Origin of the sequence: Sandaracinobacter neustonicus, from assembly GCF_006385875.1 — a bacterium.
In the GTDB taxonomy this organism is placed as follows: Bacteria; Pseudomonadota; Alphaproteobacteria; order Sphingomonadales; family Sphingomonadaceae; genus Sandaracinobacteroides; species Sandaracinobacteroides neustonicus.
In genome coordinates, this window is record NZ_VFSU01000034.1 from 393,959 (window position 1) to 438,572 (window position 44,614).

Annotated in this window: 48 protein-coding genes and 1 tRNA gene (1 of these 49 only partly in view); 25 read left to right on the top strand and 24 right to left on the bottom strand. The window is 66.0% G+C overall.

The features are described 5' to 3' along the window. The 4 genes in view from FJQ54_RS17095 to FJQ54_RS17110 are tightly spaced (at most 26 nt apart) and all read left to right on the top strand, a layout consistent with a single transcriptional unit that may run on beyond the window. On the top strand, positions 1-506 hold the 3' portion of the coding sequence (locus FJQ54_RS17095; RefSeq protein WP_140929613.1) for a F0F1 ATP synthase subunit A. Its footprint begins 238 nt before the window's first position; 506 of the gene's 744 nt are visible here — the last part of the coding sequence; its start codon lies beyond the left edge, outside the window; the stop codon is at positions 504-506. A gap of 24 nt (positions 507-530) precedes the next feature. Then, positions 531-758 carry a F0F1 ATP synthase subunit C gene (locus FJQ54_RS17100; protein WP_140929614.1) on the top strand — a complete coding sequence of 76 codons (228 nt, stop codon included), beginning with the start codon at positions 531-533 and terminating at the stop codon, positions 756-758. Between the two features lie 26 nt (positions 759-784). After that, the gene (locus FJQ54_RS17105) at positions 785-1,264 is read left to right on the top strand and encodes a F0F1 ATP synthase subunit B family protein (RefSeq protein ID WP_140929615.1); all 480 of its coding nucleotides are present in this window, start codon (positions 785-787) and stop codon (positions 1,262-1,264) included. Continuing rightward, positions 1,264-1,860: a F0F1 ATP synthase subunit B family protein gene (locus tag FJQ54_RS17110; RefSeq protein ID WP_140929616.1), complete on the top strand. Its 597-nt coding sequence runs from the start codon at positions 1,264-1,266 to the stop codon at positions 1,858-1,860. The genes FJQ54_RS17105 and FJQ54_RS17110 overlap by 1 nt, the downstream gene beginning before the upstream one ends. Before the next feature lie 514 nt (positions 1,861-2,374). Here the strand turns inward: FJQ54_RS17110 and FJQ54_RS17115 are convergent. Beyond that, on the bottom strand, positions 2,375-2,743 hold the full coding sequence (locus tag FJQ54_RS17115) for a hypothetical protein (protein WP_140929617.1): 369 nt from the start codon (positions 2,741-2,743) through the stop codon (positions 2,375-2,377). 19 nt (positions 2,744-2,762) lie between these two features. Further along, the gene (locus FJQ54_RS17120; RefSeq protein ID WP_140929618.1) at positions 2,763-3,062 is read right to left on the bottom strand and encodes a chorismate mutase; all 300 of its coding nucleotides are present in this window, start codon (positions 3,060-3,062) and stop codon (positions 2,763-2,765) included. Between the two features lie 47 nt (positions 3,063-3,109). Between FJQ54_RS17120 and FJQ54_RS17125 the strand changes: the two genes are divergently transcribed. Continuing rightward, positions 3,110-4,120 (top strand): polyprenyl synthetase family protein, encoded by a 1,011-nt coding sequence (locus tag FJQ54_RS17125; protein ID WP_140929619.1) that lies wholly within the window; start codon positions 3,110-3,112, stop codon positions 4,118-4,120. Positions 4,121-4,142: 22 nt separating this feature from the next. Further along, a complete protein-coding gene (gene hrpB / locus FJQ54_RS17130) occupies positions 4,143-6,572 on the top strand; it encodes an ATP-dependent helicase HrpB (RefSeq protein ID WP_235890514.1) in 2,430 nt (809 codons plus the stop codon). A gap of 18 nt (positions 6,573-6,590) precedes the next feature. Here the strand turns inward: hrpB and FJQ54_RS17135 are convergent, their stop codons facing one another. Genes FJQ54_RS17135 through recF form a run of 3 tightly spaced genes read right to left on the bottom strand, consistent with a single transcriptional unit; the run spans position 6,591 to position 10,693 of the window. Continuing rightward, the gene (locus FJQ54_RS17135) at positions 6,591-7,082 is read right to left on the bottom strand and encodes a hypothetical protein (RefSeq protein WP_140929620.1); all 492 of its coding nucleotides are present in this window, start codon (positions 7,080-7,082) and stop codon (positions 6,591-6,593) included. 45 nt (positions 7,083-7,127) lie between these two features. After that, entirely contained in the window at positions 7,128-9,551 is a 2,424-nt protein-coding gene (gene gyrB / locus FJQ54_RS17140; RefSeq protein WP_140929621.1) for a DNA topoisomerase (ATP-hydrolyzing) subunit B, read from the bottom strand. A 47-nt stretch (positions 9,552-9,598) separates the two neighbouring features. Then, complete coding sequence (recF, locus tag FJQ54_RS17145) at positions 9,599-10,693, bottom strand: DNA replication/repair protein RecF (protein WP_235890515.1); 1,095 nt, start codon at positions 10,691-10,693, stop codon at positions 9,599-9,601. A 76-nt stretch (positions 10,694-10,769) separates the two neighbouring features. Here recF and FJQ54_RS17150 point away from each other — a divergent pair, with 76 nt between their 5' ends. The 13 genes from FJQ54_RS17150 to FJQ54_RS17210 all read left to right on the top strand — a co-directional run bounded on the left by FJQ54_RS17150 (position 10,770) and on the right by FJQ54_RS17210 (position 21,499). After that, entirely contained in the window at positions 10,770-11,069 is a 300-nt protein-coding gene (locus FJQ54_RS17150; RefSeq protein ID WP_140929622.1) for a YggT family protein, read from the top strand. Continuing rightward, positions 11,066-11,932 carry a bifunctional methylenetetrahydrofolate dehydrogenase/methenyltetrahydrofolate cyclohydrolase FolD gene (gene folD, locus FJQ54_RS17155; protein WP_140929623.1) on the top strand — a complete coding sequence of 289 codons (867 nt, stop codon included), beginning with the start codon at positions 11,066-11,068 and terminating at the stop codon, positions 11,930-11,932. The genes FJQ54_RS17150 and folD overlap by 4 nt, the downstream gene beginning before the upstream one ends. Beyond that, positions 11,929-12,555 carry a MarC family protein gene (locus FJQ54_RS17160; RefSeq protein WP_140929624.1) on the top strand — a complete coding sequence of 209 codons (627 nt, stop codon included), beginning with the start codon at positions 11,929-11,931 and terminating at the stop codon, positions 12,553-12,555. The genes folD and FJQ54_RS17160 overlap by 4 nt, the downstream gene beginning before the upstream one ends. A gap of 171 nt (positions 12,556-12,726) precedes the next feature. After that, a complete protein-coding gene (locus FJQ54_RS17165; RefSeq protein WP_140929625.1) occupies positions 12,727-13,482 on the top strand; it encodes an Npun_F0296 family exosortase-dependent surface protein in 756 nt (251 codons plus the stop codon). A gap of 254 nt (positions 13,483-13,736) precedes the next feature. Then, positions 13,737-16,073, top strand: coding sequence for an ATP-dependent Clp protease ATP-binding subunit ClpA (gene clpA, locus FJQ54_RS17170; protein WP_140929626.1), 2,337 nt, complete (start codon positions 13,737-13,739; stop codon positions 16,071-16,073). Positions 16,074-16,091: 18 nt separating this feature from the next. Continuing rightward, positions 16,092-16,397, top strand: coding sequence for a DUF1294 domain-containing protein (locus FJQ54_RS17175; protein WP_235890516.1), 306 nt, complete (start codon positions 16,092-16,094; stop codon positions 16,395-16,397). A 44-nt stretch (positions 16,398-16,441) separates the two neighbouring features. Continuing rightward, positions 16,442-16,687 (top strand): antitoxin MazE-like protein, encoded by a 246-nt coding sequence (locus FJQ54_RS17180; RefSeq protein ID WP_235890517.1) that lies wholly within the window; start codon positions 16,442-16,444, stop codon positions 16,685-16,687. Continuing rightward, positions 16,688-17,014 (top strand): type II toxin-antitoxin system PemK/MazF family toxin, encoded by a 327-nt coding sequence (locus tag FJQ54_RS17185; RefSeq protein WP_140929627.1) that lies wholly within the window; start codon positions 16,688-16,690, stop codon positions 17,012-17,014. It begins immediately after the preceding gene. A gap of 119 nt (positions 17,015-17,133) precedes the next feature. Next, positions 17,134-17,736 (top strand): 50S ribosomal protein L25/general stress protein Ctc, encoded by a 603-nt coding sequence (locus tag FJQ54_RS17190; protein WP_140929628.1) that lies wholly within the window; start codon positions 17,134-17,136, stop codon positions 17,734-17,736. A gap of 3 nt (positions 17,737-17,739) precedes the next feature. Then, on the top strand, positions 17,740-18,306 hold the full coding sequence (pth, locus tag FJQ54_RS17195; RefSeq protein ID WP_140929629.1) for an aminoacyl-tRNA hydrolase: 567 nt from the start codon (positions 17,740-17,742) through the stop codon (positions 18,304-18,306). Continuing rightward, positions 18,303-18,854, top strand: coding sequence for a GNAT family N-acetyltransferase (locus FJQ54_RS17200; RefSeq protein WP_140929630.1), 552 nt, complete (start codon positions 18,303-18,305; stop codon positions 18,852-18,854). Before pth ends, FJQ54_RS17200 begins: the two co-directional genes overlap by 4 nt. 1 nt (position 18,855) lies before the next feature. Continuing rightward, positions 18,856-19,956 carry a redox-regulated ATPase YchF gene (gene ychF / locus FJQ54_RS17205; protein WP_140929631.1) on the top strand — a complete coding sequence of 367 codons (1,101 nt, stop codon included), beginning with the start codon at positions 18,856-18,858 and terminating at the stop codon, positions 19,954-19,956. Between the two features lie 613 nt (positions 19,957-20,569). Continuing rightward, positions 20,570-21,499, top strand: a complete 930-nt coding sequence (locus tag FJQ54_RS17210; protein WP_140929632.1) for a cation diffusion facilitator family transporter — start codon at positions 20,570-20,572, stop codon at positions 21,497-21,499. A gap of 19 nt (positions 21,500-21,518) precedes the next feature. On the opposite strand, the gene ccmA is transcribed toward FJQ54_RS17210, so the two are convergent. Beyond that, positions 21,519-22,097, bottom strand: coding sequence for a heme ABC exporter ATP-binding protein CcmA (gene ccmA, locus FJQ54_RS17215; protein ID WP_140929633.1), 579 nt, complete (start codon positions 22,095-22,097; stop codon positions 21,519-21,521). A gap of 33 nt (positions 22,098-22,130) precedes the next feature. Between ccmA and FJQ54_RS17220 the strand changes: the two genes are divergently transcribed. Next, positions 22,131-22,207 (top strand) — tRNA-Pro (locus tag FJQ54_RS17220). Positions 22,208-22,314: 107 nt separating this feature from the next. Here FJQ54_RS17220 and FJQ54_RS17225 read toward each other — a convergent pair. From FJQ54_RS17225 to folE, 9 genes are read right to left on the bottom strand one after another with little or no spacing between them, the layout of a single operon-like run. Then, a complete protein-coding gene (locus tag FJQ54_RS17225) occupies positions 22,315-23,313 on the bottom strand; it encodes a Gfo/Idh/MocA family protein (RefSeq protein ID WP_140929634.1) in 999 nt (332 codons plus the stop codon). Next, positions 23,310-23,828, bottom strand: a complete 519-nt coding sequence (locus tag FJQ54_RS17230) for a gamma carbonic anhydrase family protein (protein WP_140929635.1) — start codon at positions 23,826-23,828, stop codon at positions 23,310-23,312. Before FJQ54_RS17230 ends, FJQ54_RS17225 begins: the two co-directional genes overlap by 4 nt. Further along, positions 23,828-24,358, bottom strand: a complete 531-nt coding sequence (locus FJQ54_RS17235; protein ID WP_140929636.1) for a GNAT family N-acetyltransferase — start codon at positions 24,356-24,358, stop codon at positions 23,828-23,830. The genes FJQ54_RS17230 and FJQ54_RS17235 overlap by 1 nt, the downstream gene beginning before the upstream one ends. Then, a complete protein-coding gene (locus FJQ54_RS17240) occupies positions 24,355-24,909 on the bottom strand; it encodes a GNAT family N-acetyltransferase (RefSeq protein WP_140929637.1) in 555 nt (184 codons plus the stop codon). The genes FJQ54_RS17235 and FJQ54_RS17240 overlap by 4 nt, the downstream gene beginning before the upstream one ends. Continuing rightward, positions 24,906-25,952 (bottom strand): N-acetyl-gamma-glutamyl-phosphate reductase, encoded by a 1,047-nt coding sequence (gene argC / locus FJQ54_RS17245; protein ID WP_140929638.1) that lies wholly within the window; start codon positions 25,950-25,952, stop codon positions 24,906-24,908. Before argC ends, FJQ54_RS17240 begins: the two co-directional genes overlap by 4 nt. A 9-nt stretch (positions 25,953-25,961) precedes the next feature. Next, complete coding sequence (locus FJQ54_RS17250; RefSeq protein WP_140929639.1) at positions 25,962-28,244, bottom strand: fused MFS/spermidine synthase; 2,283 nt, start codon at positions 28,242-28,244, stop codon at positions 25,962-25,964. Beyond that, positions 28,245-28,784 (bottom strand): methylated-DNA--[protein]-cysteine S-methyltransferase, encoded by a 540-nt coding sequence (locus tag FJQ54_RS18035; protein ID WP_140929640.1) that lies wholly within the window; start codon positions 28,782-28,784, stop codon positions 28,245-28,247. A 2-nt stretch (positions 28,785-28,786) separates the two neighbouring features. After that, positions 28,787-30,070 carry a 30S ribosomal protein S12 methylthiotransferase RimO gene (gene rimO / locus FJQ54_RS17260; protein WP_140929686.1) on the bottom strand — a complete coding sequence of 428 codons (1,284 nt, stop codon included), beginning with the start codon at positions 30,068-30,070 and terminating at the stop codon, positions 28,787-28,789. A gap of 38 nt (positions 30,071-30,108) precedes the next feature. Then, positions 30,109-30,717: a GTP cyclohydrolase I FolE gene (gene folE, locus FJQ54_RS17265; RefSeq protein ID WP_235890528.1), complete on the bottom strand. Its 609-nt coding sequence runs from the start codon at positions 30,715-30,717 to the stop codon at positions 30,109-30,111. 174 nt (positions 30,718-30,891) lie between these two features. Between folE and FJQ54_RS17270 the strand changes: the two genes are divergently transcribed. Next, positions 30,892-32,826, top strand: a complete 1,935-nt coding sequence (locus tag FJQ54_RS17270) for a TIR domain-containing protein (RefSeq protein ID WP_140929641.1) — start codon at positions 30,892-30,894, stop codon at positions 32,824-32,826. 18 nt (positions 32,827-32,844) lie between these two features. Next, on the top strand, positions 32,845-33,078 hold the full coding sequence (locus FJQ54_RS17275; protein WP_140929642.1) for a hypothetical protein: 234 nt from the start codon (positions 32,845-32,847) through the stop codon (positions 33,076-33,078). Here the strand turns inward: FJQ54_RS17275 and FJQ54_RS17280 are convergent. Then, positions 33,072-34,946, bottom strand: a complete 1,875-nt coding sequence (locus tag FJQ54_RS17280) for a serine protease (protein ID WP_181160209.1) — start codon at positions 34,944-34,946, stop codon at positions 33,072-33,074. The genes FJQ54_RS17275 and FJQ54_RS17280 overlap by 7 nt on opposite strands. 430 nt (positions 34,947-35,376) lie before the next feature. Here FJQ54_RS17280 and FJQ54_RS17285 point away from each other — a divergent pair, with 430 nt between their 5' ends. Beyond that, complete coding sequence (locus FJQ54_RS17285; protein WP_140929644.1) at positions 35,377-36,048, top strand: Crp/Fnr family transcriptional regulator; 672 nt, start codon at positions 35,377-35,379, stop codon at positions 36,046-36,048. 22 nt (positions 36,049-36,070) lie between these two features. On the opposite strand, the gene FJQ54_RS17290 is transcribed toward FJQ54_RS17285, so the two are convergent. From FJQ54_RS17290 to FJQ54_RS17305, 4 genes are all read right to left on the bottom strand, one after another. Beyond that, entirely contained in the window at positions 36,071-37,003 is a 933-nt protein-coding gene (locus tag FJQ54_RS17290) for a formylglycine-generating enzyme family protein (protein WP_140929688.1), read from the bottom strand. A 68-nt stretch (positions 37,004-37,071) separates the two neighbouring features. After that, positions 37,072-37,470, bottom strand: a complete 399-nt coding sequence (locus FJQ54_RS17295) for a porin (protein WP_181160210.1) — start codon at positions 37,468-37,470, stop codon at positions 37,072-37,074. Positions 37,471-37,485: 15 nt separating this feature from the next. Beyond that, entirely contained in the window at positions 37,486-38,025 is a 540-nt protein-coding gene (locus tag FJQ54_RS17300; RefSeq protein ID WP_140929646.1) for a hypothetical protein, read from the bottom strand. Next, on the bottom strand, positions 37,983-38,333 hold the full coding sequence (locus tag FJQ54_RS17305; protein WP_181160211.1) for a hypothetical protein: 351 nt from the start codon (positions 38,331-38,333) through the stop codon (positions 37,983-37,985). Before FJQ54_RS17305 ends, FJQ54_RS17300 begins: the two co-directional genes overlap by 43 nt. Positions 38,334-38,754: 421 nt before the next feature. On the opposite strand from FJQ54_RS17305, the gene FJQ54_RS17310 reads away from it, so the two are divergent. Continuing rightward, entirely contained in the window at positions 38,755-39,618 is an 864-nt protein-coding gene (locus FJQ54_RS17310) for a hypothetical protein (RefSeq protein ID WP_140929648.1), read from the top strand. A gap of 13 nt (positions 39,619-39,631) precedes the next feature. Here the strand turns inward: FJQ54_RS17310 and FJQ54_RS17315 are convergent, their stop codons facing one another. After that, complete coding sequence (locus FJQ54_RS17315; protein ID WP_235890518.1) at positions 39,632-40,009, bottom strand: DUF1622 domain-containing protein; 378 nt, start codon at positions 40,007-40,009, stop codon at positions 39,632-39,634. Positions 40,010-40,140: 131 nt separating this feature from the next. Here FJQ54_RS17315 and FJQ54_RS17320 point away from each other — a divergent pair, with 131 nt between their 5' ends. After that, complete coding sequence (locus tag FJQ54_RS17320) at positions 40,141-40,587, top strand: YidH family protein (protein ID WP_207790451.1); 447 nt, start codon at positions 40,141-40,143, stop codon at positions 40,585-40,587. Between the two features lie 145 nt (positions 40,588-40,732). Here the strand turns inward: FJQ54_RS17320 and FJQ54_RS17325 are convergent, their stop codons facing one another. From FJQ54_RS17325 to FJQ54_RS17335, 3 genes are all read right to left on the bottom strand, one after another. Beyond that, a complete protein-coding gene (locus tag FJQ54_RS17325; protein WP_181160212.1) occupies positions 40,733-42,226 on the bottom strand; it encodes an arylsulfatase in 1,494 nt (497 codons plus the stop codon). 281 nt (positions 42,227-42,507) lie between these two features. Beyond that, entirely contained in the window at positions 42,508-43,455 is a 948-nt protein-coding gene (locus tag FJQ54_RS17330; RefSeq protein WP_140929649.1) for a 1-phosphofructokinase family hexose kinase, read from the bottom strand. Positions 43,456-43,702: 247 nt separating this feature from the next. After that, the coding region (locus FJQ54_RS17335) for an IS4 family transposase (RefSeq protein WP_181160213.1) at positions 43,703-44,614 on the bottom strand (912 nt) is incomplete at its 5' end.

The window sequence follows — 44,614 nt, forward strand, 5'->3', positions numbered from 1 at the left end:
GGCGCGCCTTCGTGCCCTTCGTCTTTTCGCTGTTCATCTTCGTGCTGGTCGCGAACCTTGTGGGCCTGTTCCCTTACAGCTTCACCGTGACGAGCCACATCATCGTCACTTTCGCCTTCGCCGCGCTGATCTTTCTGGTGTGCGTGGGCGTCGGCCTGTGGAAGCATGGCCTGCACTTCTTCTCTTTGTTCGTGCCGGAAAACACGCCGATCGTGCTGATGCCGCTGATCGTGCTCATTGAGCTGATCTCCTTCCTGTCGCGGCCGCTGACGCTCTCCATCCGTTTGTTCGCCAACATGACGGCGGGCCACATCCTGCTGAAGGTGTTCGCGGGCTTCGTGATTTCGCTGGCCGCCGCCGGTGGCGCGCTGGCCGCGATTTCGGTGCTGCCCTTCGCGATGACGGTCGCTTTCTACGGCCTCGAACTGATCGTGGCGGTGGTGCAGGCCTATGTGTTTGCCCTGCTGACCTGCATTTATCTCAACGATTCCATCAATCTTCACTAAGTTTCATTCGAAAGGACTGATTTCATGGACGCAGAAGCCGCAAAGTATCTGGGTGCCGGGCTTGCCGCCATCGGCATGGGCTTCGCCGCCATCGCCGTGGGCCACCTGTTCGCCTCCTTCCTGTCGGGCGCGCTGCGCAACCCGGCCGCTGCCGACAGCCAGCGCCCGAACCTGATCTTCGGCTTCGCCGTGACGGAAGCGCTTGGCATCTTCGCCTTCCTCGTCGCCCTGCTGCTGCTGTTCGCGGTCTGATCCTGACCGGCTGAGCGGAGGCACCCATGCCCCAGTTCGACTTTTCCCAGGCGCTGCCGCAGATTCTGTGGCTCACGCTGGTCTTCGGTCTTCTCTACCTTGCGGTGCGCGGGCTGTATCCGCGCGTCGAAAAGGTGGTGGAAAACCGCAAGGCCCGTATCGGGGCAGACCTGAAAGAGGCGGAAGCCGCGCATCAGGCGGCGGAAGCCGCCACCAGCGGGGGGGCCGCCGCGCTGGCAGATGCCCGTGCCCGTGCCCTTGCCGTCACCGGCAAGGCGCGGGACGCAGCAGCCGCCACGACCCAGCGCAAGCTGGCGGATGCCGATGCCGGGCTGGGGGCCACGGCCGAGGCGGCTGCCAAGTCGCTGGGCCAGCAGCGGGAAACCGCCATCGCCGAACTGGATTCGATCGCTGCGGACGCAGCGGTGGAACTGGTGAAGCGGGTGTCCGGCCTTGAAGTCTCGAACGACGAGGCTGCAAAAGCCGTGAAGAAAGTGGCTGCCTGATGTCTGATGTCGTCGCCGCATCCGAAGCGCACGCTGCGGACATGCCGGAAGTGGCCGATCACGGCCCCGCCGCACCCGGCACCGTCGCCGGGGCGGAGCATGCCGCCGGGCACGAAACCGTGCTCGGGCTGGATAGCTACGCCATCGTCGGCCTCGCCTTTCTCGCCTTCGTGGCGATCCTGTGGAAGGTCGGGGCCTTCTCGGCGATCATCAAGGCGTTGGACGGGCAGGCAGATAAGGTGAAAGCCGATCTGGCCGAAGCCGCCCAGCTGAAGGCCGAGGCGCAGGCGCTGAAAGCCAAGGCCGCCGCAGACGCCGCAGACGCCGAAGCGCAATCGCTGGCGATGCTCGCCAACGCGGAAACCGAAGCGAAGCGGATCATCGAACAGGCCGCCGCAGACGCGGAAGAGGCCATCGCCCGCCGCACCAGGCTCGCGGAAGACCGCATCGCCGCCGAAGCCCGTGGCGCCGAAGCCGAACTGCGCGCCCGTGCCGCCGACATCACAGTGAAAGCCGCCGAAGCCTTGCTGGCCGCCCGCAGCAAAGAGCTGACTGGCCTGACGGACGCCGCAATCGCCGGGCTTGAACGGCGCTGAGTTGAGAGCCGGGGTGTTTGCCCCGGCTTTTTTCTTGCGCGCCGCGCGGGCCCCCGGCTTTCGCCGGGGCAGGCATGCAATGATTTCCCTGCACCCTCATCATTTTTGGCGTGTAACATTCGCAGGTCGCGCAGGCGTTTGGGTTTGATTGCCTGCGGCGCTTTGAGCTTGTTGCGCCAACCACTCCCCACGTCGCCCCGGACTTGATCCGGGGCCCCGCTTTTCTGCTCAGACGTCGCCGAAGAACAGCTGGACCCCGGATCAAGTCCGGGGTGACGGTTGTGGGTGTGGAGATGTTCTGGATCAGGCCCGGCGGTGACACCCCCTCTCCAACTCTCCCCCTTGCAGGGGGAGAGAGCCGCGTTGCGCCGCAGGCAATCGAATCTGATCACGTCCATGGCGTGGAAGGTGGGCAGCAACGTCAACTTAGAGGGTGCAGGGAAATCATTTCCCTGCCGGGTTCCAAGGGCAGAGCCCTTGGCCTTCCTCCTTCTTTGGCCCGCCGTCCCGCCGCCTACTCCTGCGACTGGTGGATCAGCCGCTCCCCGGCCTCCCGCGCGGCGAATACGTCTTCGGGCTTGCCGCCCAGCAGGCGGTATTTGTCCAGCGCGAGGTCCAGCAGCATCCAGCCCTGCCGATATCGGGTGGCGCGTTGTTGCGGGCGGAACAGGGTGAGGCTGGCGGTGACGACTGCCAATATCCACGCCAGCACGCCATAAAAGTCGTCGGTCCAGCCCAATCCGGCGGGTTTGGCGGCAACGAGTGTGGAGAGGAAGATGGAGGCGAAGCTGAGGCCGTAGAAGAAGCCGTACCAGCTCCAGTGCAGCTTGCGCCATGTGTCGGCGATGGCGGCTTGTTCGGCGATAGCGTCTGGTGTTGTCATAAAGCCCCCTGTCCCGGCGTCAGCCCGGGGATTGCGCCCGGGCGTGGTGCCGAATCACTTCGTCGATGATGAACCGAAGGAACTTAACTGAAAACTCCGGATCAAGGTCTGCGTCCTCGGCCAGCCGGCGCAGGCGGGCGATCTGTTCCTCTTCGCGGCCCGGATCGGCGGGTGGCAGGCCGGTTTCGGCTTTCCACGCACCCACTTTCTGCGTCACCTTGAAGCGCTCGGCCAGCAGATAGACCAGCGCCGCGTCGATATTGTCGATCGAGCGCCGATATTCGGCCAGCTTGCTTACGCTTGCCTCTGTGCCCGGCATGAAAGCCCCTTCCCATTCCCGGCGCACTGGCCTAGCGCCTTGCCGACATGACTGCCACCGTCCATCCGCTCCGGCCCGAAAAGCCCAGCCTCAAGCCGTTGATGGCGCTGGTGGCACCGGGCCTGAATGCCGTCAACCGCGTCATCCTTGAGAGGATGCAAAGCCCCGTCGCGCTGATCCCGGAACTGGCCGGGCATCTGATCGCCGGCGGCGGCAAGCGCATGCGCCCGATGCTGACGCTGGGCTGTGCCGCCGCGCTGGATTATCAGGGTGAGCGCCACCACAAGCTGGCGGCGGCCGTGGAGTTCATCCACACCGCGACGCTGCTACATGATGATGTGGTGGATGGCTCGGATCTGCGCCGGGGGCGGGCGACTGCCAACACCATCTGGGGCAATGAAGCCTCTGTGCTTGTGGGGGATTTCCTGTTCTCCCGCTCGTTCGAGCTGATGGTGGAGGATGGCAGCCTGAAGGTGCTGAAAATTCTCTCGCACGCGTCCGCCGTGATCGCCGAAGGGGAGGTGCATCAGCTGACCGCCCAGCGCGTGGTGGAAACCAGCGAGGACAGTTATCTGCAGATCATTCAGGCGAAGACGGCGGCGCTGTTTTCCGCGGCCTGCCAGATCGCAGCCGTGGTGTCGGAACAGGATGACGCGACCGAGGCCAGCGTGGAGGCCTATGGCCGCAATCTGGGAATCGCCTTCCAGCTGGTGGACGACGCCATCGATTATGTCTCCGACGCGGAGACGATGGGGAAGGACATCGGCGACGATTTCCGCGACGGCAAGGTGACGCTGCCGGTGATTCTGGCCTATGCGCGCGGCGACGAGGTGGCGCGCAAATTCTGGCAGCGCGCGATGACCGGCCGCGCCAATGGCGAGGCGGAATTGCAGGAAGCCATCGAGCGGCTGCACAGCACCGGGGCCATCGCCGACACCATGGCGCGCGCCCGGCTGTATGGCAGCCGCGCCATCGATTCGCTGTCCCGGCTGCCGGCCACGGCGGCGCGCGCGGCGCTGATCGAGACGGTCGAGTTTGCCATCCAGCGCGCCTATTGATCTCTCCGGCACGGGGTTGCCCGTGCTGGAGGTTCTGCCTGCCCTTCACGCCAGCCTGTCTGCCACGCCGAACGCGGTGCTGGTGGCCCCGCCGGGCGCGGGCAAGACGACTCTGGTCGCGCCCTCCCTGCTTGGGGCCGATTGGCTGGGCGGCGGCAAGATCCTGCTGATGCTGCCGCGCCGGTTGGCGGCGCGGGCGGCCGCCGAGCGCATCGCCAGCCTGTTGGGGGAGCAGCCGGGCGGGCGCGTCGGCTATCGCACCCGGCTGGAATCGAAGCCCGGCAGCCGCATCGAATGCGTGACCGAGGGGCTGTTCGTGAACCGGCTGATTGCCGATCCGGCGCTGGAGGGCGTGGGCGCGCTGCTGTTCGATGAAGTGCATGAGCGCAATCTGGAGGGCGATCTGGGCCTCGCGCTGGCGCTGGATGCGCAGCAATTGCGGCCGGACCTGCGGATCGTCGCCATGTCCGCGACGCTGGACGGCGGGCGCTTTGCGAAGCTGATGGGCGACGCGCCGGTGCTGGAATCGCTGGGCCGTAGCTTTCCCGTGGAGATTCGCCATCTGGGCCGATCCGATGCGCGCATCGAGGATCGCATGGCCTCGGCGATCCAGCAGGCGCTGCGGGCAGGCGAGGGCAGCGTGCTGGCCTTTCTGCCCGGCGTGGGGGAGATTGAGCGCACGGCGGAGCGGGTGCAGCTGCCGCCGGACGTGGCGCTGCACAAGCTGCACGGCACCGCAGACCCGTCCGCTCAGCGCGCGGCGCTGGCACCGGGGCCGCGCAAGGTGGTGCTGGCCACCAGCATCGCCGAAACCTCGCTCACCATCGACGGCGTGCGCACGGTGGTCGATTCCGGGCTGGCCCGGCGGCCGCGCTTCGACCGCGCCTCGGGCCTCACCCGGCTGGCGACGGAGCGGGTTTCGCAGGCAGCCGCCACCCAGCGCGCGGGCCGGGCCGGGCGGCAGGGGCCGGGCCTTGCGCTGAGGCTGTGGGAGGAGGGCGAGACGCGTGGGTTGATCCCTTTCGATCCGCCGGAGATATTGGAAGCCGATCTCGCGCCGCTGTTGCTGCGGCTGGCGGCGTGGGGGGCCGCGCCCGATCAGCTGCAATGGCTCGATCCGCCGCCCGCCTCCGCTGTTGCGGCGGCCCGCGCGGACCTCGCCGCGCTGGGCGCGCTGGATGCCGACGGGCGGCTGACTCCGCATGGGCGGCTGCTGTCGCGCTTCGGCCTGCAACCGCGCCTTGCGCATATGCTGATCGAAGGCGCGGCGCGCGGGCAGGGCGGAACGGCGGGCGTGATCGCGGCGCTGCTGGAAGAACGCGGCGTCGGCGGACCCTCGGCCGATCTGGAGGACAGGCTTCGCCGCTTCGACACGGATCGCAGCCCCCGCGCCACCGCCGCCCGCCGCCTCGCCGAGCGCTGGTCACGCGAGGCCGAACGGCTGCAACCGGCGGACGGCCGCCCGCGCCTGCCCGCCGCGCTGCTGCTGGCCGAAGCCTTCCCGGATCGCATCGCCCGCCGCCGCAAAGCGCCCGGCGCATCCGACCAGACGGCGGAGTATCTGATGGCGAACGGGCGCGGCGTCAGCCTTGAAGCGGCGGACCCGCTGGCGAAGGCGGAGTGGCTGGCCGTCGCCGATGCGGGCGGGGCGGGGGCTTCCGCGCGCATCCGCCTCGCCGCCGCCATCCCGCCAGACGCGCTGCCGAACTGGCTGGAGGAGCGGACGGAGACGCAGCAATCGCTCGCCCCCGATCCCGCCACCGGCAAGCTGGCGTTGCTGGCCATCACCCGGCTGGGGGCCATCGAAACCGCCCGCCGCCGCGCCCCTGCCAGCGCGGAGGCCATCGCCGCCGCGCTGCTGGCAGACGTCCGCGCGCAGGGCCTCGGCGCGCTGCCATGGCGCGAAGGCGAAGCGGCCACGCTCGCCCGCCTGCGCTTCGCCGCCGCCAACTTCTGCCCCGGCCTGCCCGATGTCAGCGACGAAGCCCTGCTCGCCAGCCTCGACCTCTGGCTCGCCCCGCGCCTCTCCGGCGTTTCCCGCCTGCCCGACGTGAAGCTGGACGGCGCGCTGACGGACTGGCTGGACTGGCCCGCCCGTCAGGCACTGGACCGCTTCGCCCCGGCCCGCTTCAACAGCCCCGCCGGCACCTCCCACGCCATCGATTATGCCGCAGACGGCGGCCCGGAGGCCGAAGTGCGGGTGCAGGCGGTGTTCGGCCTCTCCACCCACCCGATGCTGGCAGATGGCCGCGTGCCGCTCACCCTCGCGCTGACTTCGCCCGCAGGCCGCACGGTCGCGAAAACCCGCGACCTGCCCGCCTTCTGGAAAGCCGCGTGGAAGGATGTGCAAAAGGATATGAAAGGCCGCTATCCGAAACACCCGTGGCCGGACGACCCGGCCAGCGCCGCCGCCACGGTGCGCACAAAGGCCGCAGATGCGCGGCGGGGGTAGGGGGCTTGTGCGCCGTGCTCAGCGCACGGAGCATTGCCGTTCGCGGGCGATTCCTTTCAGGTAACCGCGCCGGGCCATCCCGGCTGCGACCATCATGCGGAATTTGCGGTCTGCTTCTGCCGCGCCGGTGGCTTCGCGGACGATGCCGCGGAAGGGGATCAGCGAGTTGACGATGGATTTTGCCCCCGCTTCGGCCAGCCGTTCGGGGAGTGCATCACCTTTTTCATCGACGGCGTCGACGTCCGGGCCGAGGACATTGTCCAGTTCGATGACGGCGCGTCGGAAATCGCGGCAGTTCTTGATTCCGGCCAGCGAATAGGGTGCGCGCTGGGCGTCTTTCAGCACTTCGGGCGGATTTTCCCGCATCACCCCGATGTCTTTCATGGGCTGGCGGGCGATGTTTTCCGCTTTGTCTCCAAGGCGTTCCACGTCGGACTGTTGCGACTGGGCCTGCGCCAAAACTGGCGGTGCGAAAGCCAGCGTTGCCAGCAGCAGGGTGAGTGTTCGCATTGGTCCGTCTCCTTTGCTGCCAGCATCGCGCGCGGGCCCTGAACCTCAGATATCGAGGTTGGCGACCGACAGGGCGTTTTGCTGGATGAATTCGCGCCGGGGTTCCACGATGTCGCCCATCAGCTTGGTGAAGGTCTCGTCGGCTTCGAAGGCGTCGCCGATTTCCACCTTCAACAGGGTGCGCGCCGCCGGGTCCAGCGTGGTTTCCCACAGCTGCTCGGCGTTCATTTCGCCCAGCCCCTTGTAGCGTTGCACGGCAAGGCCCTTGCGGCCTGCGTCCATCACCGCCTCCAGCAGTTCGGACGGGCGGCGGACCTGCGCGGTGCCGATGCGAGCCGGGACGGCCCAGCGCGCGGCTTGTTCAGAGGCGAGGCCGTGCAGCTTGCGGGCTTCAGCGCTGGCGACGAAGGCGCGGTCGATCACGAAGGCGTCCGTCACGCCGCGATCGAGGTGGCGCACCACGAAGCCGCCTTCGGCGGCTGGCTCCGCGCTCCAACCCTGCGCACCGGCATTCAGCCATGCCGCCAGCCGTTGGGCAGTGGCCGCCGGATCCCCAGCCTCGGGGTTCAGCGCCCCGGCCAGCGCCAGCGCCTCCACCAGCGCGGGCGGGTAGCGGCGCGGCACATAGGCCATCAGCCGCTTCATGCGCCGGGCATGCTCCACCAGCGAGGACAGGTCCGCGCCGGAGATGGTTTCGCCGTCGATTTCCATCATCATGCCGGAAACGCCGTTGCTGACCAGATGTTCCTCCAGCGCGCCCTCGTCCTTCAGATAGACTTCGGAGCGTCCGCGCGTGACTTTGAACAGCGGCGGCTGGGCGATGTAGAGGTGCCCGGCGCGGATCAGTTCGGGCATCTGCCGGTAGAAGAAGGTCAGCAGCAGGGTGCGGATGTGCGCGCCGTCAACGTCGGCGTCGGTCATGATGACGATCTTGTGGTAGCGCAGCTTTTCAAGGTTGAACTCGTCGCGGCCGATGCCGGTGCCCATCGCCTGAATCAGCGTGCCGATTTCCTTGGACCCCAGCATGCGATCGAACCGCGCGCGCTCCACGTTCAGGATTTTGCCGCGCAAGGGCAGGATCGCCTGATAGCTGCGGTCCCGGCCCTGTTTGGCGGAGCCGCCGGCGGAATCACCTTCCACCAGGAACAGTTCGGATTTCGCCGGGTCTTTTTCCTGACAATCCGCCAGCTTGCCGGGCAGCGAGGCGATGGAGAGCGCGGATTTGCGGCTGGCTTCCCGCGCCTTGCGGGCGGCTTCGCGGGCGATGGCCGCTTCGATGATCTTCTGGATGATGCTGCGCGCCGGGCCGGGGTTTTCCTCCAGCCATTCGGCCAGTTTATCGGCCAGCAGCGATTCCAGCGGCTGCCGCACTTCGGATGAGACGAGCTTGTCCTTCGTCTGGCTGGAAAACTTCGGATCGGGCAGCTTCACCGAGACGACGGCTGTCAGCCCCTCGCGCATGTCGTCGCCGTTCAGGCCGACCTTTTCCTTTTTCAGCAGCCCTGATTTTTCCGCATAATTGTTCAGGGTGCGCGTCAGCGCGGAGCGGAAGGCGGCGATATGGGTGCCGCCGTCGCGCTGCGGGATGTTGTTGGTGAAGGCCAGAACCTGTTCGTAATAGCTGTCATTCCATTGCAGCGCGACTTCGATGCCGATGTCGTCGCGCTGGCCGCGAATGGCGACGGGTTCGGCCATCAGCGGGGTTTTGGTGCGATCCAGCCAGCGCACCATTTCCGTGAGGCCGCCTTCGTAGAACAGCTCCACCTCTTTGCGGTCAGCGTGGCGGGCGTCCACAAGGAACAGCCGCACGCCGGAGTTCAGGAAGGCGAGTTCGCGGTAGCGATGTTCCAGCTTGTCGAAATCGAATTCGATACCGGTGCGGAAGGTTTCGATGGAGGGCAGGAAGGTGACGGCGGTGCCCCGCTTCACCCGCCCATCTTCCAGCGTCGGCTGCGGGCCGACGATGGCCAGCGGAGCCTCCGGCACGCCTTGCCGGAAGCGCATGAAATGCTCATGGCCGTCGCGCCAGATGCGCAGTTCCGTCCAGTCTGACAAAGCGTTCACCACCGAGACGCCGACGCCGTGCAGGCCGCCGGAGACCTTGTAGCTGTTGCCTTCCTGATTGTTGAACTTGCCGCCCGCGTGCAGCTGCGTCATCACCAGTTCGGCGGCGGACACACCTTCTTCCGGGTGGATGCCGGTGGGGATGCCCCGGCCATTGTCTTCCACGGTGACGCTGCCGTCTGCGTTCAGCTGGATCAGGATGCGGTCGCAATAGCCCGCCAGCGCTTCGTCGATGGCGTTGTCGGAGACTTCGAACACCATATGGTGCAGGCCCGAGCCGTCGTCGGTGTCGCCGATATACATGCCGGGCCGTTTGCGGACGGCTTCCAGACCTTTGAGAACCTGAATGGAATCAGCGCCATAATCGCCAGTCGGGGTGGCGCTCGGGATGTCGTCTTCGCTCATGCAAAGTCTATAGGAAATCGCCCGGGCGAATGCCAGCAAAAGCCGCGTCAATCCGTCACAATTGCCCCTTCGGAGACCGTGTAGCGCGCGGCCTCCAGCCCCTCGAACAGCAGCGGGTCTGTGCCCGTCAGCCAAGCCTGCCCGCCCAGCGCGGCGAGGCGGGCGAACAGCGCGGCGCGGCGGCCGGGATCGAGGTGGGCGACCGCTTCGTCCAGCAGCAGCAGCGGCAGGCGGCCGGTGCGCGCTGCCACCAGTTCCGCATGGGCCAGCAGGATGGAGATCAGCAGCGCCTTCTGCTCCCCGGTGGAGGCGAGCGCGGCGGGCATCGCCTTGTCTGCGTGGGTGACGGCGAGGTCCTGCCGGTGCGGGCCTTGGGTGGCGCGGCCCGCGGCCTTGTCTGCCGCGCGGGCGTGGCGCAGCCGGTCTGGCAGGGCGGACTGGTCGGCGTCCGTCAGCGCCAGCGACGGGCGGGGGAAGGGGCCGTCGGCTTGTGCGGCAAGGGCTTCGCCCAGCGCGGACACCGCCGTGGCGCGGGCCTCTGCCAGCGCCGCGCCATGTTCGGCCATCTGCGCCTCCAGCGCGGCGAGCCATGCCGGGTCTGCCGGCGTGTCCGCCGTGAGCAGCCGGGTGCGGGCACGCATCGCCGCTTCGTAACGGGTGGCGTGCCCCGCATGGCCGGGGCTGAGCGCCAGCACCAGCCGATCCAGAAAGCGGCGGCGGGCGGACGCGGTATCGGCGAACAGCCGGTCCATCGCGGGCGTCAGCCACAGTTGCGAGGACCAGTCCGACAGGGCCGAGAGCGGGGCGTTGGCACCGTTGATCTTCAAGAGCCGCCGCTCCGGCGCGTCGGCGCGGGTGGCGGTGGCGATGGCGATTGCCGGAAGGCCGGGATCGGGCAGAAGTTCGGCGAGCACGGTGAAACCCGCTTGCGCCCCGCCATTCGCGGCCATCTGCGACAGCGGGCTGCCGCGCAGGCCCCGCCCCACGGCGAGCAGCGACAGCGCCTCCAGCACATTGGTTTTGCCTGCACCATTCGGGCCGGTGAGCAGCACGAAGGGGGCCGCACCCGGCGCAAGGCGGCTGTGGCCATGGTTGCGGAAGACGCGAAGCTCCAGCGACAAAAGATGAACGGGCGCGGGCACGGCCCCCGTCTAGCCGTGGCGGCGCGGAGCGGCTAGAGGCGGTGCAACTGCTTCCAGCAAAGGATGTGTCGACGGCATGAATACCGCGGCGGAACTCATCGGATTTGTCGTCTATCTGCTTCAGATCTTCATTTATATCATCATCGCGCAGGCGATCCTCAGCTGGCTGGTGGCCTTCAACGTGGTGAACCTGAACAACCGCTTCGTCTATGGCGTGCTGACCGGGCTGGAACGGATACTGAACCCCTTCCTGCGACCGATCCGCAACCTGTTGCCGGATATGGGCGGGATCGATCTGTCTCCGCTGGTGCTGGTGCTGGGCATCATCCTGACGCAGCGACTGCTGGGCGGGCTGGCGATGGATCTGCTGGCGTGAGCCTTGGCCAGATCATCGACGGCAAGGCCCATGCGCTGCGGCTGCGCGCGGACATCGCGCAGGCGGTAATCGCGGCGCAGGCGGCGGGTGCGCGCGCACCCGCGCTGGCGGTGGTACTGGTGGGCGAAGACCCGGCCAGCCAGGTCTATGTGCGCAACAAGATCGCCGCCTGTCACGAGGCGGGGATTATTTCCATCGAGCATCGCCGCGACGCGACGCTGTCTCAGGCGGAGCTGCTGGCGCTGGTGGCGGAATTGAACCGCGACCGGCAAGTGGACGGCATATTGGTGCAACTGCCGCTGCCGCCGCATATCGACAGCGCGGCGGTGATTTCCGCCATTGCGCCGGATAAGGATGTGGACGGCTTCCACCCGGTGAACGCCGGGCGGCTGGCGACGGGGCTGGACGGCTTTGTGCCCTGCACGCCGCTGGGTTGTCTGCGGCTGCTGGAAGCGACTTTGGGCGACATTTCCGGGGCGGAGGCGATCGTGATTGGCCGCTCCAACATCGTCGGGCGGCCGATGGCCTCTCTGCTGATCGGGGCGTCTGCCACCGTCACCGTGGCGCACAGCCGCAGCCGCGATCTGCCGGAACTGACCCGCCGCGCCGATATCGTGGTGGCCGCCGTGGGGCGGCCGGAAATGGTGCGCGGCCACTGGCTGAAGCCGGGCTGCACCGTGATCGACGTGGGCATCAACCGGGTGGCGAAGGAAAGCGGCACCGGCACGCGGCTGGTGGGCGACGTGGCCTTTGCCGAAGCGGCCGATGTCGCCGCGCACATCACCCCCGTGCCCGGCGGCGTGGGGCCGATGACGATTGCCTGCCTGCTGGAGAACACTTTGAAGGCAGCAAGCCGCGCATGACCTTCCCGCTGGACCTGTTCATTTCCGCGCTGGTGACGCTGCTGGTGGTGATCGACCCGCCCGGCGCAGCGCCGATCTTCGCCAGCCTGACAACGCGCTCCACACCGGACGCGCGCCAGTCCATGGCGTGGCGGTCCGTGGGGATCGCCTCTGCCATCCTGTTCGGCTTCGCTATTTTCGGCGAACCTTTCCTGCGGGCGCTGGGGATCAGCCTGGATGCCTTCCGCGTGGCCGGCGGCATCATGCTGTTCCTGATCGCGCTGGACATGGTGTTCGAAACCCGGGTGAAGCGGCGCGAGGAACGGGCGAAGGCGGTGAATGACGAGGAAACCGAAGATGTCGCCGTGTTCCCGATGGCGATGCCGATGATCGCCGGGCCGGGCTCCATCGCGGCGGTGATGCTGCTCTCCCAGAAAGCCAAGGGGCCGCTGGAAACCTTCACGGTGTTTCTGGCGCTGGCCGTCGTGCTGGCGCTGACGCTGATGGCGCTGCTGGCGGCCGGGCCGATCATGCGGCGCGTGGGAGCCAAGGTTGAAGGCATGATCACCCGGCTGCTGGGCGTGATTCTGGCGGCTCTGGCCGCGCAGATCGTGATCGACGGGCTGAAGGGCTCGTTTGGCTAAGGGCGGCCGACAAACGGCGCGCGCCGTAAAATTTTCTTACACTTTTTCGGCCCTGACCCCCAATAGTTCCGACCTGTCCCTAAATGTCGGCTCACAAGCTGGTTGGTATGATTCTTGCTCCGACGCATGGGCGCTTCATATGCGCTGCGAGCACAGAGTCGGAGACCAAATATGATCAAATTCTGCATCGGGGTGGCTGCGGCTGCCTTGCTGGCCGGGCCCACTTTGGCTTCGGTCTCGTTCAACTACGAGAAGGCTGGCGTGCTGAACACGACGGCCACGTTCGAATATTCGGGCGTTGAGAAGTTCGACAGCCGGGAGCTGGGCACCGGCGGGTTCACCACCACCTTCGGCACCTCCGGCAACCCGGTCGTCATCACCGGCGTGTACAGCGGTGTGACCATTCTCGATGCGGATCAGTATGGCGGTGCAGGCGGGACCGGGCGCTATGGCGTCACCTTCGATTCGCCGTACACGCTAAGCCTCTCCACCAGCGACGACAGCCCGCTGACCTACTTCGGCTACTGGCTCTCGGCGCTCGACAGCGGCAACCAGCTCGAATTCCTCAAGGATGGCGTGACGGTTGCCACCATCACACCGTCCGATGTGATCACCAACACAGGAAGCTGCCCGGCAAGCGCCCACTGCGGCAACCCGAGCGGTCCTTTCGCGGGCTTCAACACCGCCCAGCCCTATGTGTTCATCAACATCTATTTCGATGACGGCGACAGCTACGACACCGTGCGCTTCTTCGAACAGCCGACCGTGGGCGGCTATGAGTCCGACAATCACACTGTCGGTTACTTCCTGCAAAAGGGCGGCGTGGTTCCCGAACCCGCCACCTGGGCGATGATGATCATGGGCTTCGGACTGGTGGGCTTTGCCGCCCGCCGCCGCAACGCCATGGCCGCGAAGACGCTGGCCTGACACGAGACTCCTGAAACACGAGGCTCCTGAGGCGGGGGCGTCGGAGGCTTCGGTCTCCGGCGCCCTTCGCCGTTTTGGAAGGGCCGAACCCTTCCCCCAGGCGCCTTTTGCAACCGAAGCGGTCGCGGGATCGCGCCTGCCTGCCTTCCACCCCTTGCACTTTTGCTGAAGCATGGTGACATTGGACCGTAACCGGGAGTCGCCGCTCCGGAGGCCCCCACTGATCCAGCTTCGCTGGTTGGCAGGAAGGTCAGATGCCGTCATTTTCCCGAGACCTTGAATCCACGCTCCACAATGCGCTGGCGGAAGCCAGCCGCCGTCGCCACGAATATGCGACGCTTGAACATCTGCTGCTGGCGCTGATCGGCGACACGCACGCCTCCGTCGTGATGAAGGCCTGCGGCGTCGATCTCGACGAATTGTCCGCGCAGGTGACCCGCTATCTCGACACCGAACTGGGCAGCCTGAAGGCGGACAGCTCGGTCGATCCGTCCCCTACCGCCGGGTTCCAGCGGGTGGTGCAGCGCGCCATCCTGCATGTGCAATCCTCCGGCCGGGAGGAAGTGACGGGCGCGAACGTGCTGGTCGCGCTGTTCTCCGAACGGGAAAGCCATGCCGTCTATTTCCTGCAGCAGCAGGACATGACGCGGCTGGATGCGGTTTCCTATATCAGCCACGGTATCGCCAAGACGTCGGGCATGTCCGAACCCAAGGCCCCCAAGGGCGCGGAGGAGCAGCCCGAAGCCAAGGATGACAAGCGCGAGGGGCGGCAAAAGGCCCCGGAATCGGCGCTGAAGCAGTTCACCGTGAACCTGAACGAGAAGGCGAAAACGGGGAAGATCGACGTGCTGATCGGCCGCGAGGCCGAGGTGGACCGCACGATCCAGATTCTCTGCCGCCGATCCAAGAACAACCCGCTGTATGTGGGCGATCCGGGCGTCGGCAAAACCGCCATCGCCGAAGGCCTCGCGCTGAAGATTATCCATGGTGAGGTGCCGGACGTGCTGCGCCCGGCCACCATCTATGCGCTGGATATGGGCGCGCTGCTGGCGGGCACCCGTTACCGCGGGGATTTCGAAGAGCGGCTGAAGAACGTGGTGTCTGAGCTGGAAAAGCTGCCGCATGCGGTGCTGTTCATCGATGAAATCCACACGGTGATCGGCGCGGGTGCGACCAGCGGCGGGGCGATGGACGCCTCCAACCTGCTGAAGCCTGCGCTCTCCTCCGGGGCGATCCGCTGCATCGGCTCCACCACCTATAAAGAGTTCCGCAATCATTTCGAGAAGGACCGCGCCCTGCTGCGCCGGTTCCAGAAGATCGACGTGAACGAACCCACGGTGGAGGATACGATCAAGATCCTCACCGGGCTGAAGCCTGCGTTTGAAAAGCACCACCGCGTGCGCTACACGCCGGACGCCATCAAGTCCGCCGTGGAACTGTCCGCGCGTTACATCAATGATCGCAAGCTGCCGGATAAAGCCATCGACGTGATCGACGAAAGCGGCTCGGCGCAGATGCTGGTGCCGGAAGCCAAGCGCAAGCGGGTGATCGGCGTGAAGGAAATCGAGGCTGTCGTCGCCACCATGGCGCGCATCCCGCCGAAATCCGTCTCCACCGACGACAAGAAGGTGCTGCAGAATCTGGACGCCGAGCTGAAGCGCGTGGTGTTCGGGCAGGACAAGGCGATTGAGCTGCTCGCCTCCGCCATCAAGCTGAGCCGGGCGGGCCTGCGCGAGCCGAACAAGCCCATCGGCAATTACCTGTTCTCCGGCCCGACCGGCGTTGGGAAAACCGAGGTGGCGCGCCAGCTGGCGCAGATTCTGGGTATTCCGCTGACGCGGTTCGACATGTCGGAATATATGGAGCGTCACAGCGTTTCGCGGCTGATCGGCGCGCCTCCGGGCTATGTCGGCTTCGATCAGGGCGGGCTGCTGACGGATGCGGTGGATCAGAACCCGCACAGCGTGCTGCTGCTGGACGAGATCGAGAAGGCGCACCCGGATCTCTACAACATCCTGTTGCAGGTGATGGACAACGGCAAGCTGACCGATCACCACGGTAAGACGGTGGATTTCCGCAACACCATCCTGATCATGACGACCAACGCAGGCGCCGCCGACATGCAGCGCGAAGGCATCGGCTTCGGCGCGGGCCAGCGTGTGGGCGAGGATGAGGAAGCCATCAAACGGATGTTCACGCCGGAGTTCCGCAACCGGCTGGATGCCATCGTGCCGTTCGATTACCTGCCGCCCAGCATCGTGGCGCGGGTGATCGACAAGTTCATCCTCCAGCTGGAGCTGCAACTGGCCGAGCGCGATGTGCATATCGCGCTGGAGGACGACGCGAAGGACTGGCTGATCGAGCGCGGTTACGACCGGCTGTATGGTGCCCGCCCGCTGGGCAGGCTGATTCAGGAATCGATCAAGCGGCCGCTGGCGGACGAACTGCTGTTCGGCAAGCTGGTGAACGGCGGCGAGGTGCGGGTGCATGTGAAGGACGACAAGCCCGCCTTCGAAATCATCGCCGCCGCGCCGAAGCCGAAGCGCAGCAAGAAGAAGGCCGCCGCGCTGCCTGCGCCGACGGACGAATAGGGCTGATGGCCGGCTGACATGGGTCGGGCGCTGATCGTGGTCGCGGCAGTCGCTGCGGTCAGTGCCCTGAACCTGTGGACGATGTGGTTGTTCCTTGTGGACAAGAATCGCGCTGCAAACCGTCGGCCGGGATCGGCACTGCGGATACCGGAAAGTGAACTGCTGTTGCTGGCCGCAGCGGGCGGCACACCGGGTGCCTATGCCGCCCGCCACCTGTTCCGCCACAAGACGCGCAAGCAACCCTTTTCCAACCGGCTGCGCATGATCGCCTTCGCACAGCTTATGGCGCTCGCGGCATTGGTGGGATGGTTCGCCACCGCCTGAGCCCGCCATTGAAGGCCCATCAACGGCATGTTACCTTTCCGCACATGCCAATGACGCCTTCCAACAGATCCAGCGCCAGTTCGCGGCGGCATGCGCCGCCGCATCGCGCCCGCCTGCGGGCGCAAGGGCTGCGCTCTGTCGAGCTGTGGGTTCCCGATATCCGCTCCACACGGTTCGCGGCGGCCCGGTTCGCGACAGCGGCCCGCGCCCAAAGTTCCCGGGCGGCATTGAGCGACAACTTGCAGGACGATCAGGCGTTCGTGGAAAATCTGGCCGACTGGGGCGAGTAAGTGCGTCGCGGGAGTGTCGTCACCGTTGCGGGTGGCGGGGATTTCTCGGGTAAGCCGAGGCCGGCCATTGTCATTCAGGCGGATGCGTTCGAACGCACTTCCTCTGTCACGCTCTGCCTGTTGACCACGACGGATATCGAAGCGCCGCTGTTTCGCATCGCAATCGACCCGGAACCGGCAAACGGGCTGAAAACCAGATCATGGGCCATGGCCGACAAGCTGGTCACCGTTCGGCGGGATCGCATTTCCACCGAGATCGGCCATATTAGCAACGATGAGCTGCTGCGGCTGAGCCGGGCGCTGATCGTCTTTCTGGGCCTCGCATAAGTGCGACCACATGGGACCCGCCCAGCACAGCTTGCCCCGAATCGGCTTTCCCGCTATGGCCCGCCCCTTCGCGAACCGGCACACCCTGGAGGTGTCGGGCGAATATACTGGAGAAGAACATGTCTGATGTGCTGACGCTCACCGCCGAAGCACGCGACCGGGCTGGCAAGGGAGCCTCTCGGGCGGTGCGGCGGGAAGGCCGCGTTCCGGCGGTAATCTATGGCAACAAGGAAGCTGCTCTCAGCATCCACGTCGAGGAAAAGCGGCTGGTGAAGCTGCTGCAGACGGGCCACTTCATGAATTCGGTCGTCGAGATCGAAATCGACGGCAAATCCCACCACACGCTGCCGCGCGACGTGCAGTTCCACCCGGTGAACGACCGTCCGATCCATGTCGACTTCCTGCGCGTGACGGATGAAACCCTCATCACCGTGAACGTGCCGGTGCGCTTCGAAAACGAAGCAGCTTCGCCGGGCCTGAAGCGCGGTGGCGTGCTGAACGTGGTTCGCCACGAAGTCGAGCTGAAGTGCCCGGCCGGTGCCGTGCCGCACGACATCGAAGTGGACGTGACCGGCTTTGAAGTCGGTGATTCGATCCACATCTCGGTGGTGAAGCTGCCCAAGGGCGTTTCCACCGTGATCGAGCGCGATTTCACCATCGCCACCATCGTTGCACCCTCTGGCCTGAAGAGCCAGGAAGGTGAAGGCGAGGCGGCGGCTTAAACCATGCTGCTGTTCGCCGGGCTGGGCAATCCCGGCCCGGCTTACGCCCTCAATCGCCACAATGTGGGGTTTATGGCCGTGGACATCATCCATGATGTCCACGGCTTTTCCCCGTGGAAGAGCCGCTTTCAGGGGCTGACAGCGGAGGGGCGGCTGGGCGGAGAGAAGGTCGTGCTGCTGAAGCCGATGACCTTCATGAACGAAAGCGGCCGATCCGTGGGCGAAGCGCTGCGCTTCTTCAAGCTGGAGTTGTCTGCCCTCACCGTGTTCCACGACGAGCTGGATCTGGATCCGTTCCGGGTGAAGGTGAAATCGGGCGGCGGCGCGGCGGGGCAGAATGGCATCCGCTCCATCATCACCCATGCCGGTGCGGAGTTCCGCCGCGTGCGCATCGGCATCGGCCACCCCGGCCACAAGGACAGGGTGACACCGCATGTGCTGGGCAATTTCGCGCACGCCGAGGAAGGGAAGCTGTCCGAGATGCTGGCGGATATCGCCGATCTGGCCCCGCTGCTGGCGGATGGCAATGACCCGCGCTTCATGAGCGACCTGGCGCTGCGCCAGCAATGAGCGACATACTTCGCCTTGCCACCGAAGCCGATGTGATCGCGCTCTCGGCGCTGATCGCCCGCTCCGCCCGCGAATTGCAGGCCGAATTCTATCCGCCCGAGGTGCTGGACGTCGCCGTGGGCACCGCCTTCGGGCTGGATCCGATGCTGCTGGCGGACGAGACTTATTACCTGATCGAGCGCGACGGCCAGCCTGTCGCATGTGGCGGCTGGAGCTTCCGCGCCAAAACCTATGGCGCGGCCGGGCATCTGGCCGACGCCACCGCCCGCATGCAGCCGGGCCGCGACGCCGCGCGCATCCGCGCCTTTTTCGTGGCACCGGATTACGCCCGGCAGGGGCTGGGCAGCCGCCTGCTGGCAGCCTGCGAAAAGGCCGCGCATGAGGCTGGCTTCACCGAAGCGGAAATGGTGGCGACACTGGCGGGTGAAAAGCTCTACAGCCGCCACGGATGGGCGGTGGACCGCGCCTATACCGAGATTCTTCCCGGCGGCACGGAGCTGCCGGTGATCCGCATGACAAAACGGCTGAGCAGCCGGCGAGGAGAGTGAAATGGGATTCCGCTGTGGCATCGTGGGCCTGCCGAACGTCGGCAAATCCACCCTGTTCAACGCGCTGACGGAAACGGCCGCCGCGCAGGCCGCCAACTACCCCTTCTGCACCATCGAGCCGAACGTGGGGAATGTGGGCGTGCCGGACCCGCGCATGCAGCAGATCGCCGACATCGCCGGATCGCAGAAGATCATCGAAACCCAGCTGGGTTTCGTAGATATCGCGGGCCTAGTGCGCGGCGCTTCAAAGGGCGAGGGCCTCGGCAACCAGTTCCTCGCCAACATCCGCGAAGTGGACGCCATCGTCCATGTGCTGCGCTGCTTCGAGGATGACGACATCACCCATGTGGAAGGCCGAATCGATCCGGTGGCAGACGCCGAGACGGTGGAAACCGAGCTGATGCTGGCCGACCTTGAAAGCCTTGAACGCCGCGTGCCGAACCTCGCCAAGAAAGGGCAGGGCGGGGACAAGGACGCCAAGGCCGCCGCGGTCGCGCTGCAAAAGGCGCTGGACCTGCTGCGCGAAGGCAAGCCGGCACGGTTGGCGGTGCCCGCCGATGCGGACGAGAAGCGGCATCTGGCGCAGGCGCAGTTGCTGACGGGCAAGCCGGTTCTGTACGTCTGCAACGTGGACGAAGGCTCCGCCGCGACCGGCAACGCCTTTTCCGCGCGCGTGGCAGACATGGCCAAAGCACAAGGCGCGGGCGCAGTGGTGATCTCCGCTGCGATCGAAGCCGAAATCGTCACCATGGCCCCGGAAGACCGACCGGAGTATCTGGAGGCGCTGGGGCTGGCTGAAACCGGCCTCGCCCGCATCATCCGTGCCGGATATGAGCTGCTGCACCTGCTGACCTTCTTCACCGCCGGCCCCAAGGAAACCCGCGCCTGGACCGTGGAAAAGGGCGCGACCGCCCCCAACGCGGCAGGCGTGATCCACACCGATTTCGAAAAAGGCTTCATCCGCGCGGAAACCATCGCCTTCGCCGATTTCGTGGCGCTGGGCGGCGAAGCCAAGGCGCGCGAGGCAGGCAAGCTGCGCGCCGAAGGCAAGACCTATGTGGTGCAGGACGGCGACGTGATGCACTTCCTGCATAGCAATTGACGACGGCTGGCGTGGCGGTTGAGGGGGCGCTGCCCCCTCAAACTCCCTCGGCAGGGGCGTGACGCCCCTGCACCCCCGGACTTTTTCTTAGCCCCTCCCCTGCAGGGGAGGGGTTGGGGTGGGGGCTATCCGCTGGGCGCGAGGTTGAACGTTGTTGACTGCGGCGCTTTTCGGCAGTGGTCCCGTCACCCATCCCCCGCTCAGGCTGAGCTTGTCGAAGCCCGATGTGGTGTGACCCCCGGGCCTGGCCGTTGCGCTTTCGCGTTGGGGGCTTCGACAAGCTCAGCCTGAGCGGGTTGGAGAGGGGGTTGGGGTAGCGGTTGTGGTTGTGGGGAGGTTGGTGGATCAGGCCAACCGGTGACACCCCCTCTCCATCTCTCCCCCTTGCAGGGGGAGAGCGCTCCGTAGCGCCGCAGGCAATCGAATCTGATCATTCACACGGCGTTGGAGTGGAACCACAACGCCAACTTTGAGGGTGCAGGGAAATCACTTCCCTGCCCGCCGGAGGCAAAAAAAGTGGCCGGGTTCCAAGGGCAGAGCCCTTGGCCTTCCTTCCTCTCTCCCTTCCACCACCCCCTTGTCCTTCCCCGCCAGTCGGGCGAGAAGCGCGGCCATGGGATCCGTTGAGCGTGCGATGGCGTTGAAGAGCGAGCTTGAGGCGTCGCTGTTGCGGCTGTCGATTCTGGCGACCTTGCTGATCGCGGCTTTGGGGGTGGCGTTCGGGCTGTTTTCCGGTTCGTTGGCGATATTGTTCGACGGCCTGTTTTCGCTGGTGGATGCCTTCATCACCTGGCTGATGCTGGTGGTGGCGCGGCTGGTGGCGCAGGAAAGCGACCAGAAATTTCAATATGGATACTGGCATCTGGAGCCGCTGGTGGTGGCGTTGAAGGCCAGCGTGCTGATGACTCTGGTGCTGTTCGGCTTTCTGGGGGCGTTGCAGAGCTTGCAGGCGGGCGGGCACACGCCCGATCTTGGCCCGGCGATCGGCTATGCGGTGGTGGTGGTGGTGATCTGCCTTGCCACATGGCTCTGGATGCGGCGGCAGAATGAGCGGCTGGATTCGGCGCTGATCGCGGTGGACATGAAGGCGTGGGCGGCGTCCGGCGTGATCACCTCGGCGCTGTTGATCGCCTTTCTGGCGGCGGCGGCGATGAAGGATACGCAGTTTGAACATCTGCGCCCCCTTGTCGATCCGGCGATTCTGGCGGTGCTGTCTCTGGCGATCCTGCCGGTGCCGTGGAAGGATGCGAAGCTGGCCTTCCGCGACATTTTCGGCATCGTGCCCAAGGCGCTGGATGGTCATGTGCATCAGGTGATGGATGAATTCATCCAGCGGCACGGTTTCAGCCGCTATGAATCCTATGTGACGCGCACCGGCCGGGCAAAGTTCATCGAGATTTCGGTGCTCGCCCCACCCGGCATGCCCGCGCAGACGCTGGAGCATTTCGACGAACTGCGCGCCGAGATCGGCGAGGCTATCGGCGAGGGCGGGCCGGACCGCTGGCTGACCATCGTTTTCACGACGGATCCGGCGGAGTTATAGCGCCAGCGCAGTGCTGGAATCAGAGTGTCAGCGTGCCGCTTCCGGGCAGATCGAGCGGCTGGTGGGTGGCGGCGATCACCAGCCCGCCCTGCGCCCGATGTGCGGCGATAGCGGCCAGCAGCCGCTGTTCGGACGCCGAATCGAGCGCGTTGGTGGGCTCGTCCAGCAACCACAGCCGCGCGCCGGATGCGATGGTGCGGGCAATCGCCACGCGCTGCCGCTGGCCGGAGGAGAGCTGGCCGCAGCGGAATTCCATGAGCGCGGTGACGGCCATCGCCTCTGCGGCGGCGGCCTGCGCCTCTGCCGTCGCGCCATCCAGCCCTGCCCAGAAGGCCAGTTCGCCCGCCACCCGCCGATCCGGTTTCAGCGCCTGTTCGCCCGCCAGCAGAGCGGTGGGGAACGGGTTGGACAGGCGGCCCGCATCGGGGGCCAGCAGGCCCGCCACGAGGCGGAGGAGGGAGGATTTTCCGACCCCGTTCGGCCCCGTGATGAGCAGCGCACCGCCCGGCTCCAGCCGGAACGACAGGGCTTCGAACAGCAGCCGCCCGCCGCGAATCAACGCAATCCCATCAGCTTCGAGGCAATCCGCGCTTGCCATCAGGGCCGCCCTTCCCTATGGCCCGTCGCTCGTCGGGGCGTAGCGCAGCCTGGTAGCGCATCAGACTGGGGGTCTGAGGGTCGCAGGTTCGAATCCTGTCGCTCCGACCATTTTCCAAAGGCGGCCGTGATTTGCGCGAAGCGCAAACTCACGGACTCGCCTTGGAAATGGCCGACAGGTTGGCGGCAAGCCGCAAAGCCCGTGTCTCGGCTTCCCCTCACAGCCCCACCCATGCCCCGTTTGAGCGGATCGCGGCTTCGATGAAGTGCATGCCGCGCACGCCGTCTGCGTAGGTTGGCGCGAGGCTGGGTTCGCCGCGGATGGTGCGGGCGGCGTCTGTGTAGAGGGCGGCGAACGCGTCTGTGAAACCGGCCTGCCATGCCTCGGGCGGCAAGGCGGGCAGCGGATCGGCGCTTTCGCCTACGCTCAGCAATTGCAGATCGTCGGGCGCGGCCAGCCGCCAGCGCAGGGTGGCTTTCGTGCCTGCGATCAGCAGCTCCAGCCCCTTGCCGCCGCCCGGCACCACCTGGCTCACCCACAGGCTGCCGCGCGCGCCGCCGGCAAAGCGCCACAACAGGGTCGCGTCGGTCGGCAGCGGCAGGTGAAAGCCGGACACTTCGGCGTTCAGCTCGCGCACCCGGTCGCCAGTCACGAACTCCGCCAGATGGATGCAATGCGTGCCCAGATCGCCCAGCGTGCCGCCCGGGCCGGAGCGCGCGGGGTCGGCCCGCCAGCCCTCCGCCGCGCCCGGCTTCAGCCGCCCATCCTGCGCCCAGCCGATCCGCACCAGTTGCAAATCGCCCAGCGCGCCTACCGCCAGCAGGTCGCGGGCGCGGCGCACAGCCGGATAGGCGGAATAATTATAGGTCACGACAAAGGGATTCGCGGGCGTCCAGCCCTCGATCTCCGCCAGCGTCCGCGCCAGCGGCTTGTCGCAGATCACCGCCACGCCCGCTGCATCGAAGGCGCGTGCCATCTCCATGTGCAGATGGTTCGGCGTGGCGATGGAAACGGCATCCAGCCCCGCCGTCAGCAGATCGCGCCAGTTCGCTGTCGTGGGGCAGCCCCAATCGGTGGCGGCGGCGACTTCGGGGCGGGAGGAGGGCGCGGCGGCCACCAGTTCGAACGCGCCCGTTTGCCGCGCCGCCTGCAAATGCACCGGCCCTACCTTCGCGCCGCCGCCGCCGCCCACCAGCCCCCAGCGCAGGCGGCTCATGCCAGCGATCCCGCGTGCATCTTCGCCAGCTCCACATAGCCCGCCGCACCGCGCCGGTTGCGCTCCACCTCCTCGTCAGTCAGCCGGCGGACGAATTTCGCCGGACGGCCCAGCCACAGTTCGCGTTCCTTGATCACTTTGCCGGGGCTCAGCAGCGCGCCCGCGCCCAGCATGCCGTCCGGTTCGATCACGCAGCCGTCCATCACGATTGCGCCCAGCCCCACGAAGCTGCGGTCCATCAGGGTGCAGCCGTGGATGATCGCCATATGCCCCACCAGAACATCCTCGCCGATGCTCGTCGCCGCCAGCTTGCGGGTGACATGGACGATGGAGCCATCCTGAATATTGGATCGCGCGCCGATGCGGATGGGCATCACATCGCCGCGCACCACCACATTATACCAGATGGAGGCCCCCGGCCCCAGTTCCACGTCCCCCACCACCTGCGCGCCGGGGGCGACCCATGCGGTGGGATCGATGCGTGGGGCTTGTCCGGCGAAGGGATGGATCGGCATCAGGCCTCTTTCAGATAAACGATGTGCGGGCGGATCGGGTTGCCTTCGGGCACCAGCGGATGTTCGAAATCCATCTCGGCCGCGCGGCGCATCCCCAGCCGCTGCATCACCGCTTCGGACGGTTTGTTGGTGATGGCTGTGTAGGCGAGGATGCGCGGCAGGGCCATCGGCCCGAAGCCATGCGCCAGCGCTGCCGCGCCTGCTTCGCTGGCATAGCCATGCCCCCACGCCTCGCGCCGGAGCCGCCAACCCACCTCCCACTGGCCGTAGATGGGCAGATGTTCATGCCCGATCTGGTTCAGCCCCGCGAAACCGAGGAACTGGCCGTCGCTCTTGCGTTCCAGCGCCCAGAAGCCCGCGCCGGTTTCGGCGATCTTGCTATTCACCCGCTCGATCACGGCATCGGCTTCGGCGCGGCTCAGCAGGGCAGGGAAATGGCGCATCACTTGCGCGTCAGCGTTCATCGCGGCCCATGGCTCGCGGTCTGAGTCGATGAAGGCGCGCAGGATCAGCCGCTCTGTCTCGATCATGCGCGGTCCTTTGCATGCACAAGGCTGGCGCGGGCGAAATGGCCTTCGGCCACATCGGGATAGTCGAAATCCCATTCCGGCAGATGCACCATGCCCAGCCGCCGCATCAGGCCCCAGCTGGGCTCGTTGCTGTGGGCGGTGATGGCGATCACGCGGGGGCTGAGCGACAGCCCCCAATCCAGCACGGCGGTCGCGGCTTCGCGGGCATAGCCCTGCCCCCAGCAATCCTGCCGGAACAGCCAGCCGATCTCGATATCGTCGGCGCGCGCATGCGGCAGTACTTCGGCGGCCAAGGTGATGGGTTTCAGCCCGCAATTGCCGATCACCGCGCCGTCCGCACGGCGCACCACCGCCTTGAAGGCATAGCCCAGTTCGCGGTCGAAGCGCTGCATCCGCTCCAGCCGCTCGGCGCTGTCGTCCAGCAGCTCCGCCTTGCCGAAATGGCGCATCAGCACCGGGTCGGTCGCATAGCTGGAAAGGGTCGGCAGGTCGGCGTCCGTCCACGGCCTCAGGATCAGCCGCTCCGTTTCCAGCACCCGCCCTTCACTCATGGGAACAGGGGCGCTGCTTCCAGCCCCATGGTTTCGGGCAGACCGAACATCAGGTTCATATTCTGGATCGCCTGCCCGGACGAGCCTTTCACCAGATTGTCAATGGCGGCGATCAGGATGGCGCGGCCCGGCACCCTGTCGGCAAAGACGTTCAGCACCATATGGTTCGATCCGCGCACCATGCGGGTGGCGGGCACCTGCCCTTCGGGCAGCAGATGGATGAAGGGTTCCTCTGCGTAACGCGCCTCGTAGCAGGCTCGCAGGTCCGCCAGCGTCTTGCCGTCCGCCAGTTCCACGATGATGGTTTCCAGCTCGCCCCGGTTCATCGGCAGCAGGTGCGGCGTGAAGCTGATGGCCACGGGCTTGCCGAACGCGCGCGACAGCTCCTGCTCCATTTCCGGCATGTGGCGGTGCGCGCCGACTGCATAAGGTGCGGCGGCTTCGGAAATTTCCACGAACAGATTCTGTTCCTTCAGGCCCCGGCCCGCGCCGGACACGCCCGTCAGCGCGTTGATCGTGATGTTCCTGTCGCGGATCAGCCCGGCTTCCGCCACCGGCAGCAGCGTCAGCAGCGCCGCCGTGGGGAAGCAGCCGGGGCAGGCCACCAGCCGGGCATCGGCCAGCCTTGGCCGCGCCATTTCCGTCAGGCCGTAAACGGCGCTTTCCAGCAGATGCGGCGCAGGGTGCGTCACGCCATACCATTCGCCATAGGTTTCCGTGTCGTTCAGGCGGAAATCAGCCGACAGGTCGATGATGCGGATGCGCTCGTCCAGCGTGCTCAGCAGTTCGGCCGACGCCGCGTGCGGCAGGCAGCCGAACACGGCGTCCACCTGCCCCCAGTCGATGGCGTCGGCGCGGACGAGGCGCGGCAGGCTGCGATAGGGCGCAAAATGCGGCCAGATATCGGCCATGGCCTGCCCGGCCTTCTGGTTCGCGGCCAGCGCCACGATCTCCATCGCCGGGTGGGTGATGGCAAGGCGCACCAGATCAGCGCCCGTGTAACCGGAGGCTCCGAGGACGGCGATGCGGATTTTGCTGCTCATGCCGCCTCCCTACTCGTCCTTCCAGAACGGCTTCAAGACCGGAAGCACCGAGGCGAAGCCGTCCGTCCATGCCGGAACCGCCTTGTCGTGGCGCAGGGGGAGCCATTCCTCGCTGTGGCCGGTGGCTTCGGTGAAGCGGGTCATGCTGGCTTCGTCCGCCGTCAGCGCGATCCAGATGGAGGGGTTGTAGCTGTAATCGGCGCGATCCTGCAGGCTGGGCATATACAGCCGCACGCGCGCGGCCATGCCCAGTTCTTTCGCGATTGCCGCCACCACCGGCTCCAGATCGAGGAAGCGGTTGGAGACATGCACCATCAGCACCCCGCCCGGCGACAGCGTGTGGCGATAGCTTTCGAACGCCTCCCGCGTGAGCAGGTGCAGCGGGATCGCATCTGAAGAGAAAGCGTCCACCGCCAGCAGGTCGAAGCGGGCGGCGGGTTCTTCCGCCAGCTTCAGCCGGGCATCCCCCACCACGATCCGCGCATGCGGCTGGCACTGGCTGACATAGCTGAAAATGCGCGGGTCCGTCGCCAGTTCCACCATCAGCGGGTCGATTTCGAAGAAGGTCCAGTCCTCGCCGGTTTCCGCATAACAGGCGAGGCTGCCGCTGCCCAGGCCGACCACGCCGATACGCGCGCCTTCGCCATACAACAGAGGGGCAGACTGCATGGCGAGGCCGATTCCGCTTGTGGGCGCGTAATAGGTGAGCGGCATGCGCGATTTCGCCGGTTCCAGCGATTGCGCGCCGTGCATGGTGGTGCCGTGCAGCAGGCGGCGCGTCTGTGTGCTCTGGCTGTTCTGCACGGTGTAGATGCCGAAGAAGCTGCGCTGCCGGGCGTGATCGATGGTGGAGATATCGATCTGCTGCCAGCCGCCCAGCGCCAGCATCAGGTTCAGCAAAATCCAGCTGAACATCAGCGGGCGGCCGATGGAGATCGCCGCGAGCAGCCCCATCAGGCCAATGGCGGCGATTTGCAGCGGCGGCGTATCCACCGCCATGAAGGCGATGCCCAGCCACCAGCCCAGCGCCAGCACCAGCGGTGGCGTCAGGATGCGCAGCAGCCGCCCCAGCCGGTTGCCGCGCCACAGATTGCCGATCCGGCGCGTGAGCGGCTTCGCGGGCACCAGCAGCGCGGCGGCCAGCAGCAGGATCGGATGTTCATACACCCAATCGAAAATTCTGGGCGCGATCAGCGCCGGGAACAGCCCGCCCAGCACACCGCCCACCGACATCCACAGATAGAATTCCGTCAGCCGGTCCGCCGCGGGCCGGTCATTCGCCAGCGTGCCGTGCAGCGCAATCGCCACCACCAGCAACAGCAGGATGGAGGCAAGGCCATAAACCGAAGCCGATTGCGACACGGTCAGCAGCCCGGCCCCGCCGAATACCAGTAGCGCGATGGGCGCGATCCACACCGCGATCCGCGTGGCGAGCGGCCCGGCCGAGGAAAACACGAGGATGAAGCTGATCAGATAGGCCGCCAGCGGCAGCACCCACAGCAGCGGCATCGCCATGATATCGGTGGTGATGTGCGTAGTGGTGGAAAGCATCAGCCCCGACGGCACCGCCGCCAGCAGCACCCAGTGCAGCCGACGTTTCCATGTGACGGGGCGTCGGCCCTCAGCCGTGGCGCTGTCTGCCGCAGTCGCGGGCGGGCGCACGCCTGACTTCAGGATGGCGAACGCGCCCAGCGCCACCAGCGCCATCAGCGCGAGATAGCCGATGGTCCAGAACATCTGCTGGAAGGGCAGGGCGGTGAACGGCTCCAGCAGGAACGGATAGGCCAGCAGCCCCAGCAGCGATCCGGCGTTGGAGGCTGCATAGAGGAAGAAGGGGCTGGCGGCCGCCGGATCCGGCGAGCGGGCGAACCAGGCCTGCATCAGCGGGGCCTGCGCAGAGACGGCGAGGAACAGCGGCCCGATGGAGAGCGCCAGCAGTTGCAGCAGCCACAGCGCGGCGGCGTCACCGGTGTCCGCCCCGCCCAGCGCGCGGATGCCGATCGGCAGCCACAGCGCGGCGACGGCGAACAGTGCCAGATGGATGGCGGCCTGCGCCTTGAACGGCAGCCGCTGCAAGGCGTGGGCATAGGCATAGCCCAGCAGCAGCACCGCCTGATAGAAGAGCATTGCCGTGTTCCACACGCTGGGCGAACCGCCCAGCACCGGCAGCACGAGGCGGGCGAACAGCGGCTGGATCAGGAACAGCAGGAAGCTGCCGACGAACACAATCGCAATGAACAGGGAGCGCAGCGGGAAATCCGCGCGCGTGCCGGGGGCCGTGGCGATCGCCATTCAGAACAAACTCCCCTGTGACGCCCCCCATCCCTCATGGGCGAGCAGCCACGCCTTTTGTTGCAGCCCGCCCGCATAGCCGGTGAGGCTTCCATCCGCCCCGATAACACGGTGGCAGGGAACGACAATGGCCAAAGGATTGCGGCCGTTCGCGGTGCCCACCGCGCGGGCATTTGGGCCTGCCCCGGAGGCCGCGCCGCCCAGTGCGCGGGCGATATCGCCATAGGTGCGCGTTTCGCCGGGCGGGATGCGGCGCAGTTCCGCCCAGACGGCGCGTTCGAACTTGCTGCCCACCTGCCCGGTTTGTAGCGATTCGAGCGCGCGCAATTCCCCGCCGAAGTATCGGCCGAAGGCGTCGGCCAGATGTGGCGGCAGTGGCGCTTCACCTTCTGTCAGCGGGCCGATGCCGTATCGCGCAAGGCTGGTTTCCACCCGGCGCGGGTCGTGGCGGAATTCGGCGGCCCACAGCGTGCCGCGCACATCATGCACCAGCGCCATCGGCCCCGCCGGGGTGTCCAGCACCGACAGCGCGAATGTCATGGTCAGGCGGGCACGCCGAACAGGTCGAACTCGTCGGCGTCCTCGATCAGCACGGGGATGATGTCTCCGGGCTTCGCATTCGGCGCGTCGCGCAGCAGCACGCGGCCGTCGATCTCCGGCGCGTCGGCCGTGCTGCGGCCGGTCGCGCCTTCGCCGTCGGCCTCGTCGATGATCACCGCCAGCGTGCGGCCCACCTTGGCCTCCAGCTTCCGCGCGGAGATTTCGGCGGCCTTCGCCATGAAGCGGTCCCGCCGCTCCTCGCGCACCTCCAGCGGCACGGCCCCGGGCAGATCATTGGCGACCGCGCCCTCTACCGGCTCATAGGCGAAGCAGCCCACCCGATCGAGTTGCGCTTCATCCAGCCAATCCAGCAGATATTGGAAATCCGCCTCCGTCTCTCCGGGGAAACCGGCGATGAAGGTGGAGCGGATGGCGATATCGGGCACCGCCTGCCGCCAGTTGCGGATGCGTTCCAGCACCAGCCCCTCATTCCCCGGCCGCCGCATCGCCTTCAGCACGCGCGGCGAGGCATGTTGGAAGGGAATGTCCAGATAGGGCAGGATCAGCCCGTCGGCCATCAGTGGGATCAGTTCATCGACGCTGGCATAGGGATAGATATAGTGCATCCGCACCCACGCCCCGAGCGAGCCGAGGTCACGCGCCAGATCGGTGATGTGGGCGCGCTGTTCCGCTTTCCCGTAACGCGCATGGCGCAGATCGCGGCCATAGGCCGAGGTGTCCTGCGAGATGACCAGCAGTTCCTTCGTCCCCGCCGCCACCAGCTTCTCCGCCTCGCGCAGGATCGCGTCCGGGCGGCGTGACACCAGATCGCCGCGGATGGAGGGAATGATGCAGAAGCTGCACCGATGGTTGCAGCCTTCGGAAATCTTCAGATAGCTGTAGTGCTTCGGCGTCAGCTTCAGCCCTGCATCCGGGATCAGATCGATGAAGGGCTGCGGCGGCATCGGCGCGGCTTCCTTCACTGCGCCCACCACCTGCTCATATTGCTGCGGCCCCGTCACCGCCAGCACCTGCGGGAACCGTTCGCGGATCGTCTCCGCCTCGTTCACCATGCAGCCCGTCACCACCACCCGGCCGTTTTCGGCCATCGCCTCGCCGATGGCTTCAAGGCTTTCGGCCTTGGCGCTGTCGAGGAAACCGCAAGTGTTCACGATCACCACATCGGCCCCGGCATAATCGCCGGACAGCTGATAGCCTTCCGACCTCAGCGACGTGAGAATCCGCTCGCTGTCCACCAGCGCCTTCGGGCAGCCGAGCGAGACCATGCCGACCTTTTTCGGCGGCAGCAGGACGGTGGGGTCGCTCAACGGGAGCCTGCGCCCATCAGCGCCAGCACTTCCTTGCGGCTGCGCTCATCCTCGCGGAACACGCCCATCATGCGGCTGGTCGTCATGGTGGCGCCCGTCGTCATCACCCCGCGCGCAGACATGCAGGCGTGGCTCGCCTCCACCACCACGGCGACGCCGCGCGGGTTCAGCACCTCCTGAATGGCGTCGGCGATTTCCGCCGTCAGCCGTTCCTGCACCTGCAACCGCCGGGCAAAGCCCAGCGCCACGCGGGCCAGCTTGGAAAGCCCTACCACCCGGTCCGTCGGCAGATAGGCGATGTGCACCTTGCCGATGATCGGGGCCATATGATGTTCGCAGTGGGAGTGGAACGGGATGTCGCGCAGCAACACGATCTCGTCATAGCCGCCGACTTCGCGGAAGGTGCGCAGCAGATGCTCGCGCGGGTCTTCGCCATAGCCGCGGAAATATTCCTTGTAGGCGCGCGCCACTCGGCCCGGCGTATCCAGCAGCCCTTCGCGCGTGGGATCGTCCCCGGCCCATGTGATCAGCGTGCGCACGGCGTCCAGCACGGTGTCGGGAATCGCAGCGTCCCGGTCCGCCACGGGCGGGTCATCCTGTTGCATCTGGTAATCGGCCATCATCATCCCCGGGGAAAGTTTCCCCGCCATGTAGGAAGCCGAAGGGCTTCAGGCAATCCGCCGGGCGCGGGCGTGACAACGGGCGCGCGGCCACCTAGGCTGCGAGGAGAGAGCAAATGCTGCTGTTGTTCATGCGTAACGGGGTGGGCAGGGATACCAATGGACGCTGCGAAGGGGATTGGGGAAGGCCGCGTGCCAGAGGCTGATTTCCTGTTCGTCAGCTATTCCCATGCCGATGCCAAGGCGGCGGCCACCGTTGTTCAGACATTGCAGAGCGCCGGTTTCACCGTGTGGTGGGACGCGCTGATTCCCGGCGGAGACAGGTTCGGCGCAACCACGAACGATGCGCTGGAGCGGGCGAAGGCCGTGGTGGTGCTGTGGTCCAAAGCGTCGGTCGGTTCGCACTGGGTGCATGATGAAGCCACCTTCGCGCGGGACAAACGGCGGCTGGTGCCGCTCTCCATCGACGGCAGCGAGCCGCCGCTGGGGTTCCGGCAGTTCCAATATATCGACGTGTCCAAGGATGGGATGAAGCCGGGCAGCCCGGCGATGCAGCGGGCGATCGAATCGCTGGGCCTGCTGATGGAGCGGGGCGCGCCGGATGCCGCCCCCGCCGCCGCCCCGCGCTTCAATCGCCGCGCCCTGATCGGCGCGGGGGCCGTGGTGCTGGCCGCTGCCGCCGGTTTCGGCGCGTGGAAGCTGGCCCGTCCGGGTGCGGCCGCCAGCAACAGCATCGCCGTGCTGCCGTTCGACAATCTGGGCAGCGATGGCGGGCAGGGCTATTTTTCGGACGGGCTGGCGGCGGAATTGCGCAGCCAGCTGTCGCGCAACCCGTTGCTGAAGGTGATGGGGCAGACATCCTCCAACGAGTTTCGCGGCGACAAGGATGATGCCCGCGCCATCGCCGGCAAGCTGGGGGTGAACTGGCTGCTGGACGGCAATGTGCGGATTTCCGATGGGGTGGTGCGTGTCGCCATCGAGCTGATCGACGGGGAAACGGGCTTCACCAAATGGTCTGACAGCTTCGACCGGCCGCTGGCCAACATCTTTCAGGTGCAGCAGGAAATCGCCCAGGCCGTGGACCGGATTCTGGCGGTTGAAATGGGCGCGGGCGACGAAACGAAGCTGGCGCGCAGCGGCACCACCGGCAGCGTCGCCGCCTTCGACGCCTTCCTGCGCGGCCGCGACATGTTCGAATCGCAGCGCGACGAAGCCAGCGACCGCGGCGCGCTGGCCCGTTTCGAGGAAGCGATCCGGCTGGACCCGGATTATGCCGGTGCCCGCGCCGCGCGGGCGCGCACGCTGGCGGTGATCGCCAACCAATATGCGCAGGCGGATGAGCGGCAGCGCCTCTATGGGCAGGCCGTGGAGGAGGCGCGCACCGCCATCCGCATCGCCCCGGAACTGGCGGATGGCCATGTCGCGTTGGGCTATGCGCTATTCTATGGGCAGCTGAACGCGAAGGCGGCCGAAGAACATTATGCCCGCGCGGCGCAGTTCGGGCAGGGCAGCCCGGATGTGCTGAGCCGCTATGCGCTGTATCGGGCGCGGCGACGGCAGTTCGACGATGCCGATGCGGCCATCGATCGCGCCGCCACGCTGGACCCGCTGAACCCCAGCGTGTTCAAGGCGCAGGGCCTGATCCGCTATGCGCGCGGCGATTGGGAAGGGGCGATCGAGTCCGCCAGCCACGCGCTGGAGATCAATCCGCAGCGATCCTCCCTGCATGGCGATATCGGCAACGCGCTGGTGCAGCTGAACCGGCTGGACGAAGCCGAAGCGGCCTTCGCGAAAGAGAAGAACGGCCTGCTGGCGCTGCCGGGGCGGGCCATCGTGGCGGCGCGGCGCGGCGACATGGCGGCCTCCAACGCGGCGCTGGCGCAACTGCTGCGCGACCATGGCGACAATGGCTTTTACCAGCAGGCGCAGGTGCTGGCGCAGCAGGGCCGCAAGGCCGATGCGCTGGACGCGCTGGAAAAGGCCCATGCGGCGGGCGATTCCGGGTTGGTGACGCTGGACGTGGACCCCTATCTTGCCCCGTTGCGCGGCGATCCGCGCTTTGGCAAGCTGCTGGCAACCATTGGCTTCACATGAGGGGAAAAGGGGATGACGATGCAGAAATTGATGCTTGGAACTGCGCTGCTGCTGGCGGCTGGCCTGACCGCCTGCCAGAAGCCGACGGCGGAACCCGCACCCGCCGTTGAAACAACCACCGAAACGACGATGCCCGCGCCCGAAGCCGTCGCCCCCGATGCCGCGGTTTCAGCCCCGGCCGAAACCGTTCCGCCCGTCGGCGAACCGGCGACGGACCATGGCAATACCGATCACGGCAACACGGATCACTGACGCGCAGGCGAAGGCGGTTGGGTGGAGGCCTTGAGCTGCGCATCCACCCACACCACCTTGCCTGCCTGCAATTCCTGCTGCGCCCGGCCGATCCACGCGGCATATTTCGCGACATCCGTGTAGACGGAGGCGTAATTGCCAAAGCCGCAGCCGTAGGACCATGAGGCGACACCCACCAGCATATCCTGCCCGCGCAGCGTGCGGATCAGCGGCCCGCCGCTGTCGCCCCGGCAGCTGAACACGTTCGCCAGCGTGTGCCCCCGCGCATCGGTGGGGGGCACCGCGCACAGCATCTTCTCCCCCAGCGGCTTGCCCATGCGGCCCCGGCAGCTCTGCAGATCCAGCGCCTGCATGGTGCCCGCCTGCAAGCGCCCGGGGTTGCGCTGCACCTCGCCCGCCGCGTTAAACAAGGGTGCTGCATCAGGCGCCACCACCTCCCGATAGCCCCAGCCATAGGCGGTGACGGCTGTGCGCGGGGTGAGCGGCGGCGTCATGTCCCGCCCGGCGAGCAGCGGGATGGGGGTGGCACCGCTGTCCCATGTATCGCGGTCGGGCTTCAGCCGCAGCAGGGCGATATCGTTCGGGGTCTGGCGGTTGACGTAACCGGCGTGCACCACCATCGCATCGATGGCGTAAGTCGCCCCGCCACGCCCCAGATCCTGCGTGCCCAGCCGCACCCGCCGCGTCGTCAGCACCTTCACGGCATCCTTGCCCGCGAACCCATCCTTCGCGACGCAATGCGCGGCCGTCAGCACAAGGTTGGGCGCGATCAGCGTGCCGCCGCAACGGTGCGCCAGTTCCTCGGGGTTGCGCTCGCGCAGATGTTCCTTGTCTGCGCCGGTTTTCCTGTCATCCGCCTTCAGATCCACCTCGGTGTAGGGCACGGTCGAATAAAATTGCGCCATCCACGGCGAGGCGAATTCCGGCGCGTCGATGCCGCCGCCGATGGCGACGGGCCTTTTGTCCGCCAGGCTGCGCTGCTGCACCGCCACCGAGATGCCGTCGCCTTCTTGCACGCCCCGCGTGGCGATATCCTCCGGGATCGGCTTGTCTGAGGAAAGCGTCACCAACAGCAACCGGCCGGGGTTGTTAAGGTCCGGGCTGCCCGCAGACGCCGCCCAGCCACCCGGCTGCAACGGAGAACCCCCTTGCAGCGGCACGCGCATCACCTTGTTATCGGCATCCACCAGCAACAGCGCGACATATTGCGGCGCTCCGCTGCGATTGCCGACAGCGAAGTTGAACCCGGCGTTTGGGTATTTCAGTTCGGCCGGTGGCCGCGCATCCGACGGATCGCCCTTCACATCGCATTCGGGCGGCAGCGGACCATCCCCCGCCGGGGCAAAGCAGGTGATACTGCGCTGCGTGCCCGGCGGCCCGGCCCGCGCGACCAGCGCATTCACCAGCGCAATCTGCTGCAACGCCGCGCGCAAAGGCTGGGCATAATCCCCCAGCTCCAGATTTCCCAATTCGATGGTGCGGGGAACACGCATCGGGGACAGTTCGCCCTCATCGCTCAGCTGCCAGGCCGATTCCGGCTCCCACAGGTTCACCAGTTGCAAGGTCAGCGGAAAATTGCGCTTGGTGCGCAGCGCATAGAGCGCAGGCTCGCCGATGCGGACGCCCGGCACAGACAAGGCGACGCCGCGAACGGCATCCGCGGCCTCGCCCGGCTCCACCTCCAGCCGGATGGGCACGTCCGCCGTCCAATCGGCAGGGGCAAGCGCATCGGCGACGGGCCGCTTCAACAGGCCGGGATCGGCAGGCACGGCACTGAAATCCTGCCCGGCGATCACAGGCGTTCCGGCCAGTAAAATGCCAGCCAGAAGCCCGGCACAACGCCAGCCGCGATGCAAGACGAATCCCATCGCGGACATGGTAGCATTGCAAACACTACACACAACAAGCCTGCTTCTGCACGATACCAGAGACATTGCGATTGAGGAGACTGGCGCGCCAAAGCGAACGAAGATGAGAACCGGGTCGTCCGCACGCGGAACGACTGACTTCGTCCGTTGCCTCCAAATAACCGTCATTCGCTGTTTCGTGTGGCCGATGGATCACGTCTTGCAAAATCGAGCGTCCACACTCGAGCATCGCCGGGCGAATGCTGGCGGAGGCCGGCTGGTGGATCGGGCAGTCTGGTCGTTGGGGTATGAACGGCAACCGAAATCGGCTTAACTCGGCTGCCAACTGTTCGGACATGCCGGAGCACTTCGGTTAACGGGGGGGTATTGGGTGACAAATCGGGGGGAGATCATTCAGGGGTTGCCCCGTCTGGCTGCGGCTGGTCGGGAGATGCTTCTGACCAGAGGCTGGCTGTCAACTGCAACGCCGGACTTCCAGCAAGCCTTGCTGGAAGCTGCGATCTTCCGCGCCGCCTCCCCCGGTGCAGAGTTCATGCACGCCGGAGACGAACGCGGCGGGCTGGTCGCCATTGCGCTGGGCACGGCGGAACTGGCGTTCCGTCAGGGCCATCCCGACACCCGCGCAGTGCATTTGTGCCATGCCGGCTTCTGGGCAGGCTACAAGACCCTGCTTGGCATACCCCGTTTCATCTCGCTGAAAGCCCGGACAGACGTGCTCTGGGCCCTTGTTCCCCAACATGCCGCCGAACGGCTGCTCGCCGAAAATCCCATCTGGTGGCGAAACATCGCCTTGATGGCCGATGATCTGGCCAACATCGGTTACATGGCCACCGCGGACCTGACCCTGCAGGACAGCGAGGCCCGCGCCGTGGCGGTGATGCTGCGGCTGGCGGGCTGCCGCCACATGGACCCGCCGGATATTTCCGTGCTGGAACTCAGGATGAGCCAGAATGACCTCGCCGCGATGGCGACCATGTCACGCAACACCTTCAACGGCATCATCAGCCGTCTGGTGGAGGAGGGGTATATCGCGCTGGGCTATCGCTGCATCCGCCTCCTGCGCCCGGACATTCTGCGGGCCATCGCCAGCCAGGACGAATGAGCCCCTTGAAGAACCGCCTCGTTCAAGGCGCAGGCTTCGACGGATCGCGGATATCTTTCACGCAGCGGAAGCCGATATGGCTGGTGGAGCTGTCGATCGTCTGGGCGTGCCGCGCCGCCGGGCGATAGCGGCGGCAATAGCTGAGGGCGCACAGGTGCGAACCGCCCTTCAGCACGCGGCGGGGAATGCGGATTTGCGGCGTCGCCGGATCGTGGCTGTCTTCCTCCGCTGCGCCGCGCGGGTTTTCCGGCGCGCAGCAGGAGCGGCCCGGAACCGAATGGGCGTTGGCATACCAGTCGGCCGTCCATTCCCAGACATTGCCGATCATGTCTGACAGGCCGAAGCCGTTGGGCGGGAAACTACCCACCGGCGAGGTGCGCAGATAGCCGTCGGCACCGCTGTTGCCGTGCGGAAATTCTCCCTGCCAGACATTGGCCAGATACCGCCCTTCCGGCTCCAGCACATCGCCCCATGCGAATTCATGGCCGGAATTGCCACCCCAGCCGGCATATTCCCATTCCGCCTCGGTCGGCAGCCGCTTTCCGGCCCAGGCGGCATAGGCTTCGGCGTCGGCGGCCGCCACCTGCACCACGGGATGATCCTCCAGCCCGGCGATGCTGCTGTCCGGGCCGGTGGGATGCCGCCAGTCCGCGCCCGGCACCCAGCGCCACCACTGGCTCCAGTTGTCCAGCCGCACCGGCCCTTCGGTGGGGGTGAACACCAGGCTGGCCGCCACCAGCATCTCCGGCAAGGCATCGGGATAATCCTGCGCGTCCGGCGCGATTTCAGCCAGCGTCACATGGCCGGTCGCCGCGACGAAGGCCGCGAACTGGCGGTTGGTGACTGGCGCGCGATCGATCAGGAAGCCGGCGACGGAGGCTTCATGCGCGGACGCTTCCTCGCGGTAATGCCGGTCAGAGCCCATGCGGAAGCGGCCCCCGGGAAGCCAGACCATGCCATCGGGCACATTTTCCCGTGCTCGTCCGTTTTCCATTGCCGCATCCCCCATATAGCCACCCGCCCTCAGTAAACCCACTGGATGCGCGCCAGCAGCGTGTCTGTCTGGCCGGTCTGGCCGAAGCGGTCGAGCCACACATGGCCCCAATGCAGGCCCGCCTTCCAACGCTGTGTGGCCCACCAGTTCATGCCAAGGTCGGTCCGGCGGAAGCGCCCGCCATCCACCAGCTCGTCGCGCAGATCGACGTCGGAATAGCGCAGCACCAGTTCCGGCGCGCCCCAGCGGCTGTGCGGCACCACCCGCCGGGCATAGCCGACATTGCGGTCATAGGGGCGATGGTCTCCGGTCAGGATCCAGTTGCCGGTGATATACCAGCCGGTGAAGCGCGGATTGCCCAGCGTCGGCGAATCCACCCATGCCGTCACATGTTCGCCCTGCACGCTGACCGGGCCCAACGCCAGCATGGCCTCCAGCCCCATTTACAGCGAGCTGTCGGCAGCGAAACTGCTCGTATCGACGAAATTATCGGTGACATTGCTGCCGGGGCGACCGCGAAAGCGCATCTCGCCATTGGACGCCACATGGCGGGCTGCTGCGCCAAAGTGGAAATAGCGCGAATCGTTCACCGGATCGGCCCAGACCAGCGCCGTCACCCGCGCCGAGGCATCCCATCCCCGGCGGCTGGCCGCGCCGATATCCCAGGCGTCGTTGTACAGCCCCAGCGAGAGGGTGCCGCGTTTCGCCGGCCCCCACACATGCGTCAGCCGCACCCCGGTGTTGCGCGAGACGAAGAACGGCGACAGCACGCGTTCGGCAGCCGGCAGGTTGGCGGCGTCGCCGACCATTTCATAGACGAAGGTTTCCTTCGTCTTTCCCACCGTGAGCTTGGTGCGCGATCCAAGCACGAAGGTCAGCGACAGGTCCGTCAACTGCCAAGTGGTATCCGGATCGCCATCGAAACCCTGATATTCCCCGCTCAGCTGATAGCTGAACGGCAGCGCGCCGCCCGCAGCTCCCACTGGTTCGCCTGCCGCCCGAGCTGGTCGACGCTGGCGCTGTCCTGCCAGAAGATGCTGTGGTCGCCCAGAATCACCAGACTGATGCGGAACGGGTCCGGCCGGCCCGGCGTGGCCGGAGCCACCGGCACGGGATCCGGCACGGCATAGTCGCCGGCGTCCGCCAGCAGCGAGCGTTCGCCCTGCGCGGTGCCGATCGGCTCTGCCAGCGATTCGGTCGCCTGCGCCCGCGCGGCTCCTGCCGGAAACAGCAGCGCCAGCGCCAGCGCGGGGCCCGGCAGGCAGCGCTGAAAACGATCCCGCACCGTCATCCGATCAGCAGCGGCAGGGTGGAAAGCAGCAACCCCAGAAACAGCAGTGGCGATATGACCCCCAGCCAGATGTGCCGGCTGCTCCCGGCGGCTTCGCGTGTCCAGCGCATGTCGTCTCCTTCCGTTTGCAGTCGCCCCTTTGTCATGGCGTCCTGCTAGCCGAGCCGGGCGGGGCGGATTGCGCGGTTTCGGGCAAAGGCGAATATCGCGCCGGAATGTCCCAAAATGGTCAATGGCGATTGCTGCAGGCGGATAGGAAGCCGCTTCGGACGCGGGAGGGGCCGCGCCATCCGGGGAGGTGCGACATGAAAAGGACGATCCTGCCGGCGGCCACGATGCGCGCCATTTCCGCACCAGCCATTGCAGTTGCGCTGGCGCAGCAGGGCTGCCGGCTCGTCACGCCGCCGACGTCCTGACCGCGATGAGCCCGATGGTCCTCCTGAAGCTGGCGCTGGTCGGCAGCATTGTCCTCATTGTCCTGTCGATCGGGATGGGCGCGCGCTGGGGGGCCGTCGTCGGCTTCCTGCGGCACCCCGGCATGGCGCTGAAGGCGATGGCGTCGATGTTCCTCGTGATGCCGCTGCTGGCGCTGGGGCTGGCGCTCGCGTTGCCGCTGGCCCCCGCGACGCTGGTGACATTGCTTGCAATGTCGGTTTCGCCCATGCCGCCGGTTTATCCGGGGAAGGCCGGCAAGCTGGGCGGTGGGCAGGACTATGTGCTCAGCCTGTTCGTACTCGCCTCTGGCGTGACTTTGCTGGCGGCACCGCTGATGCTGGCGCTGGACGAGCATTTGCTGTCGATCGGTCTGCCGTTCGATCCGGCTGCCGTGCTGAAAACGCTGGCGATCACGATCCTGATGCCGCTGCTGCTGGGCCTGTTGCTGGCGGAAAAGGCCCCGGCGCTTGCCGACCGGCTGTCGAAACCGGTGGCGCTCGCCGGGAAGCTGTTGCTGCTGGTCGCTGTGCTGGTGCTGCTGATCGTCGCCTGGCCGGCGATGCGGACTGCGGTCGGCGATTTCACACTGGTGGCGATTGGGGCGATGGCGACAGGCGGCACGCTCGCCGGGCACCTGCTGGGCGGCCCAAAGCCGGGCAATCGCGCCGCACTCGCCACGGCGACGGCGCTGCGTCACCCGGGGATCGCGCTGCCGCTGGCGCTCGCCGCCGATCCGGCGGATTCGCAGCGGATCGCGGGAACGGTGCTGCTCTATCTGCTCACCGCCGCGCTGGTGACGACGCTCTATGGACGGATCGTGAAGGCCGGACAAACCGCGCCGTCGGCGTGATTTTCACCGTCGCTCATTCCCGAGGTCCGCGCATCTGCGCTTCCGCCCGGGCTTCGCGCTTCTCGTTGTAGCTTTCGATATCCTTGACCAGAAACCAGTTCAGCAGCGTGCGGATGGTGGCGATGGCGGCGAGCTGGCCGATGGAGTTCCACGATGGCGCAATCGCCGAGCGGATGATGTCGGCGGCAAGCGCGAATTCCAGCGCCAGCACGATCCACAGCGCGAAGCGGAACCATGTCTCGCGCCGACGGTCGAGATCGGGGGCCTTGCCGATTGCGCCCAGCGTGTTGGCGACGGCTTCCAGCGCCGCATAGGCCAGCAACAGCACCACCATGGCTTCGATCGCCAGCGCGATGATCGCGGCGAACTCCTGAAAATACTCTTCGATCACGTTTTGCTCCCCGTGCTGCTGTCCTCGCCTCTGGCGATTACCGCGATTCACCGCGCCCAATTGCCTGAAACTGGTCTGTCCGCGGGCGGCCGCACAGGCATGGAAGCATTTTCCCGACGGAAGGCAAATCGATGAGTTTTGACGATATGGACAATGGCACCCGCATGGCCTCCATGCGCACAACCGCCGCCTTCCAGCGCACGCGGATGGCATCCGACCGCACATTGATGGCGTCTCTGCGCACCTCGCTGTCGATGATCGGCTTCGGCTTCACCATCTTCAGCTTCTTTCGCACGCTGGCCAAGGACGATCTGCTGGGCAATCAGGTGCCAAACCATGCCCCCGCCCTGTTCGGGCTGGCGCTGGTGATGCTGGGCGTGACGACGCTCTCCATCGCGCTGGTGGCGGATTTCCGTTACAACGCCAGCCTGCGTCGGCAGCGCCAGACCTTTCTGGAAGCCGGACTGCTGCGGGCGGACGATGATTTCCCCCGGTCATGGGCGTGGGTGATCGCCTTCCTGCTGCTGCTGGTCGGGCTGATGGCGATGCTGTCCATCCTCTTCGGCTTCGGCTCGTAGAGACCGTTTGAGAATTGGTCGGTTGAGGGCCTGCGCGGAAATGACCCGCAGGACCGACGCGGACAATTCTCAAACGGTCTCTTAAACGCAAAAGGGCCGGGCAGCTTTCCCTGCCCGGCCCGATTGTCTGGCTTCGGCCCTGAACTCAGACGGCGCCGGAGGCCGCTTCTGACATCTTCGCCAGCACACCTTCCAGATTGAAGCTGGCGGATTTCTGGCTGGGCGGGAATTCCTTGAAGGATTCCAGGAATTCGGCCACCCCGGCCTGCGCTGGCACCAGCAGATAGATGCGGCGGAAGTGCCAGTCATAATAGGTGTTCGAGGTGACGTCCGCGAATTCATACGGGTCGGTGCGGAGGTTGTAGATTTTCGGCGCGCGCAGCAATGTGAAGGGCTCCAGCCACAGCCCCAGCGTGCCCTGGCTGCGCTGCTCCATGAACACGACCTTCCAATTGTCGTAGCGCAGCGCGACGATGTCGCAATCGTCGCTGAAGTAAACGAAGCCCTTGCGCGGGCTTTCCGCCACTTCGCCGGTGAAGAAGGGCAGCATGTTGAAGCCGTCCAGATGCACCTTGTACTTGATGCCGTTCAGCGTTTCGCCCTTCAGCAGCCGCTCCTTCACCGTGGTGTCGCCACCGATGGCGGCGATGGTGGGGAACCAGTCGAGGTGGGCGACGAGCTGGTTGCAGACGCTGCCGGGCTTGATCTTGCCGGGCCAGCGCACCATTGCCGGCACACGATAAGCACCTTCCCAGTTGGTGTTCTTTTCCGAACGGAAGGGCGTGGTGCCGGCATCGGGCCAGGTGTTGCAGTGCGGGCCGTTGTCGGTGGAGTAAAAGACGAAGGTGTCCTCGGCGAGGCCCAGTTCGTCCAGCAAGTCCAGCAACTGGCCGACATGCTTGTCGTGATCGATCATCACGTCATGATATTCGGATTGCCAGCGCCCGGCCTGACCCTTGCTTTCGGGCTTGGCGTGCGTCCATGCGTGCATGTGGGTGGTGTTGAACCAGACGAAGAAGGGCTCGTCGTCTGTGTGCGCCGATTTGATGAACTTCTTGGCGCCTTCCAGAAACTCCTCGTCCACCGTTTCCATCCGCTTCTTCGTCAGCGGGCCGGTGTTTTCGATCGTCTGCCCGCCCTTGCCGTCGGCGTAGCAGTGCATCACCCCGCGCGGGCCGAACTTCTTCCGGAATTCGGGGTCTTTCGGATAATCCTCATGCTCCGGCTCTTCCTCGGCGTTCAGGTGATAGAGGTTGCCGAAGAATTCGTCGAAGCCGTGCATGGTGGGCAGATGCTCGTCGCGGTCGCCCAAGTGGTTCTTGCCGAACTGGCCCGTGCGATAGCCCTGATTCTTCATCGCCCGTGCGATGGTGGGGTTCACCGCCTGCATCCCCTCGGCAGCGCCGGGAAGGCCCACCTTGGTCAGGCCGGTGCGCAGGCCGCACTGGCCCATGATGAAGGATGCGCGGCCCGCCGTGCAGGATTGTTCCGCGTAATAGTCGGTAAACAGCATGCCTTCCTTGGCAATGCGGTCGATGTTGGGCGTGTGATAGCCCATCATGCCGTGCGTGTAGCAGCTGAGGTTCGATTGCCCGATATCGTCTCCCCAGATCACAAGAACATTTGGTTTCTTAGCCATGATATGTCTGCCTCCAGATTCCGGTGGCGAGACGGCTATCAGTGGCGACAAGAGCCAGCGGCCCAGTTTTGGGCAGTTGCGCCTTGAAGCGGGCCGAACGATGCAGCCATCGTCAAATCGTCATGAAGACGACGTCACCTGCAATTTCAAAGACGCAAATCAGCGCCGGCGCTTTGATCGATCGGATCGAAGCGCCGCATGTTTTCAGAAGGCGGTTTCATTTGGGCCATGCGACCATATCAAGGGATGATCTGCTGCCGGTTTGTTTGACAGGGGATCGTTCAGGCCCGGTGCTGTTGTTCCATGGAGGGCATGCGTTCGTAGAGAAGCCGGATCGCATCCGGTCTGGCGAGATCATGCCCCGGGTTCATGACCGCGGCTGCCCCTCCGGCAAGTCCGAAACGGAACGCCTCCGCGATGTCCCACCCTTGAGACATCGCAAACACCATGGCGGCAAGGAAACTGTCGCCCGCGCCGACGGCGCTTCGCGTTTCGACGGGAAGCGCCGGCAGGTGCAGCTGCCGGTCGCCGGTTGCAAGCAGCGCGCCTTCATGGCCCATGGACACCGCCACATAGCGGGCCTTCCCCTTTTCCACGATGTCCATCGCGGCCCGGGTGATGGCGGCAAGATCGGGGAGATCCTGTCCGCTATACTGCCGCAACTCGCCGACGCTGGGCTTGACCAGAAGCAGACCGCCCCGATCCAGACCGCCCCGCAGCCCCGCGCCGGAACTGTCAAGGATGACCGGAATACCGCGCCCGCGCATCAGATCGATCACGCGCCCATAGAAATCATCCGGAACGCCGGGCGGCAGGGAGCCGCTGACAACCATATAATCGCACTGCGCCGACGCCAGCTGATCCAGGCACTGCTGCCATTCCCCGGGCAGAATCGTGGGACCGGCCGGCACGAAGCGATACTCCTTGCCGCTGTCCCGCTCCAGCACGGCGGATGCGACACGGGTATGCCCCTCGATCGGAATCCGGCTGCGGACAAGCTTATGGAGATCGAGCAGGCCATCGAGCGCATGTCCGGTCGCGCCACCCGAAAGATAATAGTTTCGCGCACTTCCTCCCAGCCGGACGAACACGCGCGCGACGTTAATCCCGCCCCCGCCCGGCTCGTAATATTCCGCCGATGTCCGCATCTTGCGGGTGTGGAAGACATGATCGACCTCGTAGGCGACATCGATCGTCGGGTTCAGGGTCAGCGTGGCGATGCTCATCATATCTGAAGGACGCTTCCGGATGTTTCCGTGCCTATCGGCAATTATCGACCACCATACAATGTCGCAGGTTCCGCGGGCAGACTTCGCGGGCCAGCCCCGTCGGAAGACTGGCGGGTTCCGGAACAGCAGCTTCCGGGCGGCGCACCGGACTCACCGACGCTCCCGGGCCTTCCGCCTCGGTCCGGTTCGAATGCTTCGTATCCCATCATCGCAACCGCGACCGGCTGCGCCAGCTGCAGCCTTTCAATTACCCACAAATGTTGCGGCTGACGTTAGCACCGATTTTGATGTCCATCAGGCGAGACCATCCTCTCCAGATGACGATGTTGCCAGGCGGCGGATCATGGGCTCGCGCAAGATAGCCTCCGAGCCGGGCGATTTGGGTTAGATAGTCGGAAAGGGTTCTGCCTGGCGGTTCATTCCTTCGGGAAGCTGCGAGGTGGTCGATCAGGGTAATTTCGACATCGGTCAGGATCAGCCGAGGCGATGCGTCAGGAGCAGCGCGATTGATCATGGTCATCCAAAACAGGCGCCATGACAGAATGCAGAATATGGCGATCAGATTGGCGAGGCGTTCGGCGGTCCGCAGCCGCGCATCTTCGGCTCGGCAGCCAGATTTGAGTATCTTGTGGAAGAGTTCGATCTTCCAACGCTGAGCATACCAGTCGAGCTTTTCGATGGCTTCGTCAGGCGTCGTTACCGGCAGATCGGTGATGAGCCGCCAGTCGATTGGGGGGCGCCCTTCAGGCGTTCCACTCTCACGGGCATGCAAGATGGTCAGGCTGAGTGAAGGATAGCGCTTTTGCTTTCCGATCGGCGGCAAAACTTGGATGCGCCTATAGCGCAGTGCGATGTCGGCATGATCGTCTTTGCCAATGGTGATCCGATGCGTGCCTTGCACGGTGGTTTCGCTCATTTCGTCGGCGATCGTATGGCCACCGTCGCCAGCCAGACGATCGACACAGGTGCGGACCAAGAAATGCGTGCCGAGCGCCTGTGTTTCGCAGAAGAACTCGTAAATGTCGTTCTCTCGATCGCCAATGTGAACCAGTCGCTCCGGATCGCCTAGCAGGGTGGTCGATTGACGCATATTCTCGAGCCAGCGGTAGCTCTCCTTCTCCGCGATCTGCACGCGCGTGGGATTGATCCGCCGCTTCAA

Excerpts from the sequence above, each read along its gene's own strand:
- FJQ54_RS17100 (WP_140929614.1), top strand. The coding sequence starts at position 531 with ATGGACGCAGAAGCCGCAAAGTATCTGGGTGCCGGGCTTGCCGCCATC.
- FJQ54_RS17105 (WP_140929615.1), top strand. The coding sequence starts at position 785 with ATGCCCCAGTTCGACTTTTCCCAGGCGCTGCCGCAGATTCTGTGGCTC.
- FJQ54_RS17110 (WP_140929616.1), top strand. The coding sequence starts at position 1,264 with ATGTCTGATGTCGTCGCCGCATCCGAAGCGCACGCTGCGGACATGCCG.
- FJQ54_RS17115 (WP_140929617.1), bottom strand. The coding sequence starts at position 2,743 with ATGACAACACCAGACGCTATCGCCGAACAAGCCGCCATCGCCGACACA.
- FJQ54_RS17120 (WP_140929618.1), bottom strand. The coding sequence starts at position 3,062 with ATGCCGGGCACAGAGGCAAGCGTAAGCAAGCTGGCCGAATATCGGCGC.
- FJQ54_RS17125 (WP_140929619.1), top strand. The coding sequence starts at position 3,110 with ATGACTGCCACCGTCCATCCGCTCCGGCCCGAAAAGCCCAGCCTCAAG.
- FJQ54_RS17135 (WP_140929620.1), bottom strand. The coding sequence starts at position 7,082 with ATGCGAACACTCACCCTGCTGCTGGCAACGCTGGCTTTCGCACCGCCA.
- gyrB (WP_140929621.1), bottom strand. The coding sequence starts at position 9,551 with ATGAGCGAAGACGACATCCCGAGCGCCACCCCGACTGGCGATTATGGC.
- FJQ54_RS17150 (WP_140929622.1), top strand. The coding sequence starts at position 10,770 with ATGAATACCGCGGCGGAACTCATCGGATTTGTCGTCTATCTGCTTCAG.
- FJQ54_RS17160 (WP_140929624.1), top strand. The coding sequence starts at position 11,929 with ATGACCTTCCCGCTGGACCTGTTCATTTCCGCGCTGGTGACGCTGCTG.
- FJQ54_RS17165 (WP_140929625.1), top strand. The coding sequence starts at position 12,727 with ATGATCAAATTCTGCATCGGGGTGGCTGCGGCTGCCTTGCTGGCCGGG.
- clpA (WP_140929626.1), top strand. The coding sequence starts at position 13,737 with ATGCCGTCATTTTCCCGAGACCTTGAATCCACGCTCCACAATGCGCTG.
- FJQ54_RS17175 (WP_235890516.1), top strand. The coding sequence starts at position 16,092 with ATGGGTCGGGCGCTGATCGTGGTCGCGGCAGTCGCTGCGGTCAGTGCC.
- FJQ54_RS17180 (WP_235890517.1), top strand. The coding sequence starts at position 16,442 with ATGCCAATGACGCCTTCCAACAGATCCAGCGCCAGTTCGCGGCGGCAT.
- FJQ54_RS17190 (WP_140929628.1), top strand. The coding sequence starts at position 17,134 with ATGTCTGATGTGCTGACGCTCACCGCCGAAGCACGCGACCGGGCTGGC.
- pth (WP_140929629.1), top strand. The coding sequence starts at position 17,740 with ATGCTGCTGTTCGCCGGGCTGGGCAATCCCGGCCCGGCTTACGCCCTC.
- FJQ54_RS17200 (WP_140929630.1), top strand. The coding sequence starts at position 18,303 with ATGAGCGACATACTTCGCCTTGCCACCGAAGCCGATGTGATCGCGCTC.
- ychF (WP_140929631.1), top strand. The coding sequence starts at position 18,856 with ATGGGATTCCGCTGTGGCATCGTGGGCCTGCCGAACGTCGGCAAATCC.
- FJQ54_RS17210 (WP_140929632.1), top strand. The coding sequence starts at position 20,570 with ATGGGATCCGTTGAGCGTGCGATGGCGTTGAAGAGCGAGCTTGAGGCG.
- ccmA (WP_140929633.1), bottom strand. The coding sequence starts at position 22,097 with ATGGCAAGCGCGGATTGCCTCGAAGCTGATGGGATTGCGTTGATTCGC.
- FJQ54_RS17225 (WP_140929634.1), bottom strand. The coding sequence starts at position 23,313 with ATGAGCCGCCTGCGCTGGGGGCTGGTGGGCGGCGGCGGCGGCGCGAAG.
- FJQ54_RS17230 (WP_140929635.1), bottom strand. The coding sequence starts at position 23,828 with ATGCCGATCCATCCCTTCGCCGGACAAGCCCCACGCATCGATCCCACC.
- FJQ54_RS17235 (WP_140929636.1), bottom strand. The coding sequence starts at position 24,358 with ATGATCGAGACAGAGCGGCTGATCCTGCGCGCCTTCATCGACTCAGAC.
- FJQ54_RS17240 (WP_140929637.1), bottom strand. The coding sequence starts at position 24,909 with ATGAGTGAAGGGCGGGTGCTGGAAACGGAGCGGCTGATCCTGAGGCCG.
- argC (WP_140929638.1), bottom strand. The coding sequence starts at position 25,952 with ATGAGCAGCAAAATCCGCATCGCCGTCCTCGGAGCCTCCGGTTACACG.
- FJQ54_RS17250 (WP_140929639.1), bottom strand. The coding sequence starts at position 28,244 with ATGGCGATCGCCACGGCCCCCGGCACGCGCGCGGATTTCCCGCTGCGC.
- FJQ54_RS18035 (WP_140929640.1), bottom strand. The coding sequence starts at position 28,784 with ATGACATTCGCGCTGTCGGTGCTGGACACCCCGGCGGGGCCGATGGCG.
- rimO (WP_140929686.1), bottom strand. The coding sequence starts at position 30,070 with ATGGTCTCGCTCGGCTGCCCGAAGGCGCTGGTGGACAGCGAGCGGATT.
- folE (WP_235890528.1), bottom strand. The coding sequence starts at position 30,717 with ATGCAACAGGATGACCCGCCCGTGGCGGACCGGGACGCTGCGATTCCC.
- FJQ54_RS17270 (WP_140929641.1), top strand. The coding sequence starts at position 30,892 with ATGGACGCTGCGAAGGGGATTGGGGAAGGCCGCGTGCCAGAGGCTGAT.
- FJQ54_RS17275 (WP_140929642.1), top strand. The coding sequence starts at position 32,845 with ATGCAGAAATTGATGCTTGGAACTGCGCTGCTGCTGGCGGCTGGCCTG.
- FJQ54_RS17280 (WP_181160209.1), bottom strand. The coding sequence starts at position 34,946 with ATGGGATTCGTCTTGCATCGCGGCTGGCGTTGTGCCGGGCTTCTGGCT.
- FJQ54_RS17285 (WP_140929644.1), top strand. The coding sequence starts at position 35,377 with ATGCTTCTGACCAGAGGCTGGCTGTCAACTGCAACGCCGGACTTCCAG.
- FJQ54_RS17290 (WP_140929688.1), bottom strand. The coding sequence starts at position 37,003 with ATGGTCTGGCTTCCCGGGGGCCGCTTCCGCATGGGCTCTGACCGGCAT.
- FJQ54_RS17295 (WP_181160210.1), bottom strand. The coding sequence starts at position 37,470 with ATGCTGGCGTTGGGCCCGGTCAGCGTGCAGGGCGAACATGTGACGGCA.
- FJQ54_RS17305 (WP_181160211.1), bottom strand. The coding sequence starts at position 38,333 with ATGACGGTGCGGGATCGTTTTCAGCGCTGCCTGCCGGGCCCCGCGCTG.
- FJQ54_RS17310 (WP_140929648.1), top strand. The coding sequence starts at position 38,755 with ATGAGCCCGATGGTCCTCCTGAAGCTGGCGCTGGTCGGCAGCATTGTC.
- FJQ54_RS17320 (WP_207790451.1), top strand. The coding sequence starts at position 40,141 with ATGAGTTTTGACGATATGGACAATGGCACCCGCATGGCCTCCATGCGC.
- FJQ54_RS17325 (WP_181160212.1), bottom strand. The coding sequence starts at position 42,226 with ATGGCTAAGAAACCAAATGTTCTTGTGATCTGGGGAGACGATATCGGG.
- FJQ54_RS17330 (WP_140929649.1), bottom strand. The coding sequence starts at position 43,455 with ATGATGAGCATCGCCACGCTGACCCTGAACCCGACGATCGATGTCGCC.